The sequence below is a fragment of the Alteromonas antoniana genome (assembly GCF_019249295.1).
GTDB lineage: Bacteria > Pseudomonadota > Gammaproteobacteria > Enterobacterales > Alteromonadaceae > Alteromonas > Alteromonas antoniana.
The window spans coordinates 57672-115342 of the sequence record NZ_JAESDH010000008.1 but is presented as its reverse complement, the minus strand read 5'-3'; the positions used below and the strand labels follow the sequence as shown (position 1 = coordinate 115342).

The following is a 57671-nucleotide window of genomic DNA, read 5'->3' as shown; positions in this document are numbered from 1 at the left end:
GCTGGATCTTGGTGATGAGACCATTAGTATGCTGTCTCAGGAGTTTGACGAAGGGCAGGTTGGTTTTGCCTCGGATGGCTCGCTGATGTTGCCGGATCTGCATAAAGATGAAGACGTATTGAAAGCCGTACGAGCGCTGGTGGCCAATGAGCCAGAGTTATCCGCGCAGGTAGTAAAAGGCTGGCTGATGCAAGATGAGTAGGAATAAGGCCCATGGCTGAAGAATTAGCAACAGTGGAAGAAACCACATACGACGTCAGTAAACTGGAAGGGGTAGAAAAGGCCGCTATCCTGCTGCTGAGCTTGTCGGAAGAAGATGCGGCGCAAATACTGAAGCATCTTGAGCCTAAACAGGTCCAAAAATTAGGCTCTGAAATGGCCAAAGTCGATGATATGACGCAAGCCAAAATTACGGCAGTGCATAAACATTTCATCGAAGAAATTCAAAACTACAGCACTATCGGATTCCAGAGTCAGGACTTCGTGAAGCGCGCCCTGACGGCGGCGCTGGGTGAAGACAAAGCCGCTAACCTGATTGATCAGATCATGATGGGTACCGGCGCGAAAGGACTGGATTCACTGAAGTGGATGGACTCTAAGCAGGTGGCAAGCATAATCCGCAACGAACACCCGCAGATCCAGACCATTGTGTTGTCTTATCTTGAGGCTGAGCAAAGTGCCGAAATTCTGGCGCAGTTCCCGGAAAAAGTCCGACTGGATCTGTTAATGCGTATCGCTAACCTCGAAGAAGTGCAGCCCGCGGCGTTGCAGGAGCTCAACGAGATCATGGAAAAACAATTCGCCGGTCAGGCCGGCACACAGGCAGCAAAAATGGGCGGCCTGAAATCTGCTGCCGATATTATGAACTACCTGGATACGGCTATCGAAGGTCAGTTGATGGATGCTATCCGCGAGCAGGACGAAGAAATGAGTCAGCAAATTCAGGACCTGATGTTCGTCTTCGACAATCTGGTGGATGTGGACGACCGTGGTATTCAGGCTATCTTGCGCGAAGTCCAGCAGGACGCGTTGCTTAAAGCGATTAAGGGTGCCGACGAAGAGCTGAAGAATAAGATCATGAAGAACATGTCTAAGCGTGCGGCTGAAATGCTTGCCGATGATCTTGAAGCGCTTGGGCCCGTGCGTATCTCCGAAGTCGAAACCGCACAGAAAGAGATCCTGTCTGTGGCACGTCGTCTGGCTGACTCTGGTGAGATCATGCTTGGCGGTGGTGGCGGTGAAGAATTCCTGTAATGGCATCCTGACTTATGAGCAAACAAAAGCCGTTCTCCATTGAAGAGCAAGAGGACGCCAAAGCGTGGGATTTGCCCTTTGTTGAAAACCCACCGAGCGACGAAGAGGCAAAAAGAACCAATGCGCTGAACCGTCGTTCGGACTGGAAATACGAACCTCCCGAAGAAGAAGAGGAAATATTGCCTCCTACGCTGGAAGAAATTGAGGCGATAAGACAGGCTGCGCAGGACGAAGGCTATGAAGATGGCAAAGCGCAGGGACATGAGGAAGGGCGTGCTGCCGGTTTTGAAGAAGGTAAAAATGCGGGTTATGAAGAAGGACTTGAGCTTGGAAAAGCGCAGGGACTTGAAGAAGGCCAGCAGCAAATCAATGAACAGACCGAGCGTTTTTCTATGCTCGCAGATGCGCTTACCTCGCCGCTAAGCCAGGCTAACGATGAAACACGACAGCAATTAGTAAAGCTGGCGGTGTCACTGGCTCGCGCGGTGATCCGCACTGAAATAAAAAACAGTGAAGACGTTATTCTTCAGGCGTTATCTGAAGGCTTAAAAGCACTTCCCATAAACGAAGCAGCATACCAGATCCATATGCATCCTGATGATGTGGCGCGTGTCACCGCCCATTTTGGTGAGGAAGAAGTGAAAGCGAAGGGCTGGCAGTTAGTTGGCTCACCTGGCATGGCGGAAGGTGGATGCGATATTACTACCTCGCAAAATGCAGTGGATGTATCTATCGAAAGACGATGCCGCGATGTGCTGGATAAATTTCTGTTAGAGCAGGGGCTGGACAGTGAGTAGCCCCTGGCACAGCTATCTTGATAATTTGCAAAAGCAGGTGCCGGCGCCACCCATTGTTGCGGCCGGTAAGTTGGTTCGCGGTATTGGACTGACACTGGAAGCGGTGGGTTGTCAAATGCCGGTTGGCAGTCAGTGCCTGGTGCAAACCATCGAGGGCGAAATTGAGGCCGAAGTGGTGGGCTTCGGTGATGACATCACCTATCTGATGCCGACAGAAGCGGTGCGCGGCATTGTGCCCGGAAGCCGGGTGTTACCGCTGAATCGCGAAAGCGGTCTGGCAGTCGGTATGGGGTTACTGGGTCGGGTTATTGATGGCAACGGGCAGCCATTAGACGGCCTGGGTGCCGTAGCGGCAGATACCCGAGTGCCTACGTCCCGACCGCCAATTAACCCGCTGTCCCGCCGTCCTATTGAAAAGCCGATGGACGTCGGCGTGCGCGCAATAAATGCGTTAAACACTGTCGGTGTTGGTCAGCGTATGGGGCTGTTTGCCGGCAGTGGCGTCGGAAAAAGCGTGCTACTTGGTATGATGACAAGAGGCAGCGAGGCCGATGTCGTGGTTGTTGGTCTGGTAGGCGAGCGTGGACGTGAGGTAAAAGAGTTTATCCACGACATCCTTACTGAGGAAGAGCGTCAACGCGCTGTTGTTGTAGCCGCGCCTGCCGATACCTCGCCGCTAATGCGGCTAAAAGGCTGCGAAACGGCAGTCACGGTGGCGGAGTATTTTCGCGACCAGGGTATGAACGTGTTGTTATTGATTGACTCCTTAACCCGCTATGCCATGGCCCAGCGTGAAATTGCGCTGGCTGTGGGAGAGCCGCCGGCCACGAAAGGTTATCCGCCGTCAGTGTTTGCTCGCTTACCTGCATTGGTGGAGCGGGCGGGAAATGGCAGTGAACGCCAGGGCTCGATTACTGCATTCTATACGGTACTGACAGAAGGCGATGATTTGCAGGACCCGATCGCCGATACGGCAAGAGCCATATTAGACGGGCATGTGGTGTTGTCCCGGTCACTGGCTGACAGCGGGCATTATCCTGCTATCGATATTGAAGCCTCTATCAGTCGGGTAATGCCCGCAGTCGTTAGCGATGAACACCTGATGCAGGCCCGGCGCATTCGTCAGGTGTATTCGAACTACAAACAAAATCAGGATCTTATCGCCATTGGCGCCTATGCGAAGGGCTCAGATCCCCGCATCGATTTAGCAATTCGTGCTGAACCGGCAATTAATGCATTTCTGCAGCAGGGGATGAAGCAAATTCTGCCGTACGATGAAAGTCTCGAGGGTATGAATGCGTTGGCGTCCGGGCTAGGGAAAGGGTAACTAGATGAGTAATCAACTGGAGCGGGTTGCCAGGTTTGAACGGGATAAAGAACAGCAGGCAGCGCAGTTATTTCAGCAGGCACAAACTATAGTCAATCAACAGCGCCAGAAATTATCCAGCCTGGAACAATACCGTATCGACTATATAAAGAATATCCAGCAGACAGGCCAGTCAGGTGTCGGCGCGAAGCAGTATACTCAGCATCTCTCGTTTGTCGGCAAGCTGGACAAAGCCTGCGAACAGCAAACTCAGTATGTTTCACAGGCCACGCTGGCAGCCGATCAACGCAAACGTCAGTGGCTGGCGCAGCAGCAGCGGTGCAAAGCGGTGGAATTGCTGATAGAGAAAAAACGCAAAGCAAAGGAGCAGCTTGAAAATCGCCGCGAACAAAATATGCTTGATGAGTACGCCAACCGCGCGTTCTTTCGTCGCTTTCACGCCAGGTAGCCGCCCTACAATCTCAGAATAATATTATTGCGGAAGTGGTCGTGTTTGTATTCTGCGTTTACGTTTTTCCAGCCAGAATATGTTCAGCTCTTTCTGTTATCGCCTCAAAGCAAAGCGCGCCACGCTTTTGCCATTCAGCGCCGCATTCACTGGCTTTCGAACATTTCTATCGCATTTTTGTATTTTGTTTCTTTATAGGGCGAGCGTGTGTCGGGGCAGCGGGTAAGTGAAGCCATAAACCCTTAGTTGGAACAATATTTGCTCTATCTTCCTTAGTATTGATTCATTAAGTCTGTTCAGGTCACTAAAACCGTGAGCTGACGTAAAAGCAGGGTTACAGGACTCGGATTATGATGCAACAAGTTGCCACCTCTGGTTCAGAAATTGCCGCTCTGAAAGGTAAGGCTGAAAAAGGCGCTCAAAACGATGGGGAACAAGGTTCCGCGTTTGACGCGATGTTTCAACAGGCAAAATCATCCAGCCAGAAAAGCCCTGCGTCAGGTTCATCATCTGCTGAGGCCATTCAGGCGGCAAAGACGCGGCAGGAAGCGGTTAATGCTGACCACGCGAAAAAGGCAGAAACCCGTAACAACAAGCAACATGCCGAGCCTGAAGCTGGCGCAGGGCAATCCGGTGAAAACACAAAATCATCAAATAGCGTGAGCGCGTCAAATGCCGGACAGGATGCTGAAAGCGTCAAAGTAAAAGCGGAAGCGCCAATTTCCGACGATGACATAAAAACCACGATGCCTGTCGATCCTGAGACAGACATTCCCGATGATGGCAATCTGGTCAATCTGGATCCCAAAGAGGTTAAAATGACCTGGGACGAGTGGCTCGCCTCACAGAAAGGGGAAGTAGACTGGCTTGCTCATATCGATGCAGTGAGGCAGGCAAAAGGAGACGTTATTGAAAAGCCCGTAGAGAAGGGCAAGTCTGGCGATGATGGTGAAATTCTTCCGGTAATCCCATCCCCGGTGTCAGACAGTGAAACCACTGACGATGTTAACGTCGTACCGACTGAAGAAAACGCTGCGGTAAGTGGTTCTGATATACCAGACGAGGCGACGTTGCAGGCCAACATTGCTGCGCTTTCTGAGGCTATCGTGAAGTCAGTGAATGAGTCCGACAAGCCGAAGCCCGGCGACGGCAAGCAGGAAATCCTGCCGATAATGCCAATAGTCGAGAAACTGACGGAACTGTTAACAACGCAAAATCAGCAACAGGTTGCCGGCGAGACTTCGCAGACTGACGTAAGCGAAAAAATTCAGGCACTTGCTGCGCAATTAGCGGGCGTTCTGAAGGCATCTCAGGAAAGCCAGGCAGACACCGGTAATATTAAAGCCACAGGCAGCGGCAGCGATGCTGCTCTTGATATCGAGGGTTTGATAGCCAGCTTTAAAGGAGAGACCTCTGACAGTGCCGCCGATAATGGTCAGCACACAGAAGCCGAGTTGTTACTGGACCTGATACAGACCGAAATTATCGCGGCGGCGAAAGAGGGAACGGAGAAAGCGGTTGTTACGCCAGACGTTCCGCTGCAACCTGGCGTTGCGAGTGACACCGCTACCACTGCTGGAGAAGAAGCAACAGCCATGCGTCGGCTTATAAACGACATGATGCAGCTGTCTGATGAGGGACAAAATAAAATTACGCAGTCACTGGCTGATAAAGTCGTCGCTCTGCTTCCACCAACAGCCAGTGATCAGCAACAGCAAACCGTTAAGCAAGCTGTGATTGCCGGCGTACAGGAGTTGCAGTCGCAGCTATCTCAGGGGCACGAACCAGGTATTGATTTGAAAGCCATTATTGCGGATGCCGTAAAAGAGGCCAATATTCCGGTTACCCCTCAAATGATGACGCAGGCTGAGCAACAGGTTTCTCAGTTGCAACAATTGCTAAGTACCGCGCATTCCGCCGCACACCAGAGTGCCGCTGCGCAGATTGCGTCGGCTGATACGATGATTCAGGAGAATACTCAGGTACGCAATGAAGCGACAAAGGCTCAGAATCAGGCCGATAGCATGGACAAACCGGTGAACATTACGAAAGCCGAAGGACTCCAGCAACTGAATGAAAAAATTCGCTGGATGATGAGTGCCCGCAATATGATGGCTGAAATCCGTCTTGATCCCCCCGAGCTTGGGAGTATGCAGGTCAGGGTAAATATGTCGGGTGATACTGCCAGCGTGAATTTCGTGGTGCAGTCTCAGCAAGCCCGGGATGCGTTAGCAGATGCCACGCCGCGATTGCGCGACATGCTTGCCGAGCAGGGCATTGAGCTTGGAGAATCCTTTGTGCAGCAGCAATCCAGTGGACAGGGCGAAACCGGTGAAAACGGTGATGGTCAGTTTGCCGGCAGCGGCTCTCAAAGCGTCGAAGAAGATGACATGCAGATAATTGAACAGCCAGTTAGTCGTGAATCTCTGGGCGGAATTGACTACTATGCATAAAAACTTATCGACTTTGACTTTAGCAGCATTGCCATTTGCAGCTGAAGTCCGATAATACGCCCAATGCATTTTTAGGGATTAGCTATGGCTGAAGAAGAGTTACAAATCGAAGAAGGCGGAAAGAAAAGCAAAATGATGATGCTCATCATTATTGCAGTGGTAGTTGTTGTCGGTGGCGGCGCCGCCTACTTCTTTTTGTTTTCCGGTGATGATACCCCTGCTGCAGAGCAGCTTGCTGCCGCAGAAGGGTCTGCTGCACAACAGGCGCCAGTGTCAAATGCGCAGGTGGGAACCGCATTGTATGTTGCGATGCCTCGCCCGTTTGTTTTCAATGTGCCGGGCAGTGGCCGGGACCGTTTAGTGCAGATAAAAGTTCAGTTATTAGTGCGCGGTTCCGATAACGAAGAAACAGCAAAGTCGCATATTCCGTTAATAGAAGGCACCCTGCTGCAAATTTTCAGTACCGCAAACGCTGATGACCTGGTGACGGAAGCCGGGAAAATTGAGCTGAGAGACCGGGCGGTAGAAGAGGTTCAGCGCGCGATGAATGAGATTACCGGCAAAGATGTGGTTGAGCGTGTGCTTTTCACCGGCTTTGTCATGCAATAACAGGAAAAAACTGTGAGTGATTTATTATCCCAAGACGAAATCGATGCGCTACTTCACGGTGTCGATGATGTAGAAGAAGAAGAGGCTGGCGATTCGCCCTCCGACGCTTCTGCGTTGGAGTATGATTTCTCTTCACAGGACCGGATAGTGCGTGGGCGTATGCCGACGCTGGAAATCGTGAACGAGCGTTTTGCCCGACACATGCGGGTAAGCCTGTTCAACATGATGCGTCGCTCGGCGGAAGTGTCGATAAACGGCATTCAGATGATTAAGTTTGGTGAGTACATACATACCCTGTTTGTACCTACCAGCCTGAATATGGTGCGTTTTCGTCCGTTAAAAGGTACCGGCCTTATTACGATGGAAGCCAGACTGGTGTTTATTCTGGTGGATAACTTCTTTGGTGGTGATGGGCGCTATCACGCCAAAATTGAAGGCCGCGAATTTACGCCAACCGAGCGTCGTATCATCCAGATGCTTTTGAAAATCATCTTTGAAGATTACAAAGAAGCCTGGGCACCGGTAATGGATGTGTCGTTTGAATATCTCGACTCAGAGGTGAATCCGGCCATGGCAAATATCGTCAGCCCCACTGAGGTTGTCGTTATCAGCTCGTTTCATATTGAGTTAGATGGTGGCGGTGGTGATTTTCACGTTTCGCTTCCGTATTCCATGCTCGAGCCGATTCGTGAACTGCTTGATGCCGGTGTACAGAGCGATAAAGAAGATACAGACCTGCGCTGGAGTAAAGCCCTTCGCGACGAAATCATGGATGTTAAGGTAGCCTTAACTACGCACATGCTGGATGTAGATGTACCGCTGAAAGATGTGATGGAATTTAGGCCGGGTGACATTATTCCTATCGATATGCCGGAATACATCACCGTGCTGATTGAAGACTTACCCACCTTTCGCGCCAAGCTGGGACGTTCCAGAGATAATCTGGCGCTGAAGATAACAGAGAAGATCCCACGTCCAACGTCGGTGAAATCTGAGCTACAGTTATTAACACGTGGTGGCCGAATCATCGATAACGATGCGGAACTGCAAGTACTCGAAGAAGACCTGTAAGGTTGTTTGGAAAATGAGGCATTCCTATGAGTGAAGAAGATGGTATGGACGATTGGGCTGCTGCCATGGCAGAGCAGGCCGAATCTGAAGAAGATGGTGAGAATGCAGGTGAAGATGGCGAAGATGTAAAAATAGCCGAACTTGACGAACTCACCGACGATGCGCCCATTAGCAACGAAGAAAAGAAAAAGCTGGATACGATCTTAGATATTCCGGTGACTATTTCGATGGAAGTGGGGCGCAGCCAGATTAGCATTCGAAATTTATTACAGTTAAACCAGGGTTCGGTTGTAGAACTGGACCGGGTCGCGGGTGAGCCATTAGATGTTTTGGTTAATGGCACGTTGATTGCTCATGGAGAAGTAGTAGTGGTCAACGACAAGTTCGGGATTCGGTTAACGGATGTTATTAGTCAAATCGAAAGAATTAAAAAGCTTAGGTAAAACTCTTTTAAAAGCAGGAGGTTGCGCATTGTTGCCTCTTGCTTTCTCCCCTTTAGCCAGCGCACAAAGCACGCAATCTATCACCAACCCCACCTCTGTAGTGTCAATTTTCCTATCACTTTTATTGGTGGTCGGGATTATTTTTGCGCTCGCGTACATCATGCGTCGATTTAATGTCACTCATGCCGGGAATGGGCAAATGAAAGTGGTATCCAGCATGATGGCAGGCGCCAAGGAAAAGGTGATGGTTATCCAGGTTGGCGACGAGCAGCACCTGATTGGGGTAACCGCAAATAACATTAATCACTTAGGCAAGCTTGAGAAAAACCTGGATGTTGCAAAACCTGCGATGAGCGGACAAGGCGATCAGTTTAAGCAAAAACTGGTAGCCGCTATGGCAGGAAAGCTTAACCCCAGCATCAAGGAGACAGCACATGACAAGTAGTCGCTTTCTTCGTTTACTGGGTGTTGTGCTGGCGCTGTTCGCGCTAAGTAGTGAACCTGCTTTGGCGCAACAGGGAATTTCGGCGGTGACGGTAACAACCAACCCAGACGGTACTCAGGACTATACCATGTCCTTACAAGCACTGTTTATTATGACAGCGCTTAGCCTTATTCCGGCTTTTATCATGATGATGACGTCATTTACCCGCATCATCGTTGTACTGTCAATTCTTCGTCAGGCTATCGGTCTGCAGCAATCACCGTCAAACCAGATTCTCATCGGCATCAGCCTGTTTTTATCCATGTTTATTATGAAACCGGTGTTTGATGAAATAAATGAAAGGGCGCTGCAGCCTTATCTGGCTGAGGAAATGTCGTCAAAAGATGCATTAGAAGAGGCCAAGGGGCCGATGCGTGCATTTATGCTATCGCAGACTCGCGTGACGGATCTTGAAACCTTTGTTCGTATTGCCGGTGAAGAGGATAAATACCAGGATCCCGCTGACGTTCCGCTGACGATTCTGATCCCGTCATTTGTGACCAGTGAGCTGAAAACCGCTTTTCAAATTGGTTTTATGTTGTTCATTCCGTTTCTGATTATTGATCTGGTTGTGGCCTCAATCCTAATGGCCATGGGTATGATGATGTTATCTCCAATGATTGTATCGCTGCCATTTAAACTGATGTTGTTTGTGCTGGTGGATGGCTGGAACCTGATTTTCGGCACGCTGGCTACCAGTTTCGGCATGGGCGTCTAGGAGAGCGGTATGTCACCCGAGGTCTTTGTTGAAATTCTGCGTGAAGCCATGTTTATGGTTATCTTACTGGTTTCCGCAGTGATTGTTCCCAGTTTGATAGTGGGCCTGATTGTTGCGGTATTTCAGGCCGCGACGTCCATTAACGAGCAAACCATGAGCTTCCTGCCTCGTCTGGTGGTCACGCTTCTGGCTTTAAGTTGGGGTGGCAACTGGCTGGTTCAGCAACTCATGGATTACTTCTATCACATGGTTGAGTTAATCCCTCAGGTTGTTGGCTAATCATGGAATATGAATTAAGCACGATAAACCAGTTTCTGGCAGATATGCTGTTGCCCTTCATGCGCATCAGTGGGCTGTTTGCCGCCATGATTGGGTTAAGTGCGAAATCCATTCCTCCTCCGGTTCGCGCGTTACTGGCGATTATGCTTACGTTGGTGATTATGCCCGTGGTGCCGCCATCGCCAGTCACCGACATGGTAAACCTGGGAACGTTTGTGTTGGGCATTCAGCAGCTTTTAATTGGTATCGCCATCGGTTTTGTATCGATGATGGTGCTAAACACCTTTGTACTGGCAGGTCAGGTAGTCGCCATGCAGACCGGTCTGGGTTTTGCCTCCATCGTTGACCCGGTAAACGGCATTAACGTACCGGCGGTGGGGCAGTTTTATCTGATTCTGGCTACGCTTATCTTCTGGGCGATGGACGGGCACCTGTCGATGATCCAGATGATTGTGATGAGCTTTGAAGCCTTTCCCATTGGCGCAGAATGGTTTAGTGGTGACCAATTGCGATCAATTGCTCACTGGGGCGGATGGATGTTTGTTTCAGCGCTGACATTATCATTAGCACCCATTGTGTCGCTGCTGATTGTGAATCTGGCTTTCGGGGTTATGACCAAAGCTTCACCACAGCTGAACATCTTTAGTATTGGTTTTCCCATTGCTCAGGTCATGGGGTTAATTATTATCTGGATAACCATGGATAACTTTACCAGCCACTTTGAACAACAGTGGGCACGGGCTCAGCAGTTTATGTGCGAATTGCTTCGCATTTGCCCGTCGTAAGGAGAGTGATAGATGGCTGACGCTCACGAAAAAACAGAAGACCCCACGAGTAAAAAACTCGATGATGCCCGAAAAAAAGGGCAGCTGGCGCGATCCCGTGAGTTATCTACCGCACTGGTTCTTATTGTCAGTGCGCTGATGTTTCTGGTGGTCGGCGGCTACATTGCCAAAGCCGTGTATATGGTTACCCGTCGCTCGTTTATTCTTTCCCGGGATGAAACCTATGACGTGACCCACATGTTTTCTGCGTGGGGGGAAGCCATTTCGAATATCAGCTTTCCGGTATTAAGTTATATGACGGTCGCTATGATTGCCGGGATTTACGGTTCTGTCGCCCTTGGCGGGTACAACTTCACCTGGGAGTCAGCTAAACCGAAAGCCAGTAAAATGAATCCATTATCTGGCTTTAAGCGCATGTTCGGTATGAACGGACTGGTAGAACTAATCAAGTCTATCGCCAAATTCTTTGTGATTGCGGCAATGGCCCTTATCGCCTTATTTATCTTTCGTGATGAAGCGCTGCATCTGGACATGGAATTGTATCCAGGGAATATATTCCACGCGCTGGATATGCTGGAGTGGGCGTTCTTCATATTAGTTCTGGGTATGTTGCCCATTGTGGCTATTGACGTGCCATACCAGATCCATAAACACAAAGAAGAAATGAAAATGACCAAGCAGGAGGTCAAGGACGAGCGTAAAAATGCTGAAGGGGACCCCCAGGTTAAAGGACGTATCCGTCGCCTCCAGTATCAGGCTGCTGCCAAGCGAATGATGCAGGAAGTCCCACATGCTGACGTTGTTGTCACAAACCCTACCCATTTCTCGGTCGCTATTAAGTACGATGATAATGGCAGTCGCGCCCCTGTTGTGGTGGCGAAAGGCGTGGATGAACTTGCGATGCATATCAGAAAAATTGCTACCGCCAATGATGTACCGCTTATTCCTTCCCCAATGCTGGCAAGGGCAATCTATTACTCCACTGAAGTTGATGAGGAAGTGCCTCAAAAACTGTTTATGGCTGTCGCACAGATCCTCGCGTACGTTTATCAGCTTAAAGCTTACCGTTCGGGTAAAGGCAAGCGTCCGCGCCCATTGAAACGTGACCTTCCCATACCGCCGGAATACAGACGCTAGCTGTCGCACCCAGCTCAGAGGGGAGAGCTTGTAACGTGTTGATAGTTAGGCCTAAATAAATTTCCTTGGTAATCAAAATCAAGCTGGCACGGTAGTTGTACTATCTCGTTCAGACAGGCAGTAAGTGTCAAAATTCTGATAGTGAGATAAAACGCGATGGTGTTATCAGGTTACCTGCAGCGATTCGATAAAAGCCGGTTGCAAAACGTGACAAGTGGGCTCGGTGCGCCGATTGTTTTGCTTGCCATCATGGGCATGGTTATCCTGCCAATGCCGCCCTTTCTTCTGGATGTGCTCTTTAGTTTCAATATTGCATTATCACTGGTCATCATTCTGGTGGCGGTGTTTACTCAGCGTCCTGTTGATTTCGGTATCTTTCCTCTGGTGTTGCTTATCGCGACCGTTCTCCGGCTGGCGCTGAATGTCGCCTCTACGCGGGTCGTATTGCTGTACGGGCACGAGGGAGGCGATGCTGCCGGTAAGGTCATCGAAGCCTTTGGTGAAGTCGTTATCGGTGGCAACTATGCTGTTGGTGTCGTGGTCTTTGCCATCCTCTTGATTATTAACTTCAAAGTGGTTACCGCAGGTGCCGGCCGTATTTCAGAAGTGGGTGCTCGCTTTACCCTTGATGCTATGCCAGGTAAGCAAATGGCGATTGATGCCGACCTGAATGCTGGCTATATCGACCAGGACCAGGCGCGTCAGCGACGCGAAGAAATAACCGCTGAGGCGGATTTCTACGGCTCGATGGACGGTGCGTCGAAATTTGTGAAAGGGGACGCGGTTGCGGGCCTGTTCATTATGCTGATTAATATCGTGGGCGGCCTGTTCATCGGTATGATTCAGCACGACCTCAGTTTCGGCAACGCTATTGAGGTATACACAATACTGACAATCGGTGACGGCCTGGTTGCGCAAATTCCGTCGCTGCTACTCTCGGTTGCCACCGCCATTATCGTGACGCGTGAGAATGAAAACCAGGAGATGGGGAAAGAGATTCAATCCCAGCTGGGCAACCAACAGGCGCTGTATATTGCTGCCGGCGTGTTATTTGTCATGGGTATTATTCCGGGCATGCCACATCTTGCGTTTTTGAGTTTTGCAGCAATAGCGGCAGGCTATGCGTATTGGCAAGGTGTGCAAGCTAAAAAAGCGGCAGAAGCGCCGGCACCTTCTACCAGCCTGGAAAAGCAGGAAGGCGCGGCGCCGGAAGTGAAAGAACTTGGCTGGGACGATGTGCAGCAAGTCGACACCATTGGACTGGAAGTGGGCTATCGCCTGATCCCGCTGGTGGATAAATCTCAGGGCGGAGAGCTGTTAACCCGCATTAAAGGGGTACGTAAAAAGCTTTCGCAGGAGCTGGGTTTTCTTATCCCGCCGGTTCACATTCGCGATAACCTCGATTTAGATCCAAACGCATATACCATCGCCATGCTGGGTGTAAACATTGGCGATGCGCAAATCAGCCATGATGAAGAGCTGGCTATTAACCCGGGGCAGGTATTTGGAAAGCTGGAAGGCACAGCTACTAAAGATCCTGCATTTGGCCTTGATGCTGTATGGATTAAACCGAATAAACGTGAGCACGCGCAAACACTGGGTTATACCGTGGTTGACGCTGCCACGGTAGTCGCTACTCACTTAAGTCAGTTGCTCACCAATAATGCGTATCAGTTATTAGGTCACGAGGAAGTGCAGCAGCTTCTGGATATGCTGGCGAAAAGTAATCCGAAGCTGGTGGAAGGCCTGGTACCGGACATCCTGCAATTAAGTACGGTAGTGAAAGTACTGCAAACGTTGCTGTTTGAAGGGGTTCCTATCCGCGATATGCGCACCATTGTTCAAACCTTAAGTGAGTATGGGCCGAAGAGTCAGGATCCTGATGTTCTGGTGTCAGCGGTACGTATTTCGCTTAAACGCCTTATTGTTCAGGAAATCACAGCTGGCAGTAAAGAGATCCCTGTCATTACTTTGGCACCAGAACTGGAACAGATGTTGCACCAGTCGCTTCAGGCAGGCGGTGAAGATGGCGCAGGCATCGAACCGGGGCTGGCCGACAAGCTACAGCAGTCGCTGCAGCAGGCCAGTCAGCAGCAAGAGTTAGCGGGTGAGCCCGCGGTATTGCTGACATCCGGCATGTTACGCCCTGTGTTGTCACGCTTCTTAAAATATTCTGTCGCCGGATTACATGTTCTGTCTTATCAGGAAGTACCGGACGACAAACAGATAAAAATTGTCAGCTCTGTGGGTCAATAATCTGACACCCGGCGAGTAACGAGGTTGCAATGAAAATCAGACGTTTTTTTGGCAAAGATATGCGTGAGGCGTTAAGCCAGGTGAAAGCCGAGCTGGGCAGCGATGCAGTGATAATGTCTAACCGCAAAGTGGCGGACGGCATTGAACTGGTAGCTGCGTACGATAAAGAGCCCGATGCAAAGCTGTCATTTGGTAAGAAGCAAGCGTCGCCAACAGCTAAAGTCCCGCAGGCGAAAAGCAACGGCACGCCCAGCCTGAGTGAAATTATTGGCGATGATGGCCCTGATTCACTGCGCGCTCTGCTGGAAAAACAACAACAGGCGCGGGCAGAAAAACTGGCAGGCGGCGCGCAATCACAGGCGCAGCCACAGCCACGTCCGGCACCTCAGCCTCAATCGTCAGCTGCGTTTTCAGACAGTCAGTCTGGCTACAGCGCGTCCCGACAGGCAGATGATGCATCACAGCAAACCCATGCATCGGATTTTGCTAACCTGTTTGCTGATGTCACGCATGATGCAGCGCCCGTCGAGCAGCCCACAACGGCGAATTCAAACAGCGAGCTGGAAAGTATTAAAGAAGAACTGGCATCACTTCGTAATGTGTTGCAGTTTCAGGTTGCTGATTTGATGGAAAACAAACAGCGTCGCCAGCGTCCGGTTCACCACTATTTATCACAACGTCTCCAGGAAATGGGGATCAGCTCGACGCTCTCGCAGCAACTGATTCACTATACGCCGGCAGAGAGTAACGAACGTGATGCCTGGCTATATTCTCTGAACCTACTGGCAAACCGTATCAACGTAAGCGGTAACGACATTCTAAAGCAATCCGGCGTAGTGGCGCTGGTCGGACCAACCGGTACAGGTAAAACTACCACGGTGGCTAAACTGGCAGCGCGCTATGCGCAAAAGTACGGTGCCGATCAGGTCGCTATGATTACTATCGATACGTACCGTATTGCTGCCTTCGAGCAACTTGCAACATATGGCAAAATAATCGGCTGCACCGTTCGCAAAGCGCAGAGTAGTGAAGAACTGGCGGATGGCCTGTTCCAGTTACGTCACAAGCGCCTGATTCTGATCGATACTGCCGGTTTCAGCCAACGTGACAGTCGGCTTATCAAGCAACTAAGCCAGTTTGATAACGGACAGATGCAACCGGTGCGCAAATACTTAGTTGCCCAGGCCAATACCCAATATCCTGCGCTACAGCGTATCATTGAGGCCTATTCCCCGGTGAAACTGGACGGTTGCATTTTTACTAAGCTGGATGAGTGCTACAGTTTAGGTGAAGTGATTAGTGCGGCAGTGGAATACCAGCTGCCAGTGAGCTATGTTACTGATGGGCAGCAGGTTCCGGAAGATATTAAAGTCGCTGAAGCGAAATCTCTGGTATCTGCTGCAGCAAAGCTTTATAAAAAGTACGGATTGAATCATACTAGTGGCAACAATGAAGTAAATGCAGCACGAGCAGTATGATCGAAGATCAAGCGAGTAGCTTACGAAAGATGAATCAGTCACGATTAATCAAAGTCATCGCCGTTACCGGAGGTAAAGGCGGTGTAGGAAAAACCAACATTACCCTGAACACTGCCATCTCAATGGCCAAGCAGGGTAAGCGTGTCATGGTGCTGGACGCCGACCTCGGTCTGGCGAACGTTGACGTGATGCTGGGACTTCGGGTTGAAAAGAATCTGTCCCATGTGCTCTCCGGCGAATGTACGCTGGATGAAGTGCTGGTCACTGGCCCTCACGGTATCAAAATTGCCCCCGCCACCTCTGGCACGCAATCTATGACCGAGCTTTCTCCGACAGAACACGCTGGGCTTATCCGCGCGTTCAGTGAGTTACGCTCGCAGATAGATGTGCTTATTGTCGATACCGCAGCTGGTATCTCAGATATGGTGTTGAGCTTTTCCAAAGCGTCTCAGGATATTATGGTGGTGGTGTGTGATGAGCCCACCTCACTGACAGATGCTTATGCACTGATAAAAATACTAAATCGAGAGCACGGCGTGTTCCGGTTTAAGATCGTAGCCAATATGGTCAGAGATGTCAGAGAAGGGCAGGAATTGTTCAGCAAATTGTCAAAAGTGACAGGGCGTTTTCTTGATGTCGCGCTGGAATTGGTGGCTACTGTGCCATTTGACGAAAATATTCGTCGCGCGGTAAGAAAGCAAACCGCGATTGTCGACGCTTATCCTGGTTCTCCGGCAGCAATGGCAATTTCTCAGCTGGCTAAGAAAGCGATCGCCTGGCCTATTCCGAATCAGCCTGGCGGCCATCTCGAATTTTTCATAGAACAACTGGTTTCACATAAAGTCGCGGGAAGTCAACGTTGAATAGCAAAGCTGCTGCTTACCAACAACAAACAGACAAGTCACAACTCGTCGAAAGGCATGCTCCGCTGGTAAAACGGATTGCCCATCATTTGATGGCACGCTTACCTGCCAGTGTGTTGGTGGACGATTTGATACAGTCTGGCATGATTGGGTTGTTGGAAGCGGCAAGAAACTTTGACGGTTCGAAAGGCGCGAGCTTTGAGACCTTCGCAGGTATTCGTATTCGTGGTGCGATGCTTGATGAAATTCGCAAAGGCGACTGGACACCTCGGTCGGTGCATAAAAACGGTCGTGCTATTACTGAAGCCATTTCATTGGTAGAAAGTGAGACCGGGCGCGATGCCAGAGACGTGGATGTGGCGGCGAAGCTGAATGTCAGCTTGCAGGATTATCATCAGATGCTCAATGAAGTCAGTGCCGGAAAAATTATGGGCATTGAAGATCTTGGTGTTTCCGAAGATGTCATTACTACTGAACAAAACCGCGGTAATGATTCTCCGCTTGAAGATTTGATGCAAGGCGCTTTTCAAAAAGCACTTGCTCATGCTATTACTACACTACCTGAACGAGAAGCGATTGTGCTGTCTTTATACTATGATGAAGAGCTGAACCTGCGAGAGATTGGTGAGGTGCTTGAAGTCAGTGAATCGAGAGTCAGCCAGATACACAGCCAGGCCATGTTAAAACTCAAATCACGAATGAAGTCGTGGCAGGCTGATGAGTCATAATTATTAATAACGATTAAACCCTCACTGGAGGCCATTTTGGACAAGAATATGAAAATTCTCGTGGTTGATGATTTTTCTACCATGAGACGTATCATAAAAAACCTGCTTAAAGATTTGGGGTTCTCCAATATCCAGGAAGCGGACGACGGAAACACCGCATTGCCCATGTTGCAACAAGGTGATTTTGATTTTGTGGTAACCGACTGGAATATGCCCGGTATGCAGGGAATCGACCTGCTAAGAGCGATTCGTGCGGACGATAAACTCAAGCACCTGCCGGTACTGATGGTAACGGCTGAAGCCAAGAAAGAGCAGATTGTTGCTGCGGCACAGGCTGGCGTAAATGGTTATGTTGTTAAACCGTTTACTGCAGCAACGCTTAAAGAGAAGCTTGATAAAATCTTCGAACGTTTAGGTTGATCCAGACGCTTCCCAGAACTATGAGGTCACTGGATGTCAACGAACGTTAATGTCCCTATCACACTCGAAGAGGCTAAAGAGTTAGTTGCGTATCTGGAGTCGGGCGATAATGACTCTGCAAACGCGATACTTGAAGCTGTCTCGATGAAAGAGTCTGTTGAGTTGTTTGCTGAAGTGGGGAAACTCACGCGGCAACTTCATGACGCGCTCAATAATTTTCAGCTGGACGATCGAATCGCTGGTCTGGCAAATGAAGAGATCCCCGACGCACAAACTCGTCTGACATACGTTATTGAAGAAACGGAAAAAGCGGCTAATACTACAATGGATGCCGTTGAAGCCAGCATGCCAATAGCGGAAACCCTTTCAGAGCGTATCGATAAAGTGATGCCTGAATGGAAAAAGTTGATGAACCGAGAAATTGCCGTCGGCGAGTTCAAGACACTTTGTGCAGATTTAGACAAATTGCTAGAAGACGCATCTTCAGAATCGACTAAACTAACAGGACTGTTGACAGAAGTATTGATGGCCCAGGGCTACCAAGACCTAACCGGTCAGGTAATTCGACGCGTAATCGAACTGGTCAAAGAAGTAGAAGATAGTCTGGTCAATATGCTCACGATGTTTGGTGATGCTGAGGCAACAACACCGGTTACTGCTAAACAATCTCAGAAAGAGACCGATAAGATTGGTGCAGAAGGGCCAATTATTGATGCAGATAAGCGCGACGACGTCGTGCAGGGCCAGGATGATGTGGACGACCTTCTGTCGAGCTTAGGTTTTTAGGGGAGCGGGCGCATGTCGTTTGATGTGGACGAGGATATACTACAGGACTTTCTGGTTGAAGCTGGCGAGATCCTGGAACAATTACAAGAACAACTCGTTGATCTGGAAAACAATCCAGAAGATGCAGATCTACTTAATGCCATCTTCCGCGGTTACCATACGGTAAAAGGCGGCGCCGGATTCCTGTCACTGACCGAACTGGTGGAAATCTGCCACGGTGCAGAAAACGTTTTTGACGTGATGCGCAACGGTCAGCGCACACTGACACCCGAGTTGATGGACACTATTCTGCAGGCGACAGATGTGGTCGTTGCCATGTTCGAAAAGGTAAAGGCGCGTGAACCGCTTGAGCCTGCTGATGCCGGTCTGGTCGATATTCTCCATAAACTCAGTACTCCGGAAACACCTGATGAAAACATCTTTGGTGAAGCGACGGCAGTAGGTACGCAAACTACAGCGCCCGATGCCGAGGAGCAGGAATTTACCGTTGAGGAAGTGCCTGCCGCACCAGAAGTTGAAGCCATCCGTGAAAAGTCGGGTAATGGCGGTATCGAAGATATCACAGAAGATGAATTTGAAGCCTTATTAGATGAACTCCACGGCGGTGGAGCGCCTGGCCGATCGGCAAAGCCCGAGACGGCAGCGCAAAAATCAGAGTCGATGGGGGTAGCCCCTGAAAAGGCGGCGGCATCTGACTCAGAAGATATTACTGACGATGAGTTTGAAGCCCTGCTTGACGAACTTCATGGTAAGGGGCAGTTTGGCGCAGACGCTGAGCCAGCGAGTAAACCTGTCGCAGCACCTGCTGAAAAGGCTCCGGCTACCACAGGTGGCGACGACGAAATTACTGACGATGAGTTTGAAGCGTTGTTAGACCAGTTGCATGGCAGTGGTCAGGGACCTTCAAAAGGAAAAGAGGAAACGTCAACAACTGCACCTGAACCGAAAAAACCGGAAGAAAAACCACGCGTAAAAGTGGATCAGGATGCTACGGACGCAATTAACAAAGCGAAAGCCAGTCAACCTGTCTCTGCGCCTCCAGCGCCAGAGAAAAAAGCAGAACCGGCTGCACCAGCCGCAAAAGCCGCACCGAAAAAAGACGACAAAAAAGCCACACCGGCACCACCGGCTGCCGAGACGACAGTCCGTGTTGATACCAAGCGTCTTGACCAGATTATGAATATGGTAGGCGAGCTGGTATTGGTGAGAAACCGTTTGCTTAGTCTGGGTATCAACATCGCTGATGAAAGTATGTCTAAAGCGATAGCGAATCTGGATGTTGTCACAGGCGACCTGCAAGGTGCGGTAATGAAAACCCGCATGCAGCCAATCAAGAAAGTCTTTGGCCGCTTCCCTCGAGTGGTACGTGATCTTGCGCGTAGTCTGAAAAAAGAAATTACCCTTGAGCTACATGGTGAAGAGACGGATCTGGATAAAAACCTCGTTGAGGCGCTCGCCGATCCACTGGTTCACCTGGTCCGAAACTCGGTTGACCACGGCATCGAAATGCCCGACGAACGTCAGTCTGCCGGCAAACCGCGTATGGGAACCGTTACGCTGTCTGCATCGCAGGAAGGGGATCATATTCTGCTGACCATCGAAGACGATGGTAAAGGCATGGATCCTGAAAAGCTCAAGCAAATTGCCATCAGTCGCGGCGTGCTCGATTCTGATGCCGCCGCACGCATGTCCGATGTAGAGGCATTTAACCTGATATTTGCACCAGGCTTCTCTACCAAAACGGAAATCAGTGATATTTCCGGACGCGGTGTGGGCATGGACGTGGTGAAAACCAAAATTAATCAGTTAAACGGTACCGTAAGCATCGACTCCCAGTTGGGTAAAGGTACCAGACTGGATATTAAAGTGCCGCTGACGCTGGCTATTCTGCCAACGTTGATGATCGTAGTAGGTAAACAAACCTTTGCGTTACCGCTGGGCGCAGTCAGCGAAATCATCAACATGGACATCAAGAAAACCAATACCGTAGATGGTCAGTTAACGATGATAGTCCGCTCTAAAGCCATCCCGCTGTTTTTCCTGGGAGACTGGCTAATCCGTGGCGCGCCAAAACGTATCGACCGCGAAAAAGGCCATGTGGTTGTTGTTCAAATTGGTACGCAACAAGTTGGCTTTGTGGTTGATGCCCTGATTGGACAGGAAGAGGTCGTGATCAAGCCTCTGGATGCGCTACTGCAGGGCACACCTGGCATGGCAGGCGCAACCATCACTTCTGATGGCGGCATTGCCCTGATCCTGGATATCCCGAGTTTATTGAAGCGGTACGCGCGTAAGGCGCTGAAGTAGGCAAGACGAATTAAGGAAATCTCAATCCATGGTCTTTAAAGTCCTGGTAGTCGACGATTCTACGTTTTATCGTCGACGTGTGCGCGAAATTCTGAATGAAGATCGTGAGTTAGAAGTAGTAGGTGAAGCACGTAACGGACAGGATGCCCTGGACAAAATCGCAACCCTCTCTCCGGATGTCGTAACGATGGATGTAGAGATGCCGGTCATGGATGGCATTTCCGCTGTGAAAGCGATAATGGAAAAGCGTCCGCTTCCTATTCTGATGTTTTCATCACTGACGCATCATGGTGCACAGGCAACGCTTGATGCGCTGGAAGCCGGTGCACTTGATTTCTTACCCAAAAAGTTTGAAGACATTGCGCAGGATCGCAAAGAAGCTGCCAGTTTGCTGAGAACCAAAGTGCGTTTGATTGCACGCCGTGGAATAGGGATCCGTCGTCCCACCCTGTCGCAGGGTAGGACCATGCCTTCCAATGCTCCCAAACCACGCTTTTTCCGCTCATCCAGTGTACTGACTGGTCGTAGCGATGCCGTGTCTCAGCCGACGATGGCGTCCGTTAAGCGCTCAGGAAAACATTATCAGTGTCTTGCTATCGGCGCATCCACAGGGGGACCTGTTGCACTTCAAAAGGTGCTCAGCGCGCTACCCGCAGATTTCCCTTATCCTGTGGTACTCGTGCAGCATATGCCTGGGACATTTACCCATGCCTTTGCTCAGCGCCTGGATAATCACTGTAAAATAGCGGTGAAAGAAGCCGAAAATGGTGACCTGTTAAAGCCTGGACATGCTTATCTGGCACCCGGCGGTATGCAAATGCTGATTGAGAATCAGGGCTCTCTACATAAAGTTGTGATATCAGACAAAATGGCATCGGACAAAATAAGCTATAAGCCCAGCGTCGATATTACGTTTGGCACCCTGGTGAAAGCCTTTGGAGGCGATGTGCTTGGTGTCATACTTACCGGGATGGGCGCAGATGGCAGAGAAGGATGCCGGATGCTGAAAGATCGAGGCGCAACCATCTGGGCGCAGGATCAGGAGTCCTGTGTGGTATATGGCATGCCGCAGGCCGTGACGGCAGCGAATATTTCTGAGAAGAGTATCAGTATTGACGATATGGGTCAGTGTATCCTTACCGAGATGGGCTAACACGGTGCTGTTTATTTATCGCAGGATCGAATCGTGAAAATCTGGACCATAGCCAATCAGAAAGGCGGGGTAGGAAAAACGACCACCACTGTAACGCTTGGCGGTATTCTAGCGCAGCAAAATAAGCGCGTGCTGCTAATCGATACTGATCCACACGCATCGTTAAGTTATTACTTTGGCATTGATTCTGAAGAACTTTCCAGTTCCGTTTACGATATTTTTATTAATAACGGCCCAGTCACTGCCGATACAGTATTAGATTGTTTGTGCCCGTCGAAACTGGACAGCTTGTTTATTTTGCCGGCAACTATGGCGTTGGCAACCTTAGACAGACAGATGGGAAGCCAGCAGGGCATGGGTTTGGTACTAAAGAAAGCGCTTTCGGCGGTAGAGCAGGAGTTTGATTACGTCCTGATTGATTGCCCGCCGGTATTAGGTGTGCTTATGGTGAATGCCCTGGCCGCCTGCCACAAAGTGGTGGTGCCAACACAAACTGAATTTCTGGCCTTGAAAGGACTGGACCGCATGATTCATACCCTTGAGATTATGGGCCGTTCACTGAACAAGACCTTTGATACATTGATAGTACCTACCATGTTTGACCGCCGTATTAATGCGGCGATCCAGGCACAAAGTCGACTTATGTCTGATTACGGAGATAAGGTCTGGCAGGGTATGATACCGGTAGATACCCATTTTCGGGATGCCAGTCAGGCGCAGGCGCCAGCATCCGTGGTATTTCCGAAAACCCGGGGCGTTTATGCCTATGCTAAGCTATTAAAAGTGTTGGAGCGAAAGTAAGCAAGATGAGTAAAAGTACGCCATTTGCGCGTGAAGATGTAATGGAAGCCTATCTGGATGGCCTGCTTAAAGCGCCAGAGGATCCTGCTGAAGTTACTGCTCGTACTGCCAAACTGCTGGAACAGGCATCGTTGCCCGTTAGCCAGGACGACACGATTGATGTGGTGGAGGAGGCAAAGCCACCGGTTGCACAGCCGTTGCCCGATGTGCCCGTTGAAGAAGATGTGCCCGTCGAAGAAGAGGTAGCGATCCCCGCGGATATCGCGCCAATCGCAGTGTCTTCGATACCCTTGCAGGAACAGCTTGAAGAGCGATTCCAGGCGTTATTTTTTGAAGTGGCAGGGTTGACTATGGCGGTACCTCTAACCACGCTTGGTGGGATCCATCGGCTCGATAAAATCGGTCCGCTTTTCGGAAAACCCAAGTGGTTTAAAGGTGTCATGCTCCACCGTGACGAAAAACTCAATGTTGTTGATACGGCAATGTGGGTAATGCCAGAAAAATACGACCAAAAAATGGCAGAGACGCTAAACTATCAATATCTTATCATGTTAGGTGATAGTGAATGGGGCCTGTCCAGTGACAAGCTGGTCAACACTGTAACCCTTACCAAGAGTGAGGTGAAGTGGCGGGCCGCACAGGGTAAACGGCCCTGGTTAGCCGGAATGGTGAAAGAAAGAATGTGTGCGTTAATTGATGTATATCAGTTAATATCAATGCTTAACAATGGCTTAGGCAGTAACGACCAGACGCCTTAACGAGGGGAGCCAGGTTCATGAATGACGAAAGAACAAATAATAATGCCGCTGATAGTAACGATGAAGTGTTGCAGTGGGTAACCTACCGACTAGGCGATGAGACCTATGGCATTAATGTCATGCAGGTACAGGAAGTCCTGAGACACACGGAAATTGCTCCGGTTCCGGGCGCGCCTGACTATGTACTGGGTATAATCAATCTGCGCGGCAATGTTGTTACCGTTATCGATACTCGCGCCCGTTTTGGTTTACCCCCATCCGATATTACCGATAACACTCGTATCGTTATTATCGAGTCTGATGAGCAGGTAGTCGGTATTCTTGTCGACAGCGTTGCCGAAGTGGTTTATCTGAAGTCTTCAGAAATCGACAGTGCGCCGAACGTGGGTACCGAGGAAAGTGCCAAGTTTATTCAGGGCGTAAGCAACCGCGACGGTGAGTTGCTGATACTGGTTGATTTGAATAAATTACTCAGTGATGAAGAGTGGGATGAAATAACCAGTCTGTAACACGCAACGAGACTAACTAAAAAGCAGGCATAGCCTGCTTTTTTTGTGCCCGCAGCTGGCTGATTCCTGAGTTACATCGATCCATATTAATGCGTGCTCTTTGATCACACATTATTAATGATCGGTGTTATCTGTTAAAAATGAGAGGTTAGCCGGTGGGGATGGTGTCACGCACTTACGCTATATAAGAGAAGAATGTTGCCACTGAACCAGTCTCGTTCACTATCTGCTCGTTCCGTCAGGTCGCATATTGTCGGTAAAACCTATCTTCCTGGGCGCTTTGTTGTTGGTTGTTAAGCCTTTTTCAGGTTTAATAGGCTATTATCATGAATAGATTCATTCTGTGTTCCAGCAAAGGCGGATGACCATTTTATGCTTGCACCTACTGCTGACAACCTGATCCTGGTAGCGCTTATCTTACTGCCCCTGGTTGTGTTAGTTGTCATCCTTCTCATTCTGCGACGCCAGCAACGGGTTCTGGCTGAGCGAGTTGAGAAGGCCGAAAAGACCGCCGCCACACTTGCTGATGAAGTCAGGCGGATTGCACATCAGCAAAATGAAGATCAGACTCGCACCGTTGTCGTGACCAAGCACCTTAAGGCCATCGAAGCGCAGCAGACGCAATTGGAAAACCAGATGCGGGAAGTGAAACTGCAAGACCCAGCCATGCGCCTGTATCAACGTGCAGCAGAGATGGCCAAAAGCGGCGCCTCGATAGATGAAATCATGCAGGCCTGCGATATCCCTCCGGCGGAAGCCGAACTTCTGGTAAGCATGCACAAAAGATAGAAATCTCCTTTGCTGGCGGCTTACAGGCAGCGCTGTCCTCGGTTTCGAACATTTTCCCAACTTCACTCGCGACCTGTGGGCATGAAGAAAATGAATGTGGGCAAAAAAACATTTAGACGTCTAGACGTAAAGATGTTGACAATCTTTGTGCTTTAGCCACAATAAGGGCATGTTTATTCGCCACCGGACCGTGTCATGCCTATACGTATACCCGACCAGTTACCCGCTCAGAACGTTTTACTTGGTGAGAATATCTTCACCATGGATAGCGACCGCGCGGCAAATCAGGACATTCGTCCACTGGAGGTGGGGATCCTTAATCTGATGCCAAACAAGATTGAAACCGAGGTGCAGATACTTCGGTTGCTATCTAACACCCCTTTGCAGATTAATGTTGACCTGATTCGTATCGACAATCAGGCTCCTAAGAACACACCGCAATCGCATATGGACGCCTTCTATCATGATTTTTCACAGGTGGCGGACAAAAAATATGACGGGCTAATCATAACCGGAGCACCGCTGGCTCACCTCGACTATGAGAAAGTGAAATACTGGGACACCATGACCACTATTCTTGAGTGGGCGCAGCGGCATGTCCAGTCCACACTGTATTTGTGTTGGGCGGCTCACGCGGCTATGTACCACTTTTATGGCATTCAGCGGCGGCTGCGAGCTGAGAAGTTCTCAGGTGTCTATGAGCATCGGGTTTTGGACCCTAATAATGAGTTGTTGCGCGGTTTCGACCCCCTGTTTTATGCGCCACATTCCCGGTACGGGCACATTGAAGTGGCGCAGTACAACAGCGTGCCGGGACTAAACGTGGTGGCACAATCTGACACTGCCGGGGCGTATGTAGTGGCATCCGAAGATAAGCGCATGGTGTTTGTCACAGGTCACCCGGAGTATGATCCGGAAACATTGCACGACGAGTTTGTGCGCGATACTGACGCGGGGCAGTCACCGGCTGTTCCGGTAAATTATTATCCGGATGACGATCCAACCCAATCGCCCCTTGTCAGGTGGCGTTCACATGGTAGCCTGCTGTTTACAAACTGGCTGAACTATTATGTGTATCAGACAACCCCTTATGATTTAGAGCAACTGGCGGCGAAAGCCCCGCCGACGAGGTAATCCGTGGTAACAGATTCTCAACACCCTTTATTCCTGGCAGCTCAGAAACGCATTCTCATTTTAGACGGTGCGATGGGCACGATGATCCAGAAACACAAGCTGGAAGAGGAAGCCTATCGTGGTGAGCGTTTCAAAGACTGGCACTGCGATGTTAAAGGCAACAACGATTTGCTGGTGCTGTCACAACCTGAATTGATCTATCAGATTCATTGTGAGTACCTTGAGGCGGGTGCGGATATTCTGGAAACCAATACCTTTAACGCCACCACGATTGCCATGGCCGATTACGACATGCAGTCGTTATCCGATGAGATAAACCGAGAGGCAGCCAGACTCGCTAAGCGGGCTGCGGAAAAATTCAGCACCCCGGATAAACCACGGTTTGTGGCTGGTGTGTTGGGACCGACAAACCGCACGGCATCAATTTCGCCGGATGTAAACGATCCGGGAAAACGTAATGTGAGTTTCGACGAGTTGGTAAAAGCCTACGCGTCCTCATGTCATGCACTCATCGAAGGCGGTAGCGATCTGATCATGCTGGAAACCATCTTCGATACGCTGAATGCCAAGGCCGCAGTATTTGCCGTAGAGTCGGTGTTTGATGAGTTAGGTAAGCGTTTGCCAGTGATGGTGTCAGGCACCATTACCGATGCGTCAGGGCGGACCTTGTCAGGCCAGACTGCAGAAGCGTTTTATTATTCGATGCGTCATGTCACGCCGTTTTCTTTTGGTCTTAACTGCGCTCTGGGCCCGGATTTACTTCGTCAGTATGTCGATGAGGTAGCCGGTGTGGCTGAGTGTCTGGTATCCGCTCACCCGAATGCAGGGTTACCCAACGAGTTTGGTGAGTACGATATGGAAGGTCCTGAAATGGCTGAGCATATTGGCGAATGGGCCCGGGCTGGTCTGGTCAATATTGTCGGCGGGTGTTGCGGCAGCACGCCGGAGCATATCCGCTGTATTGCTGATGCTGTTAGCGGCGTCACTCCGCGAGCATTACCGGAATTCGCGCCCAAGATGCGCTTGTCCGGCCTGGAACCGTTTGTTCACTAAGAGAGTATTATGTCCGCAGAATTTTCCAGTTTCATAAATATCGGTGAGCGTACTAACGTCACCGGTTCTGCCGTCTTTAAACGCCTGATACTCAACGGGGATTACGAAAAAGCCCTGGATGTAGCCCGTCAGCAGGTCGAAAACGGTGCACAGATCATCGACATCAACATGGATGAAGCCATGCTGGATTCGGTAGAGGCTATGCGCACGTTTTTGAATCTGATCGCATCGGAGCCCGACATCAGCCGGGTGCCTATTATGATTGACTCCTCAAAATGGGAAGTCATAGAAACCGGTCTTAAGTGTGTTCAGGGTAAAGCCATTGTTAACTCGATAAGCCTCAAAGAGGGCGAAGAGAATTTTATCCATCAGGCGAAGCTGATAAAACGTTATGGCGCTGCTACGGTGGTGATGGCCTTTGATGAAAAAGGTCAGGCCGATACCAAAACCCGTAAAGTCGAGATATGTCAGCGTAGCTACAAAGTGTTAACCGAACAGGTGGGGTTTCCTCCTGAAGATATTATTTTTGACCCTAATATCTTTGCTGTGGCAACCGGTATAGAGGAGCATGATAACTACGCGGTCGACTTTATCGAAGCCACCAAGGAAATCCGCGCCACCTGTCCTCATGTGCATGTGTCTGGCGGTTTATCCAATATCTCATTCTCATTTCGCGGCAATAACCCGGTCCGCGAGGCCATGCACTCGGTGTTTCTGTATCACGCCATCCGGGCGGGCATGGACATGGCAATTGTAAACGCTGGTCAGCTTGAGGTGTATGACGAAATTCCAGATGAATTGCGTGAAGCCGTCGAGGATGTGATCCTGAATCGTCGCAGCGACGGGACCGAGCGTTTGCTTGACCTGGCACCCAAATATCAGGGTGACGGTAAAGCCGCAGCCAAAGAAGATTTGAGCTGGCGTGAGCAGCCCGTCAATAAGCGTCTTGAACATGCACTGGTAAAAGGTATCACCGATTACATCATTGATGATACTGAGGAGGCCAGACAGCAGGCAGAAAAGCCGCTGCACGTGATTGAAGGTCCACTTATGGACGGCATGAACGTGGTGGGCGATTTATTTGGCGAAGGCAAGATGTTTTTGCCGCAGGTGGTAAAGTCTGCCCGGGTAATGAAAAAAGCCGTAGCGCACCTGCAACCCTACATCGAAGCCGAGAAAACCGACGATACCAAGAGCAATGGCAAAATCCTGCTCGCCACGGTGAAGGGGGACGTACATGATATCGGTAAAAACATCGTTGGCGTCGTGCTGCAGTGCAATAATTTTGAAGTGATAGATTTAGGTGTGATGGTGCCGTGCGCGACCATTTTACAGACTGCGATTGATGAAGATGTTGATATGATTGGTCTGTCCGGACTTATCACGCCGTCTTTGGATGAAATGGTACATGTCGCCAAAGAGATGGAGCGACAAGGCTTTACTATGCCATTGTTGATTGGTGGCGCGACCACATCCAAAGCGCACACTGCAGTGAAAATTGAACAGAACTATCATGCGCCGGTCGCATATGTCGCTAACGCGAGTCGTGCGGTTGGCGTGTGTCAGAAGCTTTTGAATAAAGGCACGCGCGATATTTATGCCGCAGAGCTTACTACAGAATATGAGAAAGTGCGGGATCAGCATGCCAGAAAGCAACCGCGCTCGCGGCCTGTGACGCTTGACGAAGCCCGTCAAAATGCGTTCACACCTGATTTCTCTGAACTGCCCTGTGTTCCCAATACGTTAGGTGTCACGCCGGTTACCGCTGATTTGGCTACACTCAGAAAATATATCGATTGGACACCGTTCTTCCTGACCTGGTCACTGGCCGGAAAATATCCACGTATATTAAATGATGAGGTGGTAGGAGAGCAGGCCAGAGAACTGTTTGAAGATGCCAATGCCATGCTTGATACCGTCATTGCCGATGGGTCGTTGACGGCGAAAGGGGTAATGGGACTTTTCCCGGCCAACCGGGTTGGTGATGATATTGAGGTTTATCAGGATGATTCGCGCAGTGAAGTAATAGGTGTGTCGCACCATTTACGTCAGCAAACCCTGAAGCAGGGGTTCGCCAACTATTGCCTGTCGGACTTCGTTGCAAGCAAGACGTCAGGAATAAAAGATTATATCGGCGCGTTTGCGGTTACCGGCGGTATCGGTGAAGACGAACTGGCAGATAAATTTAAAGATAATGGCGATGACTACAATTCAATTATGGCGAAAGCCGTCGCAGACAGATTGGCCGAGGCGTTCGCAGAATATCTGCATGAGCAGGTCAGAAAGCACTACTGGGGCTATGCGCGTGATGAGGCGCTGGATAACGATGCGCTGATACGCGAAAAATATCAGGGTATCCGCCCCGCGCCTGGCTATGCAGCCTGTCCTGAACATACTGAAAAACAGTTGATATGGGATTTGCTGGATGCTGAAACCCACACCGGTATGAAGCTGACAGAGAGCTATGCAATGTGGCCCGGTGCTTCCGTTTCAGGGTGGTACTTTTCACACCCTCAGTCGCGCTATTTTGCGGTCGCCAAAATTCAGCAGGATCAACTTGAAGACTATGCCCGCCGTAAAGGCTGGTCACTGGATGAGGCAGAGCGCTGGTTAGCGCCAAATCTGAATGACTGATAAACCGTTTAGCCAGGCCTGTGAAAATAATAAGCGTCCAATTCTTGATGTGCTCGAGCATGCTTTTGCAACGCGTAAGCATGTACTGGAAATTGGCAGTGGAACCGGTCAGCATGCCGTATTCATGTCGGCTAACCTGCCACATCTCATCTGGCAAACCAGCGACCAGACCGAATATCACGGAGGCATTCAGGCGTGGCTGGATGATGAAAACGTGCTCAACTGCAAATCGCCGATGACCCTGAAAATTGGTGAGCAAGCCCTTCCCGATAATTTGTTTGATGGTATCTATACCGCAAATACTGCGCACATCATGCAGCGCGAAGAGGTTGAACTGATGATGCAACAAGTCAGTGATGTGCTGCCACCGTGTGGTGTGTTCTGCCAGTACGGTCCGTTTACTGAGGACGGTGAGTTCAGTTCGCAAAGCAATGCTGAATTTCATGCGTCGCTGCTAGAACGTGGCTGTGGGGGGTATCGGGATATCAGTGAACTGACCAAATGGGCGCCAAAGTTAACGCTACAGAATGTCTATCGTATGCCTGCAAATAACCTGATGCTCGTATGGACGAAGTAGCAAATACCGGGTCGGAATTGACTACCGACTGGTAGCTGCCATCGCTTTACAGCGGGCACCGTGGGCAGCTGCAAGGTTGCACTAAAGCGGCACGCCCTCACATGTAATTCTTTTCATAAAGTGTTGTTAAATCGAATATTTAATAACACTTCATCTTTAAATAAAGCCGCAATTAAATCGAATAGATACTGTCAATTTTGTGTCAGTTTGGTATAACAATTAGCAACGGGTACGGTATATCTGTCGCTGATCTGGCCAACCTGTGCTCAATGACGTCGGTTCTGTGGTTATTTCTGACTACCTGGGTGTGAGTACATTTCTTTCTCTATTTGATGTGCGAAATGTGCGGCCGGAACAATCAGTGACATATATCGGACGAAGGTGACAGCGTTCCCGGACCGGCTTCAGAAAGAAAGCCGGCTGAGGCGCAATTTATTGTCGTTTCACCCTAAAACTGAAAGAAGAGCAGGGACTTATCTGGAAGTCGAAGCTGCCGATAAAAAACAATTACAAAACAATGAGTGATCTTATGAAGTCGATGTCTCTCCAGAAGAAATTTATGCTAATCGTCGGCGGAAGTATCGCCGTGATGCTATTTATTACCGCTCTGTTTGTGGTAAATGTGATTGCAGGGAAAGCCGAGCAAAGTATTCAGCAGGAAGTGAAAAACCTGGTGAAATTAGAAGCCCAGTCAGTGGAAAGTTTTTTTTCGCGCTATGGAGGGGTGGCCAATACGTTTTTAAGTAATCCCTTCCTGAAAGATTTTTTTGCGCAACATAACGCGCGTGGTGCGCCTGAATCAGCACTTCCCCGTGCTCGCGAAATGTATACCCTGTTTCAAAATATCAGCGGCGATGATGCCAATATCAAATCTGCCTTTTTTGGATCCGCAAACACCGGTGAGTATTTCTATGAAGACGGCAGAGTCGGTGTAGATACAGAGGGACCTGATGCTGGCGATGCGTCCAAGGGATATTTCGCTACCAAGCGCCCGTGGTTTAACACGGCAGTAAAAAACGGTGAGCTTTACGTGACGCCTCCTGCGGTAGACTCACAGGACGGCACGGTGTCAGCCGTGGTGCAAAAGCCCGTTTTCCAGAATGGGAAACTGTTAGGTGTCGGTGGCGTCGATATTCTTATCAGCACGGTGGGTGACGTTATTGATGACATTCGTTTTCAGGGTAAAGGCACCGCATTTTTGCTCGATGATCAACAGAACATTGTCTATTTTCCAAAACAAGAGGTGGAATTACCGCTGAGTTCGCCGGTATCTGATTTTGACAATGCGTTTGCAGATACACAGGGATTTGCCGAACTGGCAAGCAGGATCCGCAGTTCCAGCGCCGGTATTGTGCCGGTAACCTGGCGTGGTGAATCTTATTTTGCCGTTTATGAGCATGCCGCTCTGGAAGAGCCGGTAATGGATTGGAGCCTGGGGATCCTTATTCCGGCATCGTTAATTGATGAGCCTATTAATGAGGCAATTACCTCTGCCACTATTATGTCGGTGATTATCATTCTGATCATCGCGGCCATTACGTTTGTGGCAGGCTCACGAATTACCCGCCCAATTCTTGAAATGAAGGAAGCGATGGCAGAAATTGCCAGCGGTGATGGCGATCTTACCAAACGCCTTGAAATTAAAAGCAACGATGAAATTGGTGCGTTGGCGGCGGAATTTAACCGCTTTACCGATAAATTAAGAAAGCTCTTGCAGCAAACTGCTACCCATACAACTGCGGTGGCCGAGGCTGCAGCGCATTTACGCGATGTCTCACAAAAAACCAACTCTGAAATTCAGAAGGAACGCAATCAGGTAGACAATGTCTCCAGTGCGGTAACTGAAATGGCGGCGACGGTGGTGGAAATCTCCGAAAATGCAGCACAGTCCAGTGAGGCTGCAGATCTCGCTGACAACCGGGTACGTGAGGGAACCCAGCAGGCTAAGGAAGCCATGCATGAGATCCAGTCTCTGGCCAGCGCGATCAGTCAGGGCGTTGAGGTAGTGAGTGGCCTGAGTAAAGAATCCGATAACATTGGTGCGGTAATCGATGTGATAAACAGCATTGCCGAGCAGACCAACCTGCTAGCGCTGAATGCGGCCATTGAGGCTGCACGCGCTGGCGAACAGGGCAGGGGCTTTGCCGTTGTTGCTGATGAAGTGCGATCACTGGCCAGCAGGACACAGGACTCAACGGACGATATTCGTCGCATGGTTGAGAAACTGCAAAGTATGGCCGAGCAGACTGACGCGGTGATGCAGGAAGGTAAATCGCAGTCGCAGCGCGGCGTGGAGAAAACCGAACTGGTGGTGACGTCACTGGAGCACATCAGTTCCGCTATCGGTACGGTGCAGATACAGAGTAGTCAGATTGCGCAGGCCACGGAACAGCAAACCGTAGCTGCGGAAGACATTAATAAGTCGCTGGTTACCATCTCAGGCTCAAGCGACCGGACCAGTCAACATGCCGAAGAACTGGCGGTTGAGGCCACGCAACTAAGCGGCGTGTCCTCAGAGCTAAGAGATTTGGTGAATCAGTTTAAGATTTAAGCTTGCAGCCTTGAAAAAGGGGGCTATGCCCCCTTTATTATTGCGCAACTATTGTCACCTAAGGCAAATTATCACGCGGTATTTTGCCACTCTCAAATAACACTGTCGTTACCAGAAAAAGTGCGAACCAGGTTATGGTCGTTGAGTGACTGCAGAGTTATCCGCACTTTTCTTATGCTTCCCAACCAGTCTGGCAAGCGCGATAAAGTCCTCTAAATAGGCCGGTTGCTCGTCTTGGTTCCTTACCCCTAAAAACAGTTTTTTCTGGATCCCTTTTTCACCCAGTCGCTTGCAACAGAGCTGGTCCGCCAGTGAGCTTTCCTCAACCAGCCAGTGTGGAAGCGCAGTAACGCCGCGACCTGCAGCAATCATTTGTAAGAGCATCTCGGTGGTTTCTAAAGTTTTGTGACGACGTACACTGCCGCCGGCCGGGGTAAGAAAATGCGAGAAAATATCAAGCCTGCTGGGCTCTACCGGGTAGGTGAACAGCGTTTCATTACTGAGTTCGGTCGGCGATATCACCTCATGTGATGCCAGTGTATGTGTTGCTGGCAGCACCAACACTTGCTCATACTCGAAAACCGGTGTGTAGCTAACTGACTTTAAAAACAGTGGATCTGGTGTTAGCAACAGGTCGATATCGTAATTATGAAGTGCGTGCAGGCCGCCAAAAGCAAACGCCTGTCTGACATCGACATCCACGTCCGGGAATTGTTTCAAAAACGGCGAAACTACCTTTAATAGCCATTGATAACAAGGGTGACACTCCATACCGATGCGAAGGGCACCCTGCTTGCCGGTAGCGATATGTCGCAACTGATTTTCAGTGTGCTCAAACTGCGGAAGCAGTCGGCTTGCCAACTGGTACAGCGCAAGTCCTGCCTGAGTAAGCTGAATACGCCTGCCGTCCTTCCTCCATAATGCCACCCCAGTTTGTTGCTCCAGCTTTTTCATGGCGTGGCTCAGCGCAGACTGGGTCAGGTGTAATGCATTTGCCGCCTCAGTTAGCGTGCCGTGATGATATAAAAAATGGACGATGCGCAGGTGTTGTCTTTCTATCATTTCGTGAATGTAATTCATGGGTTTATGAAAATATACCATTTTTATTCATGTAAAGCGTGCTTTAAAGTGACGCCCTAACTTAATTAATGGACGTATAGATGGCTAAAATACATAACCTTGGATTTCCCCGCATTGGCCCTGACAGGGAGCTGAAAAGACACCTGGAATCCTATTGGCGGGGTGAGATAACCGACAATGAGCTGGCAGGTCGCAGTGAATCACTGTGGCTGCAAAATCTTCAGCGGCAGGCATGCCTGGACGTAGTGCAAGTTGGTGACTTTTCGCTTTATGACCATGTACTTGATACCAGCTTTCTGTTTGGTGTTGTTCCCGAACGAATACAGCGGGCCACCGAAGACCCCTTACAGCAATACTTTCTGAATGCGAGAGGTTCAAGTGCTGACGCTGTCTGCTGCGCCGCGAATGCTGGCGAGATGACCAAGTGGTTTAATACAAATTACCATTACATTGTGCCTGAGCTCGCTGCCGGACAGACTTTTCGGTTAAACGCACAGTCGCTTTTACATCAGATTACGCTGACAAGGCAGGCTGGTTTCGACGCCAAACCTGTCTTGCTGGGACCGCTGACGTATCTGTCGCTGGCAAAGTGTGAAGACGGACTGAATGCGCTGACGCATGTAGATAATCTATTGCGGGTGTACAAGGAGCTGTTGTCATTACTGGCGCAAAAAGGTGTGGAGTGGGTACAGATTGACGAGCCAATATTGTGTACTGATTTAAGTGCAGAGTGGAAAATGGCTTTTCGATATGCGTATGAAGTCCTCAGTCAGGCACCAGGCAAGCTGTTGCTGACGACCTATTTTGGCAAGCTGCAGGATAACCTGGCGCTGATAACCACGTTGCCGGTAGCGGGTATTCATATTGATGCCATTGCGCATCGCCAGGAGCTTCCTGCCATTGTCGAATCGCTGGCTGACGAGCAGGTATTGTCACTGGGAGTGATTGATGGCAGAAATGTCTGGCGTGCTCCTTTAGCGCAAACCGCGAACTGGCTCAGACCGTTTCATGACAAGTTACAACATCGATTATGGCTGGCGCCAACGTGTTCACTTCTGCATGTGCCGCTCTCTGTTAAGGCAGAAACGACACTACCTGATGCCATTACGTCGCGGTTGGCTTTTGCTGAAGAAAAGATAGATGAACTGGCCGGGCTTCGTACATTGCTTCAGCGCGACAATCCTGAGCAAGTTGCTTCAGAACAGGAAGGTGAAGTGTCGCCGCCGTTATTGATTGAGGATGCAGGCGCACCTGTTTTATTCAGAGAGGCGCCGTATGCGAGCAGACGCACTGCGCAGGCAAAGGCGCTAAACTTGCCGTCCTGGACCACAACGACTATTGGATCCTTTCCGCAAACTCCTGCTATCAGACATGCACGTGCGCAGTGGAGAAAGGGGCAGCTCAGTCATGCCGAGTATCTGCAGTTTATTAAAGATCAGATCGCCGATTGTATTAAAACGCAGGAGCAGTTGGGGCTGGATGTGTTGGTTCACGGTGAAGCAGAGCGTAACGATATGGTGGAGTTCTTTGGTGAGTTACTCGATGGAGTCGCTATCCTGAAAAACGGGTGGGTACAGAGTTATGGGTCACGCTGCGTGAAGCCACCGGTTATTTACGGTGATGTGAAGCGCGTAGCGCCGATGACCGTTGCACTCACAACGTATGCGCAGTCTCTGACATCGAAACCGGTAAAAGGCATGCTGACGGGGCCGGTAACGATTCTCAACTGGTCGTTTGTGCGCGACGATATTTCCCAGGCGCAGGTCGCACAACAACTGGCGTTTGCCATTCGGGAGGAAGTGCTGGCACTGGAAGACGCGGGAATACGCATCATTCAGGTAGATGAAGCGGCGCTGCGCGAGGGGATGCCTTTGCGACAAGCTGAAGCCGATGATTATCTAAACTGGGCAGTAAATGCGTTTCGTCTGGCAACCAGCGGAGTCAGAAACGAGACGCAAATCCATACCCATATGTGCTATTCCGATTTCAACAATATTATCGGTGCCATTATGAATATGGATGCCGATGTGCTTACTATTGAAGCGGCACGTTCAGGACTTAAAGTACTGTCAGCGCTGAAAGACCATGGCTATCAGAACAGCATCGGCCCGGGTATCTATGATATACATTCACCTGCGATACCGGATGAGAGCGTGCTTGCGAAGCGATTGCACACCTTTGCGTCGTTCCTGGAACAACAGCAGCTCTGGGTGAACCCGGATTGTGGCCTGAAAACACGGAGCTGGCAGGAGGCAAGCCGCGCGCTTGGTGCTATGGTCAATGCCGCGAATAATGTAAGAAAGCTGGCAGCAACCGGATAGTTGACGGTTGTAGCGAGTAAGAGCCCGGTGCGTAGCAAAACGGACAAGGGGTTTTGAGAGGGGTATTGTGCCAGCAGCAATGCCTCTCTCACTCTGTAGGCATCTCAGACACGATTACAGCCTCAGACAACCGTTCACTGATAATTTCACGCATCAGCGTCGCCAGCGCGCGAAAGGTTTGGCGTCCCGGTGAAGTGTTGCGCCAGGCCAGCGAATGTTCACGCTGAATTGGCATCCCTTCAATTTCACAGACGTGAAGCGCCTCGGGTTTATGCAGTTCTGAATGAATATACAAACCGGGTAAAAATGCCACTCCCATTCCCATAACTACCATCTGACGCAGTGTGTCGAGACTGGTACCTTCGTAATCCCGCTGCAGTGACGCGCCGATTTGCATACAAATATCATGTACCTGATAGTGAAAATGGTGGCGATCTTCCAGTGTCAGAACTTTCTCTCCACCTAACTGACCCGGCTGCACTAACGACTGGCCCGCGAGAGGATGATCCGAGGGTATGACAAACTTCAAAGGCTCTGTGAAAAGTGGCTGCGTGACCACTTGTGAACTCTTACTGGATAATGGTGAAAGGATCAGGTCGTAATCGCCATTCAGCAAACCATAATGAAGCTGCTGTGGCGCGCCTTCGCGCACATAGAACTTGAGATTCGGCTTCCTTGCGTGAAGCTCAGGCAGAATATGAGGAAGGAGGTAGGGGCCAAGTGTTGGTGGGATCCCTAACCGGAATGTTGCACCTTCTCCATCGGAAAGTCCGCGCGCAATTTCGGTGAATCGCTGGCCAGCCTGAAGTATATCTTCAGCGGCTTCCAGCAGGGCTTTGCCTTGCGGTGACAGCAGGGTACCCGAGCGTGAACGCTCCAACAGGGAAACACCCAATGTATTTTCCAGTGCATTAATTTGGGTAGTTAGTGTGGGCTGGCTAATTCCCAAAACAGAGGCTGCACGTCGGTAGCTCAAATAACGCGCAACAGTGACAAAATACCGGATCTGGTTCAGTGAAAGAGTTTTACCGTTGAACTGCATGGATTTTGCTCACGTAATAACCTATTATCATAGATGTGATAGTCATAAATTATCACGACAAGGTATATTATTCTATAAATCTATCAAGAGACACTTTTCTCCTGTTAACTATTCATCTTTAGTCTAAGTATTCGGAGTGAATCATGGATCACGTAATATCTGGTGTAGCGAAATTCCAGAAAGAAGTTTATCCGGGAAAAAAAGCCACCTTTCAAAAACTGGCAAATGGCCAGAATCCTGAAGTCCTTTTCATCACCTGTTCTGATTCACGTATCGATCCCAACCTCGTAACGCAAACTGGTCCAGGTGAACTTTTTATTTGTCGTAACGCCGGTAACGTTGTGCCCCCGCACAGCAACCAGACAGGCGGCATGACGGCGTCAATTGAATTTGCAGTCGCGGCGCTTGGCGTCAGCCACATTGTAATTTGTGGTCATACGGATTGTGGTGCAATGAAAGGTGCGCTGAATCCTGAAGCATTAAGTGGACTGCCTCATGTCAAAGAGTGGCTGGGACATTGCCGTGTGGCCAGTGAAGTTGTGAAAGAGCGTTGTGGTCACGATGAACTGTCACATGAACATCTTGAGGAAGTTACGCAGGAAAATGTCGTGCAGCAGATGCAGCACCTGCGTACACATCCATCAGTGGCTGCCAAGATTGCCACAGGCCAGGTTAAACTTCATGGCTGGGTATATAACATCGAGTCAGGTGATGTGCTTTGCTATGACGAGAAAACCGGTAAGTTTGAAGCGATGGATGAAGCCTACGCTGAAGAGCAGCTATCACGCTGAGCTCAGAGGCGGGAGAAGTAAATGAAGTTAGATTTAAGTAATTTACGCGGCGATATTACCGGTGGATTGACTGCCGGTATCGTCGCGTTACCGCTTGCACTGGCACTGGGGGTGGCATCCGGTGTCGGCCCGATGGCCGGGTTGTACGGGGCCATCGCGGTAGGTTTTTTTGCGGCGTTGTTTGGCGGTACTCCTTCACAAATCTCGGGTCCTACCGGACCGATGGTGGTGGTACTGGCTGGCCTTTTTGCATCACTGTCCGGTGATGTGTCACTGATTTTCACCGCTGTCGTCTTGGCCGGTGTCTTTCAGATAGTGTTTGGTGTGCTTGGCATAGGTCAGTATATCCGGCTGGTGCCATACCCGGTTATCTCCGGGTTTATGACCGGGATCGGTGCCATTATTATCATTCTGCAGCTCGGGCGATTGCTGGGGCATGAGCCTCCGGGTGGCACCATCGGCGCGCTGAGTTATCTGCCAACCGCGCTCGCAGACATCAACTTCGCCACACTGGCTTTGGGTCTGGGCACGCTGATCATTGCCTATAAGTGGCCAGCCTCGCTGGGCAAGTTTATTCCTGGCGCGCTGGCTGCACTCATTATTGGGACGCTGGTAGCGTTATTCATGAACGTACCGGTACTGGGAAACATTCCTACTGGCCTGCCTAGCCTGCATCTGCCGGTATTTGATCAGAGCCAGGCCTGGGTGATCATAAAAGCGGCCTTTATTCTTGCCATACTGGGCGCGATTGACAGCCTGTTAACGTCGCTGGTGGCAGACAATATGACCCGTACCCGTCACGACAGTAACCGTGAACTGGTTGGTCAGGGCATTGGTAACACCATTGCTGGTTTGATTGGCGGTATCGCCGGCGCAGGTGCCACCATGCGTACCGTGGTGAATATTCGCAGCGGCGGTAAAGAGCGCATTTCGGGTATGGTCCACGCATTAGTGCTGCTGGCTATCGTACTTGGTTTAAGCCCGCTGGCAGCGCAGATCCCGCATGCTGTACTCGCCGGTATCCTGGTGAAGGTGGGGCTGGATATTATTGACTGGGCGTACTTAAAACGTGCCCACACCGGACCTCGCTGGGATTTTGCACTGATGGTAGTGGTACTGGGCCTGACAGTGTTTGTTGACCTGATCACGGCTGTAGGTGTTGGTGTTGTACTGGCAGCGCTTGCATATGTCCGTCAGATTGCACAGATTCAGATTGAAGAGCTGAACAACATTCCCGACACGCTCAGTGATCCTGAGGAAAATGCATTGCTGGCAAAAACGCACGGCAAAGTTACCATTTTCAGCTTTGGCGGTCCTTTGAGCTTTGGTGCTGCTGCGGATCTTGGTCACCATGTCCGTGAACAGGTTAAGCCTGGCTCGCGCGCATTGCTGCTCGACTTTACTCTCATTCCGATTGTTGATGTATCTGCTGCGATGGCAGTACAAACAATTACTTCTGATGCTATCGCATCTGGCAGAACACTGCTTATTTGTGGTGCGAATGAGAAGGTCAATAAGGTATTGAAGAGTATCAATGCCCACCATCACGACATTCCACTGTTCGCGACTCGCCGGGAGGCGCTGGAAGCCGCAGTAAAAATCGTTGAGTCAGGCGATGACGATGGCGAGAGCGTTTTTACCCCAAAAAAGCTTGCTGATTTGAAGTAGCAAGCATCATGTGTGCAGGGGGCCTTCGGGCCCCTTTTTTATGTCAAAAAGTATTGTTATCAATACTGGCGTAACGAATGGCACAGCTTGTCCAGACTATGTACCTGCGTGACAGCGGTATTTTAGCCAGCGATATCTGGCACAATGGTGATGACAATGACATGGAATGCGGCTGCAGAACCCATGTTACGCAGCATCTTCATACTGCCCGCTACACTGAGTAAGCGAAAATACACTGCCATTTTTCAAATAGACATTGTCCGGGATTAACGCATCCCTTGTGAAGCGAACCCGATGTAAACTTTGATTCCATGCCCCTTGTTAATGTAATATTAACAGTCTTCCACTCTTGCATTGACTGTATTCATTTAACTTATTTGCGCGGTAAGGAAAAGCTAATTGAAAGAGGTCGCTATTTTTTCTCTCTTGACCAGATTGCTTCAGGTTATGGTGCAGCGCGCGTCATGGTTAATGGTTTGTATCTTACTCTGCCTGTCTTCTGCGACGGTTAGCCAAGCTGCACAGGATGAGCCTCTCGTGGTTGTCGTCAACCAGGCCAGTGGCGTAGATACGCTGACGAAAAAAGAAGTCGTCGATATCTTCATGGGCCGATACAACCGCTTTCCCAACGGACAGGTGGCCTATCCGGTCGATTTGCCGCAAGGCTCCAGCGGAAAATCGCATTTTTATATGCAACTGGTTAATCAGTCGGAAAGAAAAATCCAGTCTTACTGGTCGCGGCTTTTATTTTCGGGGCGGGCAAAGCCTCCTGAAGCGAGTGAGTCACTCCCTGATGTTGTGAATTACGTGGTAAGTAATGAAGAAGCTATTGCTTATCTTCCCCGTACGCTGATTACTTCGGAGATGAAAATTGTTTTCCAGTTTAGTTCGTAGTTGTCATCAGTCGATAACTGGCATGACGCTGTCCATTGCAGCGGTAATGGCTGGTCTTATGGCCCATTCTGCTTTGGCAGAGGTTACGTTTAATGGCTTTGCTACGGTAGCCGTAACCACCCATAGCAACGACGACATCCAGTATCGCTCCAGTCTGGTTAACCGTCCACGCAACTCTCCATCGCTGGCGCCGGATTCTGTACTCGGCGGCCAGGTTAATTATTACATTAACGACAGGTGGGATGCCGTGGCACAGGTTGTACTGCAAGACCGTGCAGATACTGCTGCCAGTAATTATCTGGAAATGGCGTTTTTGCGCTACCGGCCTACACGACACTGGTCGTTCAAACTCGGTCGGGTAAACAGCAATCTGTATATGCTGTCAGAATACAAGCCGGTAGGGTATGCGCAAATCTGGGCACGACCGCCGCTTGAGTTCTATTCCAATGCGTCTGTCGTTTCAAGTGTTGATGGTCTGGAAGTCGTGCACTCTCAGGATGTGGGTGAAGGGTTTCTGGAGTTAGGGCTTATTGTTGGGCAAACGCAACCGCGCCTTAAAGGTAGCAGCGGCAAACTCCGGGCAAACTTTAAAGAACTGGTAAGCCTGAGTGCACGATACAGCTGGAAAGAGTGGCAGTTTAAATCGACCTACGCTAGCGGCACTGTCGATAATCCACAGATTCCTCAGTTTGACGTGTTTACGCAAGCAGTCAACTCGGTTCCGTCACAACTGTTACCACAGCAAGATGAACTGTTAACGCGGTTTTCAGGCGAAGGAGACAGAATAAAATACCTGGCAGGAGGCGTGAAATATGATGGCGAACGTTGGAACGTGCAAGGTGAAGTCGGTTCCGTCGATGTAGACTGGTTACTGTTTACGTCACTTCGCTTTGGTTACTTGTCTGTCGGCTATTACATGGACGAGTTTACCCCTTTTGTTTCGGTTTCCGGTGCCCAGTCTAAGGATATGGATTTTCGGTTTTCGACACCTGACATTCCACCAAGCACGCCGCCTGAACTGGCCGCAGGTATCGTGGGCTTGATAGCGGGTTCCAATGCGACCATAACCGATTTGCTGGTTGACCAGTACTCGCTGAGCGCCGGAGTGAACTGGCATTTTTATCCGTCCTGGGTTGCGAAAGCACAGCTTGATCACATTCGGATGGATAACCCCGGCACCGGCCTGTTTGGTAACAACGCGTTAATTGATGACGTTGGCGAAGAGCGAATGAACGTATTTACGCTTAGCGTTAGTACGGTATTTTAGGTCTCTGATGACGCCTCTGAAACGCCGACTTTATGTACGGGTAGCTGTTGAACTGGCGCTGCTGGCGCTAGCGGTATCCCTGGTGATGGCCACCGCGGCTTACTGGTTAAGCCTGGCGCAGCAGCGTGACGTGAATCGGCAGTTAGTAGTGCAGCTGGCTGAGAGTGCGCAGAATACCTCTGCCATTGCGGCGTACCTTGCGGATGAAGAACTGGCGCAGGAAATCCTAAACGGACTCGTGGCCAACAATCTGGTTGAAGGTGCCCGAATCGAAGTGGCCGAGGGCAGGGTGATTCGGTCAGGCATCAGTGACGGCAACGAGGATGCGATTGTCATCCCCCTTTCAGACCCCTTTCTTAAAGAAGATCGTGTCGGACGTTTAGTGGTTCTGCCTGATGACAGGTTTATTCAGGCACAGGCGCAGAAAATCGGCTTGCAAGCCGTTGTCGGGCTTATTGCACTGAGTATTCTCATTGCGCTTGCCGTATCCATGTTGGTTCATAAAAGGCTAACCAGTCCGCTTCGCAGGCTGACTAGAGCCTTCGAGTCTGTCGATGTAGGGCAGCCGGAGTCCATGCAGGAACTTGATATCGGCTATCAGGGAAAAGATGAATTAGGCGTTATGATCGCCAGAATCAATGCGTTGATGGCGGCACAGAAAGACACACTTCTGAAAGAACGTCAGCTACGTGAAAGAACGGAACGTCTGGAGCAGCGCTTCAGACTTATTTTCGAACAGGCCAGTGCCGCTATAGGGTTGATTACGGCAAACGGAAAACTTCTCACCACAAATTCTGCGTTTACTGCGATGTTCTCGCCAGCAGAGGAAGATCCTCAGTTTGCCGCTCTCTTCGTGGATCGAGAGCGAGTCGAAAACATCTTGCAGCAAATGCGCAGTGTAGAATTCCTCGATCACATGTCGGTAGACTTAGAATACGTTAGCGGTCAGGAAGTGAAATGGGCGCATTGCCTGTTTGCGAAAGTCACAGAGCAGCGAAATGCAGCGCGGGCAAAGGACGACGCGCTGATTGAAGTGGTAGCCTATGATGTCACAGAGAGAATAGAGCGAGAGAAGAAAAATCGGTTTGAAGCTGACCACGATGCGTTAACCGGCTTACTGAACAGACGTTCCGGCGAGCGTCGTCTTAAGCAAGCTCTGGCAACAGCCCGGCTCAGCGGACACCAGTTTGTGTTATTTATGATTGATCTGGATAACTTCAAACCCGTTAATGACACCTTTGGGCACGATGCAGGTGATGAAGTGCTTGTGGCGATTAGCAAGCGCATTAAAGGGCTTCTTAATCTCGATAAGGACATCTGTATCCGCTGGGGCGGTGATGAATTTGTTGTCGCCTTTGTCGACCATCACGATCATACTCAGGCCATTTCCCGACTGGCACAGTCTATATTGGATGAGTTTCGTGTACCTATCCCCATAAACAGCGGCGATTCATGTGAAATCGGTGCGAGTATTGGCATTGTGCTGGCACCACAACACGGCGATACCATAGAGCAACTGCTGGCAAAAGCAGACAATATGATGTACGACGTCAAACAAACAGGGCGCAATTTTTATAAAATTGCCGCCGGGTAGCCCAGAGAGTGCTGACCTTTGTTCATTATTTATGTTGGTGACTAAAATGGTTGAAAACAAGGCGTCGTTGACGCCGTTTGGCAATCCAAATAAGTCAGCGACAACGCAGTTAGCAGGTTAAAACGCAATCACTGCGTCATCAGCCTGTGACTGCAAAAATAAAAAATTCCCCCACCGCTAATCGTTACTCGTATTGTCTTCGTAAATAGTTGTCATACACGACATTGCCCACCTTCATCCCCTGAAGTTATGGAACCGGGCCACACGCGAGGGAGTATCTATGTCTGCCATACATATCAATGGCGAGTCTTACCCATTACCTGACGATCCACGAACCACGCTGCTGGATTTTCTTCATCAGAACCTGTCTCTTTTTGGCACAAAGAAAGGCTGCGATCATGGCCAGTGCGGCGCTTGCACGGTGTTAGTCGACGGCCAGCGAATGAACGCCTGCCTTATGCTGGCATTTCAGCTTAAGGGAAAAAACATCACCACGATTGAAGGTATTGGGAGCAATACCGAGCTACACCCGTTGCAACAGGCATTTATTGAAAAGGACGCCTTTCAGTGTGGTTATTGTACATCCGGACAAATTTGCTCCGGCGTAGCGTTACTCAATGAGATGGCGCAAAGCGATCCCAGCATTGTTTCTGCCCAACAGGATTGCTCAACCCGGGAGGACATTGCGGAGCGCATGAGTGGCAACCTGTGTCGTTGTGGCGCTTATCCCAATATTGTCGATGCGATAGAGCAGGTTATTGCCCTGGAGCGCCAGTCATGAACCCATTTAGCGTACAAACACTTGGCAGTGAAGGTGATGTTGAAAAGCTGAATCTTGACGCACAGACCCGATATCTCGCTGGTGGAACCAATCTCGTTGACCTGATGAAACACCAGATAGAAACACCGGTTAGCCTGGTGGATCTGAGTGAGTGGGAAGGCGCCAGCGAGATAGAGAAAACCGGGAATGGCTATCGCATTGGCGCGATGGTTACTAACACCGAGCTGGCAAATTTCGCCTGGCGGGAGCCCTCGTTATCAGTGCTTTCTCAGGCACTGTTGAGCGGCGCTACGGTGCAACTTCGCAATCGCGCGACCACGGGGGGGAATTTGCTGCAGCGAACGCGTTGCTATTACTTTTACGATACCGCAAAACCCTGCAATAAACGTGAGCCAGGCACAGGCTGCAGTGCATTAACCGGGATGAACAGAATTCACGCCATTTTCGGTACCAGCGAGCAGTGTATTGCAACGCATCCTTCGGATATGGCGGTAGCGTTGATGGCGCTAAATGCCTCGGTATCGGTTAAAACAGCGATGGGAAAAAACCGTGATATCGCATTGCGCGAGTTCTATTGTACGCCGGGTGAGACACCAGAACGCGAGAATGTGCTTGAGCAAGGCGATTTGATTACCAGCGTATATATTCCTGCAGGAACGCGAGGCACTCAACACTACTATAAGGTGCGTGACAGAGCGTCCTATGCGTTTGCGTTAGTATCTGTCGCCGCAGCACTGGAGCTTAACGAAGAGACCATACATTCGGTCAGCCTGAGCTTCGGCGGAGTTGGAACTATTCCCTGGTATCCCAAAAAAGCGCTTGAAATTCTGCAGGGAAACAAATTTTCAGTACAGCTACTTGAAAAGGCCATAGATGCAGAGCTTGCTGATGCAAAGACGTTTGGCAGTAACGATTTCAAGCCCGGGTTACTTCGCCGGGTGTTTTTAAGCGTGATGCTTTCATTGGCACAACGACAGAAAAAACAGCCTGGACATGAGGGAGCCTTGTATGAAAACCGATAGTAAAAAGCACGTTTTGGGTGAACCTGTGAATCGCGTTGACGGCCTTCTGAAAGTAAGGGGGCAAGCCAGGTATGCTGCTGAGCACGAGCAAGAGTCGACACCGTATGTCGGCTGGCTGGTGGCGTCAGATGAAGCGGTTGGCGAAATAACGACGCTGGAAACGGATGCCGCTGAACAGGCTGACGGTGTTGTTGCAGTGTTAACCTACAAAAATGCCGGTCCGCTAAAACCGTTTAGTAAGCCTGCTGATGAAAGTCGCTTCACGCAAAGTCGCGCGGTGTTGCATGAGCCGCATATACGTCACTACGGCGCCCCCGTAGCCTTAGTGGTAGCACATACGCTGGAACAGGCGAGATACGCGGCCAGTCTGGTACGCTTTTCAATCAATAGTGAGCGTCCTGATCTGCTTGAAGGGCCGGACGACGCCAAGGTCACGCCGGATTCTCTGGACGGTGGTTTTGAGCCTGATGTACATGTAAAAAATACGTCGCAGGACAGGCACGACATCAGGTTGTCAGCAGATTACACCACGCCATCGCAGATCTCTGCGGCAATGGAACCTCATGCCACCGTTGCCAGTTTTGACGGGAACACATTAACGGTTAACTGCAGCGTGCAAATCGTGGCGTCTGCTGTTGAGGCACTGGCTATTACGCTGGAAATGGAGCCTGAAAATATTGTAGTGAAGAGCCCTTATGTAGGCGGCGGCTTTGGCTCAAAACTCGGTTTGCATTATGACGCCATACTTGCCTGCATAGGAGCGCGGCACCTCAAGCATGCGGTAAAAGTCGTGCTTTCACGGCGCCAGGTTTTTTACAACACGCCTCACCGGGGTAACAGCTATCAGTCAATATCCTTAAGCTGTGACGCAAATGGAAAGCTGGGGCAGATCAGCCATAAGAGTGCCATGCCGCGAGCGAAAGGATACCAGTTTGCGGAAGCGACGGGGGCGGTTGCCAGAGTAACTTATGATGCTGAAGAAATCGTCAGTACGCATCGGGTGAAAGACGTCGATTTACCGCTTATCGATTCAACGCGTTCACCAGGTGATGCTATTGGCTCGCTGGCATTTGAATCTGCCATTGACGAGCTGGCAGAAAAAGCCGGTATGGATCCGTTGGCCTTTCGCCTTTGCAATATGCCTGAGGTTCACCCGGTATCAAAGACGCGGTTTACCAGTCATCGGCTGGCAGATTGTCTCAGGCAGGGCGCAGAAAAGTTTGGCTGGGGTAATAAGCCGCAGGCCAGTGGCGATACTCTCTACGGTCATGGTGTTGCCAGCGCCATGCGGTTAAATATGTTAACGCCAAGTCGGGCCAGTATTTCACTGGACCATGAGGGGCAGCTGACCGTTCGCTCTGATATGACGGATATTGGCACGGGAACGTATACTATCCTTGCCCAAATAGCCGCAGAGGTGTTTGGCGCTGAACTGGATAAGGTCACTGTTGAGTTGGGTGACAGTCATTCACCCGTATCCTGCGGGTCAGGAGGCTCATTTGGTGCGGCAAGCACAGGTTCTGCGTTACACAAAGCCTGTGAAGCATTGTGCGATAAACTAAAAGCTGCGCTTGGCGATGACGCATCAGATTCTGCGATCTCTCTGGATGGCGCGGTGGTCCTGTGCGAGAACCATACAGGAAAACGCAAGGTGCCGTTAACCACATTATTCGATGCGTCTGCATTCCCGCTTCAGGAAACCGGCGAAGTGGGGGAAGAGGACACCAGTGAGGATGAACAATATTCCTGTGGTGCTCATTTTGCAGAAGTAGCAGTAAATATGGTGAGCGGCGAGGTGCGTCTTAAACGTCAGTACGGCATGTTTTCGGCGGGAAAAATTCTTAACCTTAAAACAGCATCGTCGCAGCTCAAAGGCGGCATGGTGTGGGGCGCTGGCTATGCACTGACGGAAGCTATTCATCATCACACTCAGACAGCAAGTTTCCTGAATCCGGATTTCGGGGAGTATCACATTGCGGTAAACCGCGATATCGGTGAAGTGTCACTGGACTTCATAGAAGAAGCTGACTACGACGCCTCTCCCATTGGCGCAAAAGGGATTGGTGAGCTGGGGATAACGGGAGCCGGTGCAGCCATTGCAAATGCGATTGCTGATGCTTGTGGTGTGCGGGTGCGTGATTTTCCGATAACCCTGGATAAGGTGATGAATCAATTGAAAGCGCTGGGCTGAACAGGACTTTGACTTATACACGATAATCCGGAAGCTACCCTCACACGGCGGAGTAGCTTCTGGTGTATTGTAATATGGAAAGAACAAAGTAAGCCGGGATAACAGGACACCTTATCCCCGAAACACTGATAACACTGCTACGGTTTTTTATTTCTCCCGTAAACCCGGCAAAGTCCCTGGTAATCGGCCAGTCCGTTACCATCCGCATCGAAGCCCGTGCCGGTCACTTTCAGCCTGCATTGGGTGCGCTTCCCGGCAAGAGGTCTGTTCAGGTATACGTCACCGTGTGTATCACCGGTATTTAAATCAACCCTGAACATGAAGTTATCATCCAGAATCATTACTGGTTTACCGTTCAGCACCGTTCCGGAAAACACCTGATATCCGGTATTGATAAGTGTGCCTTCGACAAAGTCAAACTCAGAGGTGACGTGGTAAACAATGCGACCGTTTATGTCACCTTCCAGATCGATCGTGTCAGTACTTTGCTCCGTTTTGCCCGTTTCGGTTGGCTCTGACGAGTGCAGTATGGCCGTCGGGAAGTAATGGGTAGCTGTGCCTGATACTGGGGTCCATCGCTTGTCACGATGATGGTCCAGAGGTTCGGCTGCAGCTGTGGCGCTGATAAAAATGCCGTAAAGCGCGACATGTTTAGTTAAAACTAAGACAGAGGTAATAGGATTAGTCATGGTATTTCCTTGCAGATTGTAAACCCGCAAACCACTATAGATGTCAGAAGAAAATGTGAAACGGACACAGCCGGTCATAAACGGTCATTCATTACCGGCAGCGATAACGATAAACTAACGATTAAAGACAGAGTCTCTGCACAACCGGTACGACGCGATTATGAGCACACAGGGTGATAAGGTCTTTCGATCCTGGAAGGCAATTGCAAATTATTTCGGGAAAAGTGAGCGCACAGTGCGTCGATGGGAGTCTTTGGAAGGCTTGCCCGTGCACAGGCATCAGCATCAGTCGGCCGCGCGAATTTTTGCTTATCAAAATGAGCTGGATACCTGGTTTGCTTTACGCTCTGATGGAGAGAGCAGCAAGCCGTATCCCACGTCTTCACTGTGCATGGCTTTACTGCCGTTTGAAAAACTCATTGATGATCCTGGAAAGACTTTCGTTGCAGATGCTTTGTGTGAGGATATTGTTGCGGATTTATCCTACCTTCCCGCTGTGACGATGATTAGTTTCTCCTCCTCACGCCGGCTGATAAACAGCAATGAGGATCTGGCTACGCAACTGTCGTTGTTGAATGTAAGCTTTTATGTAGAAGGCAGTATCCGGCTTACAGGGGACGTGTGCCGGGCGCACGTGCGGCTGATTGAACTGGCTTCACAACGGGTAGTCTGGAGCGCCCGATACGACCAGACTTCACCAGACTGGCAACGCCTCGCGCAGGTGATTGTTTCGGAACTCATCAACAGCTTACCGCTTTCACAACCCTCTTTAGCGCTGGCGCAAACTGAACACCACCTATTAAATAGTCAGGTTGCCTGGGAATACCTGCATAAGGCAAGAGCAGCATCGCTACAGTGGCAACCCGATGCTATTGCCAGGGCGATAGCACTTCTCCACGCTGCGGACAAACTGGTTGGCGGTAACGTGTTGATACAGTCTTATCTGGGGCGGGTCTATCTGCAACTGCGGGAGTCAGGAATTGACTGCTCTGATGCGCCGGTTGAGAAGGTCTCGCGCATTCTTCTGACCTTAAGAAAAACACATCCGGAAGAATTCTTTACGCTATCGCTACAGGCATGGTTTGACTACATTAACGGCCAATTGTCCAGCGCGGTGAGTGCCTTGACGCAGGCGCTTCAGGCAAACCCAAACGATCCGGATGCATTGGTGTTAATTGCGAACTGCTATTTACTGGCAGGCCAGCCTGAGCTGGCAAAACCCTATATTCGTTCGTTACAAATTGTAGATCCGCTTACGCCATTAAGCCGGTGTATGCCCGGTTATTACAGTCTGATGACCGGCGACGTTCAGTCAGCAATTGCACCTTATGAAGAGATGCTGGCGCTGGATCCCTCAAATGATCTGGCCAGGTTGTTTCTTGTCTGGGTGTTGGCAATGAATAAAGAGGCAGCACGCATTGCTAGTGTTTGCGAAGGCTTTCAACCGCAACAAAGACAGACCTTAGTTGCTAAACTTGCATTTGCCTTTTACGCAGGGGTAAATGGCGTCACTGCTGATGTCGCGCTACTACCCCAAGAGAAAGACAGTGCCAGAGTCAATGGAATGTTGGCGCGCTTTATTGCGTTTGCCTATGCGGCGACAGGTGCGCGCGAAGAAGCGATCTCCTGGTTAGCGGTAGCTATCGACCTTGGGTTTTTTCCATATCCGTATATGGCTGAGCAAGACACCTATTTCAGGCCATGGCACAACGTGGAATCAATGAAAAAGCAGCTTGCCAGAATGAAAGCAAAATGGCGGGCGTTTTCTGACGAAACCTGAGCCATCAAAAGCGTGCGCTTTCACCTTCATTCAGAATATGTAAAGGGATCTCGTTAGTCAGCTGCTTTTTCATATATAGCAATCGGAACAGTGCAGAATGTGAGGTTTTATCCCCCATGCGCCAACTGGCATTACCGTAACCCCAGGGGATCATCACTTTGCAGTTCAATTCGGTGGCAGCTATCAGGGCGTCTTCCGGTGTTGTATGGACCTTACGATACCAGCGGGGAGACTCCTCACTGAAATAAGAGGCAATGGGCAACAGGCAGACATCGATGTCGCCGTACTTCTTTGCAATGTCCTTAAAGTGTGGCGAGTACCCTGTGTCGCCGGCAAAGAACAGGGTTTTCCCTCCCTGTTCCAATACCCAGCCACCCCACAGGGTTTTATCGTTATCTTCGTACAAATAGGGCACCATAATGCGGCTGCTGAAATGCTGCGCGGGCACAAAGTACGCGGTAGTCGCGCCTATTTTCTCGCTGGCGTACCAGGCCATTTCCATCACCCGGTAGCCATCTTCAGGAAAATGGTCTGCGAAGCCCAGAGGGACAAGGTAAGACGGGGCAGTGCCGATGTCAGCGATGTCGCCTTTATGGAAGTGATCGTAATGAATATGGGAGTACAGCACCGCGTTGGTATTTTCTATGGATACTGCTTCAGGCACTTCAGCGGGAGTGCGGTTAAACCCCTCGGCAATACGGAATGCCCAGTTTACCGGCCAGTCGAACTGATTGAATACCGGGTCAATCAGAAACTGCTCGCCAGTGGCGGTCTGGATCTGAAAGCTGGCGTGGCCGAGCCAGGTTACGGTAAAGCCTGCGTTGAGTGTGCTATCCGGATTGGTGCCGGTAAACTGGCAATCCTGCATGTCGGTTTCACAGTCAATAAGCGGTGAGGGAGGATAGCAATTTTCCTCGCAGGTCACCGGGTAGGCGCGAAAGTCATCGTACAGGTTGCTGTATCTGTCTTCATAGCCGGCAACGTCGCTGTAGTTTACTACCGCATCGTCCGGGACATTTCTATTAACCGAATTGCTTGTGGTGCAGCCGGCTAACACGAATAAAACAGTCCATACTAATGCTTTCACTGAGTTTCCCTGTGCGTTGAATGACAGGAAGTGTATCAGCAAATAATTCAGTGACATACCCTTTGAAAGTTTCTGTTACACATAAAAAAAGCTGCAACGAATTGCAGCTTTATCACGTAAATTATAACGTTACGCTTGTTACCAGATGCGCACGCGCTCTTCCGGTGCCAGATACAGTTCGTCTTCCGGCTGCACGTTAAACGCTTCATACCAGGCGTCATGGTTGCGTGGAGCCAGCGCACGATAGCGACCCGGCGCATGGGTTCCTGCTCGTAACTGGTTCAGCATGCTTTGCTCAGTGCGTTTTTCTTTCCACACCTGAGCCCAGGCCAGGAAGAACCGCTGGTCGCCGGTAAGGCCGTCAATAACAGGCGCTTCTTCCCCATCCAGGCTTAGCTGATAGGCTTCATACGCCATGGCAAGACCACCGACATCACCGATATTTTCACCCAGACTGTTACGGCCATTGACGAAGTTACCTTCGATAGGCTCGTATTGACTGTACTGCTCAGCCAGTTTGTCAGCTTTCGCTTCAAATGCCGCACGGTCTTCGTCAGTCCACCAGTTGCGCTGGATACCCATGGCATCAGATTTTGAACCCTGATCATCAAACCCATGGCCCATTTCGTGCCCGATGACCGCACCAATGGCGCCGTAGTTAACAGCGGGGTCAGCGTTCGGATCGAAGAACGGCGGTTGCAGAATAGCAGCCGGGAACACAATTTCGTTGAACGAGCTGTTGTAATAGGCGTTTACACGTTGTGGCGTCATGCCCCAGCGTTCACGGTCAGTGGGTTTTAGCTCTCGCTCAACATCTTGCTCCTGGAAGAACTTACGCAGATTACGGACATTCTGTACCAGCTTGTCAGAGGTGATCTCCAATCCGTCGAACGACTGCCACTCATCCGGGTAGCCGATTTTCGGATGGAAAGCCTGCAGTTTCTCGTGAGCGTTTTTCTTCGTTTCCTCGCTCATCCACTCAAGGTTGTCAATACGTTTACCCAGTGCTTTACGCAGGTTTTCTACCAGCTCGGACATCTGCTCTTTTGAGCTTTCCGGGAAGTATTGGTCTACATAGATTTTACCAATAGCAAAGCCCAGTGACTCGGTGCCAGACATTTCACTGATCGCGCGTTTCCAGCGTGGACGAGGTTCCTGCTGTCCACTCAGTGTACGACCAAAGAAATCAAAGTTTTCCTGATAGACTTCCTCTGAAAGCAGAGAGGCATTATTGGTCAGCGTATGGAATGTCAGGTAGGCCTGCCAGTCTTCCAGCGACTTGTCGTTAATGATATCGATAACATCGCGAACAGGCTCAGGCTGAGAAATATTCAGCGCCGGTACTTTCAGACCGCTTTGGGCAAAGAACGTGTCCCAGTCAAAGCCAGGGTAGGTGTCAGATAGTTCGCTGCGGTCAATCTGATTCAGAGTCAGATCGCGATCGCGGCGCTTTTCACGCGGCCACTGCACATTGGCAATGGCAGTTTCCAGTTCAAGGATACGTTGCGCTTTGTCCGCTGGGTTTTCTTCATTCGCCAGCGTCAGCATGTTTTCAATATGCGTAACGTAGGCTTCACGAATTTTCACGAAGCGATCATCATCACTCAGATAGTAATCACGATCAGGAAGACCCAGTCCGCCAACTCCCACACTCAACTGATATTCGTTCGGATCCAGACGGTTGTACCACAATCCGGCCCAGATCGGTGTGGTAGCGCCGGTCAGCCACGCATTACCAAAGACTTTGGTTAAATCCTGACGGTTCTCGATGCTGTCGATTGTGTTTAATACATCCGACAATGGAGAGATACCTTTTTCATTAATAGCATCGGTATCCATGTAAGCCTGATAAAAATCATGCACCAGCTGCTCTTCGGCGTTCAGGTCATCTTTGGCCATGATGTCATCGATGATGGTTTTCACCTGCTCTTCACTGCGATCAGCAAGCGCATTGAACGCGCCGTAGCGTGTTTTGTCAGCGGGAAGCTCGTAGTTCTCATACCAGTTCCCACTGGCATACATGAAGAAATCATCGCCCGGTTTTACCGATTCGTCGCGTGCTGACAGGTCAACACCGAAGGTGCCCAGTTCAGGGGCTTGATCAGCTTGCGATGTCGCATTTTGCGCTGATGCGGTATCTGTTTGCTCTGAGGTTTGCTCTGGCTGACTACAGCCCGTTACACCCAATGATGCTGCAATCACCGCAGCAAGAAACTTCATTTTCATTTTAGTTACTCTTATTGTTATCGATAGTAAAGGCCGTAGTGTCTAAAGACGTGGCCTTCAGCCTGGATTGAAAATTTGCATTAAACGGTAAAACATCTCGCGCCTGATTGAAATAGCCTGTCACTGCTGGCGTTTCGCGGTGTAAATAATCTGCCACAGCCAGATGAAATTCATGGGCGAAGAGTTTGTGAAAGGATCGGCAAAATACAGGTTCAAAACCGCGCAGGATCTTGTGCTCGCCCTGAGTGCCGGGATTAAATAGTGGCAGTGACTTCTCGATGGCGAAATGAATGCCCTCAAGGTAGCAACACAGAAAGTGCAGACCATCGATGTCTTCAATGCTTCCCCAGTAACGGCCATACAGTCCACTTTCATCATAAAAGAAAAGTGCGCTGGCTACTCTCTGGTCATCTTTTCGCGCCATCACCAGCAAAATATTGTCTCGCAGCGTATCAAAGATTTCTGAAAAAAAGGCGTGAGTGAGATAACCAGTATGGCCGCTTCGCTTCAGGTAAGTTTGCATGTAGCAGTGATAAAAGAACGCTTTGTCATCGTCTGTGATCGCATTACCCGTCAGACGGCTTATAGTCACCCCCTGTTGCGGCAATTGTGAGTACGCTTTCCTCATGTCTTTTCTTTTGCGGGACGTTAAAGCGGCAAGAAAATCGTCATAAGATTGGTATTCATAGTTATGCCATTGAAATTGCACGCTGTAGCGTGAAAGATAGCCAGCCTGAGATAACATATCTGGTTTTGCGTGAGGGAATAGCACATGCAGGGAAGATACGCCTGCCTCTTGTAATGAATCGAGGCCGTCTAGTAGTGCACTTTCCAATGCCTCTCTGTCGCAGTCAGTATCAAATAAGATTCTGGGCCCGGTAACCGGAGTGAAAGGCACTGCGCTTATCCATTTCGGATAATAGTCGCGTCCATGCTGAAAGTAGGCATTCGCCCAGGCATGATCAAACACGTATTCGCCGTAGCTGTCGGATTTCAGATAGCCGGGCATCGCAGCGACAAGATTATTGTCTTTCTCAATAACGAGATGATGCGGTGTCCACCCCGTGTCAGGGCCTACGCTGCCACTGGTTTCCAGTGCGTGCAAAAAGGCGTGTGTGATGAACGGCCCACCTTGCTGAGAGAGCCTATCCCACCTGCCTGCATCCACATCTGTTATGTGCTTGATAAACCTGAACTGAAATCCCATTTCGTTTACTATCTGGGTAACCAATTAATTTATTGTCTACGTAAACAACCGGAATGTGGCTGCGTTGATATTGCGTAAAACGACTATCAGACCGTTACGTCACACCACGTTAAAAGGTTTCGTGTATGAACGATAATATTGACCCCGCTGATGCGCTTGACCCCACTATGTCCGAGCCTGACCGAAAAGTCATTGTTGCATCGATTACTCGCATGCTGGCACGACGAGAACACAGTATGGAAGAGATCGTACGTAAACTTACGCAAAAAGGGTTGGAAGAGGCCGCTATCTTGCCGGTTTTGGATGAGTTCCGGGAGGCTGGCATACAGAGCGATGCGCGTTATGCTGAGGCACGGGCAAGGTCATTAATGCTTAAAGGGGCAGGGCCGCGGAAAATCAAAGCGGATTTGCAGCAGCATGGTGTCGCTGAGGCATTATTCGACAGCGTATTTAACGAACTGGATGCCGACTGGTTTGAGCTGGCCCGACAGGTGAAAGAAAAACGCTTTGGGGGGCAGCATCCGCAGGAGTACAAAGACAAGATGAAGCAGATGCAGTTTCTCAGTTACCGGGGATTCTCTCAAAGCCACATAAATTATGCGGTTAACGGTGAGTAAAATGCACGCAATTGCTTAACATAGTTGCGCTTTCCGTGATATTGTTGCGCCCTCCAGGGCGCGTGTGCGGCCGTCCTCAGGATGACTGGCCGTAGCAACATTTCGTTTATTAAGAATAGGAAGTTAGGATCTCAATGACATTATCTACAGCTGACCTTCGCCAAACCTTTTTTGATTATTTCAAACGTCATGGTCATCAAACCGTGTCGAGCTCGTCTCTGGTGCCAGCGGATGATCCAACGCTTCTGTTTACCAATGCCGGTATGAATCAGTTCAAAGACTGCTTCCTGGGTACAGAAAAGCGCAGCTATACACGAGCCGTGTCGGCACAGCGCTGTGTGCGTGCTGGCGGTAAGCATAACGACCTGGAAAACGTGGGTTATACGGCGCGCCACCACACCTTTTTTGAAATGCTGGGTAACTTCAGCTTCGGGGATTATTTCAAAAAAGAAGCCATTCAGTTCGCCTGGACGTTTCTGACTGAAGAGCTGAAGCTACCAAAAGAAAAGTTGCTGGTAACCGTGTATACCGAAGACGATGAAGCGTTTTCTATCTGGGAAAACGATATCGGTGTACCGAAAGAAAAGATTATTCGCATCAGCACGTCAGACAACTTCTGGTCGATGGGCGATACCGGCCCGTGCGGCCCATGCTCTGAGATTTTTTATGACCACGGTGAACATATCTGGGGTGGACCTCCGGGAACGCCCGAAGAAGATGGTGATCGTTTCATAGAAATCTGGAACCTGGTATTCATGCAATACAATAAGCAGGCAGACGGCACCATGGAGCCTCTTCCTAAGCCATCTATCGATACCGGAATGGGGCTTGAGCGTATCTCTGCGATTCTGCAGGATGTGCATAGCAACTATGAAATTGATTTGTTCCAGAACCTTATTCAGGCTGCCGCAAAAATTGTTGGCACTGACGATCTGGAAAATAAATCATTGCGCGTGATTGCCGATCACATTCGCTCGTGCAGCTTTTTGATTTGTGACGGGGTGATGCCTGGCAACGAAGGTCGTGGCTATGTACTGCGCCGCATTATTCGTCGTGCGGTTCGCCACGGTTACAAGCTGGGCGCGGATGGCATCTTCTTTTATAAGCTGGTAGCCGCACTGGCAAAGGAAATGGGCGCGGCCTATCCCGAGCTGGTGGAGCAACAACCGGTTGTTGAAAAAGTACTTCGTGTAGAAGAAGAGCAGTTCAGTAAAACGCTGGCGCGTGGTATGGCCATGCTTAACGACACGCTGGACTCGCTTGAGGGTGACACTATCCCGGGCGATGTGGTCTTCAAGTTGTATGATACCTACGGCTTCCCAGTTGATTTAACCAATGATGTTGCCCGTGAACATGATATGAAAATCGACGAAGCGGGCTTTGAAGCGGCCATGCAGGAGCAGCGTAAGCGTGCTCAGCAAGCCAGTCAGTTTGGTGCCGACTATAATTCGCAGCTAAACGTTGACCAGCAAACAGAGTTTACGGGTTATACCGATGTGGACGGTGAAGCGAACGTGGTCGAGCTCATCACCGATAACGCGTTCTGCGAACAGCTTAGTGACGGTCAGGAAGGCGTCGTGGTGTTGGACAAAACACCATTTTATGCAGAGGCGGGTGGCCAAAGTGGTGATACAGGCGTGTTGCGCGTGGCGAACGGTGAGTTCATCGTGAGTGATACGCAAAAAATGGGCAATGCATTTGCGCATCGCGGTACGGTAAAAGGCACTATTTCCAAGGGCGACAAAGTCGAGGCGGCAATCGACACGCCAAATCGTGAAGCGATTAAGAAGAACCACAGCGCCACGCATTTATTGCATGCTGCGCTTCGTGAAATTCTGGGCGAGCATGTTTCTCAGAAAGGCTCATTGGTTGAAGCTGAGCGTATGCGGTTTGATTTTTCTCATTTTGAGTCGGTAACCGAATCGCAATTGACGCAAATCGAGAGACGCGTGAATGAAGAAATCCGAGCCAATCATCCGCTGAAAACAGAACTAATGGACCTGGAAGAAGCCAAGGCATCCGGCGCGATGGCACTGTTTGGTGAAAAGTACGATGAAAAAGTACGTGTAGTGACCATGGGGTCGTTCTCCGTAGAGTTGTGCGGTGGTACGCACGTTAACCGTACGGGTGACATTGGTCTGTTTAAAATCACCAGTGAAGGCGGTATTGCCTCCGGTGTGCGCCGAATTGAAGCGATTACCGGCGAAGCAGCCATTGAGTATGTTCAGGCTCAGCAAACACTGATTAATCAGGCATCGGGTATGTTAAAAACCGACAGTCTTGGGCTAATCGAACGCATCAGTTCTTTACAGTCGCAATCGAAAGAGCTGGAAAAAACCCTCACTGCTGCCAAGCAAAAACTGGCAAGTCAGCAAGGTGCTGATATGCTTAACAGTAAGCAGGAAATCAGTGGCGTTTCGGTTTTGGTGGCAAAACTGGAAGGCGTAGAAGCTAAATCATTACGTGGCATGGTAGACGATATTAAAAACCGAATCGGCGAAGGTATCGTAGTACTAGGTGTTGCAAGTGATAACAAAGTGAATCTGATAGCCGGCGTGACCAAATCTCTGACTGGTAAGGTAAAGGCCGGAGAGCTGATTAACTTTGTGGCAGCGCAGGTTGGCGGTAAAGGTGGTGGTCGTCCGGATATGGCCCAGGCAGGCGGCGATAAGCCGGAAAACCTGCAGGCTGCGTTGGACTCCGTTACCGGCTGGCTGGAAGATAAGCTATAATCGAGTTCATGTTGTTTTTCAGTGAGTTTTTGAAGTGACACAAAAACACGGAATCACTGACATTGTGCTCCGGGTCGTGC

At 50.0% G+C, this 57671-nt stretch carries 50 protein-coding genes (1 of these 50 only partly in view); 44 read left to right on the top strand and 6 right to left on the bottom strand.

What is annotated here, in order from left to right:
* The 31 genes from fliF to JKP77_RS08685 all read left to right on the top strand — a co-directional run.
* Positions 1–202 carry the 3' end of a flagellar basal-body MS-ring/collar protein FliF gene (gene fliF, locus JKP77_RS08835; RefSeq protein ID WP_218310819.1) on the top strand. Its footprint begins 1496 nt before the window's first position, so the window shows 202 of its 1698 coding nt (coding positions 1497–1698); its start codon lies off the left edge, out of view; its stop codon occupies positions 200–202.
* 11 nt (positions 203–213) lie between these two features.
* A complete protein-coding gene (gene fliG, locus JKP77_RS08830; RefSeq protein WP_218310818.1) occupies positions 214–1254 on the top strand; it encodes a flagellar motor switch protein FliG in 1041 nt (346 codons plus the stop codon).
* 14 nt (positions 1255–1268) lie between these two features.
* Positions 1269–2051 carry a flagellar assembly protein FliH gene (gene fliH / locus JKP77_RS08825; RefSeq protein WP_218310817.1) on the top strand — a complete coding sequence of 261 codons (783 nt, stop codon included), beginning with the start codon at positions 1269–1271 and terminating at the stop codon, positions 2049–2051.
* A complete protein-coding gene (gene fliI, locus JKP77_RS08820) occupies positions 2044–3378 on the top strand; it encodes a flagellar protein export ATPase FliI (RefSeq protein WP_218310816.1) in 1335 nt (444 codons plus the stop codon). Before fliH ends, fliI begins: the two co-directional genes overlap by 8 nt.
* Positions 3379–3382: 4 nt before the next feature.
* A complete protein-coding gene (gene fliJ / locus JKP77_RS08815; RefSeq protein ID WP_218310815.1) occupies positions 3383–3826 on the top strand; it encodes a flagellar export protein FliJ in 444 nt (147 codons plus the stop codon).
* Between the two features lie 350 nt (positions 3827–4176).
* Positions 4177–6279: a flagellar hook-length control protein FliK gene (locus JKP77_RS08810; RefSeq protein ID WP_218310814.1), complete on the top strand. Its 2103-nt coding sequence runs from the start codon at positions 4177–4179 to the stop codon at positions 6277–6279.
* A gap of 84 nt (positions 6280–6363) precedes the next feature.
* A complete protein-coding gene (fliL, locus tag JKP77_RS08805) occupies positions 6364–6888 on the top strand; it encodes a flagellar basal body-associated protein FliL (RefSeq protein ID WP_218310813.1) in 525 nt (174 codons plus the stop codon).
* A 12-nt stretch (positions 6889–6900) separates the two neighbouring features.
* Complete coding sequence (gene fliM, locus JKP77_RS08800; protein ID WP_218310812.1) at positions 6901–7959, top strand: flagellar motor switch protein FliM; 1059 nt, start codon at positions 6901–6903, stop codon at positions 7957–7959.
* A 26-nt stretch (positions 7960–7985) separates the two neighbouring features.
* Positions 7986–8402 carry a flagellar motor switch protein FliN gene (gene fliN, locus JKP77_RS08795; RefSeq protein ID WP_218310811.1) on the top strand — a complete coding sequence of 139 codons (417 nt, stop codon included), beginning with the start codon at positions 7986–7988 and terminating at the stop codon, positions 8400–8402.
* Positions 8403–8430: 28 nt separating this feature from the next.
* Positions 8431–8847, top strand: coding sequence for a flagellar biosynthetic protein FliO (gene fliO / locus JKP77_RS08790; RefSeq protein ID WP_218310810.1), 417 nt, complete (start codon positions 8431–8433; stop codon positions 8845–8847).
* Entirely contained in the window at positions 8837–9604 is a 768-nt protein-coding gene (gene fliP, locus JKP77_RS08785; RefSeq protein WP_218310809.1) for a flagellar type III secretion system pore protein FliP, read from the top strand. The genes fliO and fliP overlap by 11 nt, the downstream gene beginning before the upstream one ends.
* Positions 9605–9613: 9 nt before the next feature.
* Positions 9614–9883, top strand: coding sequence for a flagellar biosynthesis protein FliQ (fliQ, locus tag JKP77_RS08780; RefSeq protein ID WP_218310808.1), 270 nt, complete (start codon positions 9614–9616; stop codon positions 9881–9883).
* Positions 9884–9885: 2 nt separating this feature from the next.
* Positions 9886–10668, top strand: coding sequence for a flagellar biosynthetic protein FliR (fliR, locus tag JKP77_RS08775; RefSeq protein WP_218310807.1), 783 nt, complete (start codon positions 9886–9888; stop codon positions 10666–10668).
* 12 nt (positions 10669–10680) lie between these two features.
* Positions 10681–11805: a flagellar biosynthesis protein FlhB gene (gene flhB / locus JKP77_RS08770; RefSeq protein WP_218310806.1), complete on the top strand. Its 1125-nt coding sequence runs from the start codon at positions 10681–10683 to the stop codon at positions 11803–11805.
* A 156-nt stretch (positions 11806–11961) separates the two neighbouring features.
* Positions 11962–14061: a flagellar biosynthesis protein FlhA gene (flhA, locus tag JKP77_RS08765; protein ID WP_218310805.1), complete on the top strand. Its 2100-nt coding sequence runs from the start codon at positions 11962–11964 to the stop codon at positions 14059–14061.
* A 29-nt stretch (positions 14062–14090) separates the two neighbouring features.
* Positions 14091–15539 carry a flagellar biosynthesis GTPase FlhF gene (gene flhF, locus JKP77_RS08760; RefSeq protein WP_218310804.1) on the top strand — a complete coding sequence of 483 codons (1449 nt, stop codon included), beginning with the start codon at positions 14091–14093 and terminating at the stop codon, positions 15537–15539.
* Positions 15536–16402 carry a MinD/ParA family ATP-binding protein gene (locus JKP77_RS08755; protein ID WP_218310803.1) on the top strand — a complete coding sequence of 289 codons (867 nt, stop codon included), beginning with the start codon at positions 15536–15538 and terminating at the stop codon, positions 16400–16402. Before flhF ends, JKP77_RS08755 begins: the two co-directional genes overlap by 4 nt.
* Entirely contained in the window at positions 16399–17130 is a 732-nt protein-coding gene (locus JKP77_RS08750; RefSeq protein ID WP_218310802.1) for an RNA polymerase sigma factor FliA, read from the top strand. The genes JKP77_RS08755 and JKP77_RS08750 overlap by 4 nt, the downstream gene beginning before the upstream one ends.
* 36 nt (positions 17131–17166) lie before the next feature.
* A complete protein-coding gene (gene cheY / locus JKP77_RS08745; RefSeq protein WP_218310801.1) occupies positions 17167–17550 on the top strand; it encodes a chemotaxis response regulator CheY in 384 nt (127 codons plus the stop codon).
* A 33-nt stretch (positions 17551–17583) separates the two neighbouring features.
* Complete coding sequence (locus JKP77_RS08740) at positions 17584–18336, top strand: protein phosphatase CheZ (protein ID WP_218310800.1); 753 nt, start codon at positions 17584–17586, stop codon at positions 18334–18336.
* A 12-nt stretch (positions 18337–18348) separates the two neighbouring features.
* Positions 18349–20643, top strand: a complete 2295-nt coding sequence (locus JKP77_RS08735) for a chemotaxis protein CheA (protein WP_218310799.1) — start codon at positions 18349–18351, stop codon at positions 20641–20643.
* Between the two features lie 28 nt (positions 20644–20671).
* Positions 20672–21796 carry a protein-glutamate methylesterase/protein-glutamine glutaminase gene (locus tag JKP77_RS08730; protein ID WP_218310798.1) on the top strand — a complete coding sequence of 375 codons (1125 nt, stop codon included), beginning with the start codon at positions 20672–20674 and terminating at the stop codon, positions 21794–21796.
* Between the two features lie 33 nt (positions 21797–21829).
* Positions 21830–22597: a ParA family protein gene (locus JKP77_RS08725; protein ID WP_218310797.1), complete on the top strand. Its 768-nt coding sequence runs from the start codon at positions 21830–21832 to the stop codon at positions 22595–22597.
* 5 nt (positions 22598–22602) lie between these two features.
* Positions 22603–23355: a chemotaxis protein CheW gene (locus tag JKP77_RS08720; protein WP_218310796.1), complete on the top strand. Its 753-nt coding sequence runs from the start codon at positions 22603–22605 to the stop codon at positions 23353–23355.
* A gap of 17 nt (positions 23356–23372) precedes the next feature.
* Positions 23373–23864 carry a chemotaxis protein CheW gene (locus JKP77_RS08715; protein ID WP_218310795.1) on the top strand — a complete coding sequence of 164 codons (492 nt, stop codon included), beginning with the start codon at positions 23373–23375 and terminating at the stop codon, positions 23862–23864.
* Positions 23865–24236: 372 nt separating this feature from the next.
* Positions 24237–24653, top strand: coding sequence for a DUF2802 domain-containing protein (locus JKP77_RS08710; RefSeq protein WP_218310794.1), 417 nt, complete (start codon positions 24237–24239; stop codon positions 24651–24653).
* Positions 24654–24848: 195 nt separating this feature from the next.
* Complete coding sequence (metA, locus tag JKP77_RS08705) at positions 24849–25787, top strand: homoserine O-acetyltransferase MetA (RefSeq protein WP_218310793.1); 939 nt, start codon at positions 24849–24851, stop codon at positions 25785–25787.
* Positions 25788–25790: 3 nt separating this feature from the next.
* On the top strand, positions 25791–26840 hold the full coding sequence (locus JKP77_RS08700; protein WP_338024854.1) for a homocysteine S-methyltransferase family protein: 1050 nt from the start codon (positions 25791–25793) through the stop codon (positions 26838–26840).
* A 9-nt stretch (positions 26841–26849) separates the two neighbouring features.
* Positions 26850–29474, top strand: a complete 2625-nt coding sequence (gene metH, locus JKP77_RS08695) for a methionine synthase (RefSeq protein ID WP_218310792.1) — start codon at positions 26850–26852, stop codon at positions 29472–29474.
* Positions 29467–30051, top strand: coding sequence for a DUF938 domain-containing protein (locus JKP77_RS08690; protein ID WP_218310791.1), 585 nt, complete (start codon positions 29467–29469; stop codon positions 30049–30051). Before metH ends, JKP77_RS08690 begins: the two co-directional genes overlap by 8 nt.
* Positions 30052–30580: 529 nt before the next feature.
* On the top strand, positions 30581–32602 hold the full coding sequence (locus JKP77_RS08685; RefSeq protein WP_218310790.1) for a methyl-accepting chemotaxis protein: 2022 nt from the start codon (positions 30581–30583) through the stop codon (positions 32600–32602).
* A 132-nt stretch (positions 32603–32734) separates the two neighbouring features.
* Here the strand turns inward: JKP77_RS08685 and JKP77_RS08680 are convergent, their stop codons facing one another.
* The gene (locus tag JKP77_RS08680; RefSeq protein WP_218310901.1) at positions 32735–33664 is read right to left on the bottom strand and encodes a LysR family transcriptional regulator; all 930 of its coding nucleotides are present in this window, start codon (positions 33662–33664) and stop codon (positions 32735–32737) included.
* 98 nt (positions 33665–33762) lie between these two features.
* Here JKP77_RS08680 and metE point away from each other — a divergent pair, with 98 nt between their 5' ends.
* The gene (metE, locus tag JKP77_RS08675) at positions 33763–36003 is read left to right on the top strand and encodes a 5-methyltetrahydropteroyltriglutamate--homocysteine S-methyltransferase (protein WP_218310789.1); all 2241 of its coding nucleotides are present in this window, start codon (positions 33763–33765) and stop codon (positions 36001–36003) included.
* A gap of 88 nt (positions 36004–36091) precedes the next feature.
* Here the strand turns inward: metE and JKP77_RS08670 are convergent, their stop codons facing one another.
* Entirely contained in the window at positions 36092–37045 is a 954-nt protein-coding gene (locus JKP77_RS08670; RefSeq protein ID WP_218310788.1) for a hydrogen peroxide-inducible genes activator, read from the bottom strand.
* Positions 37046–37188: 143 nt separating this feature from the next.
* Here JKP77_RS08670 and JKP77_RS08665 point away from each other — a divergent pair, with 143 nt between their 5' ends.
* The 9 genes from JKP77_RS08665 (at position 37189) to JKP77_RS08625 (ending at position 47253) form a co-directional block, all read left to right on the top strand.
* A complete protein-coding gene (locus JKP77_RS08665; protein WP_218310787.1) occupies positions 37189–37836 on the top strand; it encodes a carbonic anhydrase in 648 nt (215 codons plus the stop codon).
* A 21-nt stretch (positions 37837–37857) separates the two neighbouring features.
* The gene (locus tag JKP77_RS08660; RefSeq protein ID WP_218310786.1) at positions 37858–39504 is read left to right on the top strand and encodes a SulP family inorganic anion transporter; all 1647 of its coding nucleotides are present in this window, start codon (positions 37858–37860) and stop codon (positions 39502–39504) included.
* Between the two features lie 77 nt (positions 39505–39581).
* Positions 39582–39728, top strand: coding sequence for a hypothetical protein (locus JKP77_RS08655; RefSeq protein ID WP_218310785.1), 147 nt, complete (start codon positions 39582–39584; stop codon positions 39726–39728).
* Between the two features lie 175 nt (positions 39729–39903).
* Positions 39904–40398 (top strand): type 2 periplasmic-binding domain-containing protein, encoded by a 495-nt coding sequence (locus JKP77_RS08650; RefSeq protein ID WP_218310784.1) that lies wholly within the window; start codon positions 39904–39906, stop codon positions 40396–40398.
* Positions 40376–41665 (top strand): hypothetical protein, encoded by a 1290-nt coding sequence (locus JKP77_RS08645; protein WP_218310783.1) that lies wholly within the window; start codon positions 40376–40378, stop codon positions 41663–41665. The genes JKP77_RS08650 and JKP77_RS08645 overlap by 23 nt, the downstream gene beginning before the upstream one ends.
* 7 nt (positions 41666–41672) lie before the next feature.
* A complete protein-coding gene (locus JKP77_RS08640) occupies positions 41673–43259 on the top strand; it encodes a diguanylate cyclase domain-containing protein (RefSeq protein WP_218310782.1) in 1587 nt (528 codons plus the stop codon).
* A gap of 280 nt (positions 43260–43539) precedes the next feature.
* A complete protein-coding gene (locus JKP77_RS08635; protein ID WP_218310781.1) occupies positions 43540–44040 on the top strand; it encodes a (2Fe-2S)-binding protein in 501 nt (166 codons plus the stop codon).
* On the top strand, positions 44037–45062 hold the full coding sequence (locus tag JKP77_RS08630) for an FAD binding domain-containing protein (RefSeq protein ID WP_218310780.1): 1026 nt from the start codon (positions 44037–44039) through the stop codon (positions 45060–45062). The genes JKP77_RS08635 and JKP77_RS08630 overlap by 4 nt, the downstream gene beginning before the upstream one ends.
* Complete coding sequence (locus JKP77_RS08625) at positions 45049–47253, top strand: xanthine dehydrogenase family protein molybdopterin-binding subunit (RefSeq protein WP_218310779.1); 2205 nt, start codon at positions 45049–45051, stop codon at positions 47251–47253. Before JKP77_RS08630 ends, JKP77_RS08625 begins: the two co-directional genes overlap by 14 nt.
* A 137-nt stretch (positions 47254–47390) precedes the next feature.
* On the opposite strand, the gene JKP77_RS08620 is transcribed toward JKP77_RS08625, so the two are convergent.
* Entirely contained in the window at positions 47391–47942 is a 552-nt protein-coding gene (locus tag JKP77_RS08620; RefSeq protein WP_218310778.1) for a hypothetical protein, read from the bottom strand.
* Between the two features lie 160 nt (positions 47943–48102).
* Here JKP77_RS08620 and JKP77_RS08615 point away from each other — a divergent pair, with 160 nt between their 5' ends.
* The gene (locus JKP77_RS08615) at positions 48103–49722 is read left to right on the top strand and encodes a tetratricopeptide repeat protein (protein ID WP_218310777.1); all 1620 of its coding nucleotides are present in this window, start codon (positions 48103–48105) and stop codon (positions 49720–49722) included.
* Positions 49723–49726: 4 nt separating this feature from the next.
* Here the strand turns inward: JKP77_RS08615 and JKP77_RS08610 are convergent, their stop codons facing one another.
* From JKP77_RS08610 to JKP77_RS08600, 3 genes are all read right to left on the bottom strand, one after another.
* Positions 49727–50809, bottom strand: coding sequence for an MBL fold metallo-hydrolase (locus JKP77_RS08610; protein ID WP_338024853.1), 1083 nt, complete (start codon positions 50807–50809; stop codon positions 49727–49729).
* A gap of 138 nt (positions 50810–50947) precedes the next feature.
* On the bottom strand, positions 50948–53035 hold the full coding sequence (locus tag JKP77_RS08605; RefSeq protein ID WP_218310775.1) for a M13 family metallopeptidase: 2088 nt from the start codon (positions 53033–53035) through the stop codon (positions 50948–50950).
* Position 53036: 1 nt separating this feature from the next.
* The gene (locus JKP77_RS08600) at positions 53037–54242 is read right to left on the bottom strand and encodes a GNAT family N-acetyltransferase (protein WP_218310774.1); all 1206 of its coding nucleotides are present in this window, start codon (positions 54240–54242) and stop codon (positions 53037–53039) included.
* A 125-nt stretch (positions 54243–54367) separates the two neighbouring features.
* Between JKP77_RS08600 and JKP77_RS08595 the strand changes: the two genes are divergently transcribed.
* Entirely contained in the window at positions 54368–54859 is a 492-nt protein-coding gene (locus JKP77_RS08595; RefSeq protein ID WP_246601146.1) for a regulatory protein RecX, read from the top strand.
* Positions 54860–54993: 134 nt separating this feature from the next.
* The gene (gene alaS, locus JKP77_RS08590) at positions 54994–57591 is read left to right on the top strand and encodes an alanine--tRNA ligase (protein WP_218310773.1); all 2598 of its coding nucleotides are present in this window, start codon (positions 54994–54996) and stop codon (positions 57589–57591) included.
* Positions 57592–57671 lie beyond the last annotated feature (80 nt).

Coding starts and splice junctions, on each gene's coding strand:
- JKP77_RS08655 (WP_218310785.1), top strand. CDS start 39,582: ATGGCACAGCTTGTCCAGACTATGTACCTGCGTGACAGCGGTATTTTA.
- JKP77_RS08730 (WP_218310798.1), top strand. CDS start 20,672: ATGGTCTTTAAAGTCCTGGTAGTCGACGATTCTACGTTTTATCGTCGA.
- JKP77_RS08685 (WP_218310790.1), top strand. CDS start 30,581: ATGAAGTCGATGTCTCTCCAGAAGAAATTTATGCTAATCGTCGGCGGA.
- JKP77_RS08620 (WP_218310778.1), bottom strand. CDS start 47,942: ATGACTAATCCTATTACCTCTGTCTTAGTTTTAACTAAACATGTCGCG.
- flhF (WP_218310804.1), top strand. CDS start 14,091: ATGAAAATCAGACGTTTTTTTGGCAAAGATATGCGTGAGGCGTTAAGC.
- JKP77_RS08735 (WP_218310799.1), top strand. CDS start 18,349: ATGTCGTTTGATGTGGACGAGGATATACTACAGGACTTTCTGGTTGAA.
- JKP77_RS08630 (WP_218310780.1), top strand. CDS start 44,037: ATGAACCCATTTAGCGTACAAACACTTGGCAGTGAAGGTGATGTTGAA.
- JKP77_RS08755 (WP_218310803.1), top strand. CDS start 15,536: ATGATCGAAGATCAAGCGAGTAGCTTACGAAAGATGAATCAGTCACGA.
- JKP77_RS08600 (WP_218310774.1), bottom strand. CDS start 54,242: ATGGGATTTCAGTTCAGGTTTATCAAGCACATAACAGATGTGGATGCA.
- metA (WP_218310793.1), top strand. CDS start 24,849: ATGCCTATACGTATACCCGACCAGTTACCCGCTCAGAACGTTTTACTT.
- fliG (WP_218310818.1), top strand. CDS start 214: ATGGCTGAAGAATTAGCAACAGTGGAAGAAACCACATACGACGTCAGT.
- fliN (WP_218310811.1), top strand. CDS start 7,986: ATGAGTGAAGAAGATGGTATGGACGATTGGGCTGCTGCCATGGCAGAG.
- metH (WP_218310792.1), top strand. CDS start 26,850: ATGTCCGCAGAATTTTCCAGTTTCATAAATATCGGTGAGCGTACTAAC.
- JKP77_RS08740 (WP_218310800.1), top strand. CDS start 17,584: ATGTCAACGAACGTTAATGTCCCTATCACACTCGAAGAGGCTAAAGAG.
- fliJ (WP_218310815.1), top strand. CDS start 3,383: ATGAGTAATCAACTGGAGCGGGTTGCCAGGTTTGAACGGGATAAAGAA.
- fliP (WP_218310809.1), top strand. CDS start 8,837: ATGACAAGTAGTCGCTTTCTTCGTTTACTGGGTGTTGTGCTGGCGCTG.
- alaS (WP_218310773.1), top strand. CDS start 54,994: ATGACATTATCTACAGCTGACCTTCGCCAAACCTTTTTTGATTATTTC.
- fliQ (WP_218310808.1), top strand. CDS start 9,614: ATGTCACCCGAGGTCTTTGTTGAAATTCTGCGTGAAGCCATGTTTATG.
- JKP77_RS08605 (WP_218310775.1), bottom strand. CDS start 53,035: ATGAAAATGAAGTTTCTTGCTGCGGTGATTGCAGCATCATTGGGTGTA.
- flhB (WP_218310806.1), top strand. CDS start 10,681: ATGGCTGACGCTCACGAAAAAACAGAAGACCCCACGAGTAAAAAACTC.
- JKP77_RS08665 (WP_218310787.1), top strand. CDS start 37,189: ATGGATCACGTAATATCTGGTGTAGCGAAATTCCAGAAAGAAGTTTAT.
- JKP77_RS08625 (WP_218310779.1), top strand. CDS start 45,049: ATGAAAACCGATAGTAAAAAGCACGTTTTGGGTGAACCTGTGAATCGC.
- flhA (WP_218310805.1), top strand. CDS start 11,962: ATGGTGTTATCAGGTTACCTGCAGCGATTCGATAAAAGCCGGTTGCAA.
- JKP77_RS08670 (WP_218310788.1), bottom strand. CDS start 37,045: ATGCAGTTCAACGGTAAAACTCTTTCACTGAACCAGATCCGGTATTTT.
- JKP77_RS08640 (WP_218310782.1), top strand. CDS start 41,673: ATGACGCCTCTGAAACGCCGACTTTATGTACGGGTAGCTGTTGAACTG.
- JKP77_RS08680 (WP_218310901.1), bottom strand. CDS start 33,664: ATGATAGAAAGACAACACCTGCGCATCGTCCATTTTTTATATCATCAC.
- JKP77_RS08660 (WP_218310786.1), top strand. CDS start 37,858: ATGAAGTTAGATTTAAGTAATTTACGCGGCGATATTACCGGTGGATTG.
- JKP77_RS08810 (WP_218310814.1), top strand. CDS start 4,177: ATGATGCAACAAGTTGCCACCTCTGGTTCAGAAATTGCCGCTCTGAAA.
- JKP77_RS08720 (WP_218310796.1), top strand. CDS start 22,603: ATGAGTAAAAGTACGCCATTTGCGCGTGAAGATGTAATGGAAGCCTAT.
- JKP77_RS08715 (WP_218310795.1), top strand. CDS start 23,373: ATGAATGACGAAAGAACAAATAATAATGCCGCTGATAGTAACGATGAA.
- fliL (WP_218310813.1), top strand. CDS start 6,364: ATGGCTGAAGAAGAGTTACAAATCGAAGAAGGCGGAAAGAAAAGCAAA.
- JKP77_RS08635 (WP_218310781.1), top strand. CDS start 43,540: ATGTCTGCCATACATATCAATGGCGAGTCTTACCCATTACCTGACGAT.
- fliR (WP_218310807.1), top strand. CDS start 9,886: ATGGAATATGAATTAAGCACGATAAACCAGTTTCTGGCAGATATGCTG.
- JKP77_RS08690 (WP_218310791.1), top strand. CDS start 29,467: ATGACTGATAAACCGTTTAGCCAGGCCTGTGAAAATAATAAGCGTCCA.
- JKP77_RS08710 (WP_218310794.1), top strand. CDS start 24,237: ATGCTTGCACCTACTGCTGACAACCTGATCCTGGTAGCGCTTATCTTA.
- metE (WP_218310789.1), top strand. CDS start 33,763: ATGGCTAAAATACATAACCTTGGATTTCCCCGCATTGGCCCTGACAGG.
- fliH (WP_218310817.1), top strand. CDS start 1,269: ATGAGCAAACAAAAGCCGTTCTCCATTGAAGAGCAAGAGGACGCCAAA.
- JKP77_RS08615 (WP_218310777.1), top strand. CDS start 48,103: ATGAGCACACAGGGTGATAAGGTCTTTCGATCCTGGAAGGCAATTGCA.
- JKP77_RS08595 (WP_246601146.1), top strand. CDS start 54,368: ATGAACGATAATATTGACCCCGCTGATGCGCTTGACCCCACTATGTCC.